The sequence below is a fragment of the Spongiivirga citrea genome (genome assembly GCF_010671565.1).
Classification (GTDB): Bacteria; Bacteroidota; Bacteroidia; order Flavobacteriales; family Flavobacteriaceae; genus Spongiivirga; species Spongiivirga citrea.
Genome location: NZ_JAABOQ010000004.1, coordinates 1 through 57,671 on the forward strand (window position 1 = coordinate 1; position 57,671 = coordinate 57,671).

The window sequence follows — 57,671 nt, forward strand, 5'->3', positions numbered from 1 at the left end:
ATATAAAACCAATTTTTAATTCACACAACAAAAAAATTAAACTTTTTTTCGACCCTAACTCCCAATAAAAAATGAACTCCCAAATCACCCCTAAACGTTCCCCGTCTAAGCGGCTGCAAATATAAAATGAGATTTCAAACTGCCAAACCTTTTTTGAATAAAAAACACTTGTAGTTATTAACAATAAATAAACAATTGCAATCTATCTATTTCGATAGTGCTACAAACAAAGGAGTTATCGTTTAAAGGGAACCTTAAATATAAAGAAAAATAATGAAAGTATTTATTCTTTTTTGTCTTCAGAAGTAGCTTTCCACTTATTTGAAAGCTCTAGGTAATCAAAATCGAGTGCGCTTTTTTGACGTTTCAAAAGATTAGCTGCGAATGCTCTTTGTAAAATATCTTCAATTAAATAGTCTTCTTGCTCCTCTTTTGGGTTGTATTCTTCCTTTAAAGAGATGTCAAATAAGCTAGCTGTGGTGTTATACCAAAACGCTTTCCAACCACTGCGCAATTCTTTTACCAAAGCAAAAGCCGTTATCCCAGTTTGACGATGCACTAGTTTAATTAAAATTTGTCCTTCTGTTCTAGTCAATTTTTTAAGCTCGGCACTAAACTCTTTTTCAATATACTTTTGAATCTTTTTGGTATACCGTTTGCGCTTTCTCCTTTTCTTGATTTTCTTTAAACTATCATTTAGTGTAGTAAGCTGTTCAGCGGCTAACTTTGCATAAGGAAACACTTTGATCGTTTTCCTCCTTAATATAAGGTAGCGAACCTTTTCATCATAGGATTTAAAGTTGAGTTTATTAAAGACATAAATTTCATCTAGATCGATCGACGGTCTAAAAATAGAATCACCTTCTACTTTTATATAATCTTTCGGAATAGAATCTTGCTTGACTGGTTCTTGGGCATACCCCAAAAAACTAAAAAGCATCATTAATATATATATGTGTTTCTTCACAATAATTAAGCACCTAAAATCATACCAAAAATACTAATTACTACAACTCTATTATCTACCTTATTATTACTATTATTCTTATTTTCGTGTTAAATACAATATAGCATGGCGAAGAAATCAATTTTGAATAAGAAATCACTTAACTTTTTAGAAAAGTACCTTAATAATGCCGCCCCCACAGGTTATGAGTGGGAAGGTCAAAAAATATGGATGGATTACCTGAAGCCATACGTAGATGAGTTTTTTACCGATACCTATGGTACAGCTGTAGCAGTAATAAATCCGAAAGCAAAATACAAAGTAGTAATAGAGGGCCATGCCGACGAGATTAGCTGGTATGTAAACTACATATCTGACAACGGACTTTTATATGTTGTTCGAAATGGTGGTAGCGATCATCAAATCGCTCCTAGCAAAATAGTAAACATTCACACTAAAAAAGGAATTGTAAAAGGTGTATTCGGTTGGCCTGCAATTCATACAAGAAATCGTGCAAAGGAAGAAGCTCCTAAACCGGATAATATTTTTATTGATGTAGGAGCGAAAGACAAGGAAGAAGTTGAAAAAATGGGAATTCATGTAGGTTGTGTTATTACCTATCCAGATGAATTTCATATTCTGAATAAAGATAAATTTGTTTGCAGAGCATTAGATAACCGCGCAGGCGGGTTTATGATTGCCGAAGTAGCGAGGTTATTACATGAGAATAAAGTTGAATTACCTTTTGGTTTATATGTGGTGAATGCCGTACAAGAGGAAATAGGGCTTCGTGGTGCTCAGATGATTGCTGAGCGTATTCAACCCAATGCGGCAATCGTTACCGATGTAACTCATGATACCACTACGCCGATGATCAATAAAAAAGTACAGGGAGATTGTGCTATTGGTAAAGGACCTGTTATTGCCTATGCACCTGCCGTACAACAAAAACTTCGAGACCTAATTACAGACACAGCTGAAGAAAAGAAAATACCAATTCAACGAAATGCTTTATCGCGAAGCACAGGAACAGATACTGATGCTTTTGCCTATAGTAACGATGGTGTTGCTTCAGCATTAATTTCATTACCACTTCGATATATGCACACCACTGTGGAAACGGTTCATAAGGATGATGTTGAAAATGTAATTAAACTTATTTACGAGACACTTTTAAAAATGAAAGGCAACGAGACCTTTAGTTATTTTAAATAGTTGAAATACCAAATCCCCTGCGAAAAGACAGGGGATTTTTTATTCTATGTTACATGGCAGATGAACTAATCGATATCGTTGATAAAAATGGGAATCCTACTGGAGTTCAACATATGAAGTCCTATGCTCATAAAAAAGGGTTACGACATGCCAGCGTTCATATTTGGCTCATTAATCACAACAATGAAATACTTTTTCAACGGCGCGCTCTTGATAAAGACACTTTTCCTGGTCTTTGGGATGTATCAGCGGCCGGGCATATCGGGGCCGATGAGAATCCGAAAATAGCAGCGTTGCGCGAAGTGAATGAGGAAATTGGAGTTCAATTAAGTCCAAAAGATTTAATTAGTATTGGTAAGTGGCATGAAAGGCATGCCCATCCAAATAATATTATCGATGATGAGATACATATTATATATATCGTAAAAATTGCGATGGATCTCGAAGATGTTCAATTGCAGGATGAAGAAGTTATGGCAGCTAGATTAATGCCTCTCGAAACTTTCAAGAGTAAATTAATCAGTAATGAAATAGAAGAATTTGTACCCCATGATTTAGATTATTACCACTTTATTATTGATGCCCTAACCAAAACATTTTGAAAAACACTATTGCAGAACGTATTGCGGATTTTCTAAAAAAATTCCCTCCTTTTAATCTACTTGAAAAAGATGACTTAAAGGCCATTTCTGAAAACGTCAAAGTTCACTACTTAGATAAAGGACGGCATTGCTTCACAGAGAATGATGAGCGACATGATCAATTTTACTTTGTTAAAGATGGTGCTGTCGGCTTGTACAAAAATGATGGTGATGAAGAATCGCTAGTTGACATTTGTGATGAAGGTGATATATTCGGTTTGCGTCCGCTAATCACTCAGGAAAACTATCAAATGAGTGCTCTAGCGAACGAGGAGTCGGTTCTATATGGAATCCCGATACAGAACTTTACGGCAATTGCAGAAAATGAAAAGAAGATAAGCAACTACCTAATCGCAAGTTTTGCGAGCAATACCAGAAATCCTGTCGAGCTTGAAAAAGGAGGTAAACTTTTTACTGAATATAAAGTAGAACGCAATCCTGATCTTTTCGAACTTCAGACTGCAACATATATCAGTAACCCAATTTGCTGTTCGCCAGAAACACCAGTAAAAGATGCTGCTTTAAAAATGCGAAACCAGAAAATTGGGAGTATTATAGTTGTAAATGATCAACAAGTCCCTTTAGGTGTTATTACAAACTCAGATATTCGAAACAAGATAGCCACAGGTGATTTTAGTATCAATACGCAAGCATCCTTTATTATGTCGAGTCCTGTAATTACACAACCATCCGGAATTACAATTGCTCAAGCACAAATGATTATGGTGCGCCATAATATTCGTCATATATGCATAACTGAAGACGGTACCGCCAATACCAAACTTATTGGAATGCTATCGGAACATGACATTATGCTTTCAAAAGCCAATAATCCATCAGTACTTATAAAAGGAATAAAACGGGCTAAGTCGATTAAGACACTTCGAGAGATCAGACTTAAAATAGGCGTGCTTTTAAAGGCCTATATCGATCAAAATATTCCATTATCACATGTTCTAAAGATTGTTAGCGAACTAAATAGTCTTATTCTCGATCGCGCCATTGAGCTATCGGTTGCCGAAATGCCAACTTCACCTCCTGTAAAATTTGCTTGGATAGCATTAGGTAGCCAAGGAAGAAAAGAACAATTACTTCCTACCGATCAAGACAATGCTTTAGTATTTCAGAATGTTGCCGATTCAAATTATGAAGAAACAAAGTCTTATTTTTTAGAACTAGCAGGAATCATTACCAAACATTTACACACCATTGGTTTTGAGTACTGCAAAGCCGATATGATGGGCAGTAATCCCAAATGGTGCAACTCATTGTCGATCTGGAAAGAGCAGTTTTCTAACTGGATCGCAAAGCCAAGTCAAGAAACCATTTTATTATCTTCTATATTCTTTGATTTTGATTTGGTTTATGGCGATGCACAATTGGTAGATGAACTGTCTAAATCAATTTTCAAATCGCTGGAAAAGGGTGATCTATTTTATTCTTTAATGGGCAGAGATGCACTTAAAAGCCCTTCTCCTCTAGGGTTTTTTAGGCAGTTTTTGGTAGAGCATGACGGAAAGAATAAAGATACATTCGACATCAAATCACGGGCAATGATGCCGCTTATAGATGCAGCTCGCCTACTAACATTATCACAACATGTTAAAAACATAAATAATACTGCCTTGCGCTTTGAAAATTTGGCCGTTTTGGAACCACAAAACGCGGAGCTCTATAAGTCATGTGCGTATGCATTTAAAGCACTTTTAAAGTTTAGAACCAAACAGGGCATTCTCAATAATGACTCAGGAAGGTATATACAGTTGGGTAAGCTTAGCAAAGAAGATCGTTTAAAACTCAAACGCTGTTTTAAACCTATAAAGGATATACAAGAACTGCTTAAAGTTCGCTTTCAGCTAACTCACTTCTTATAGGTATGGAATGGCCTTGGAATAAATCGAATAAAAACGAATTGCCCCAATTTTGGAAGGAGTATCTAGCTACTTTTAAAGAGAGCAAAGATCCGCTTTTAAGCCGGACGAGAATTGTGGTTTATGATACAGAAACAACAGGATTTGACATAAAAAATGATCGCATATTAAGTATTGGCGCTATCGCAATTACGAGTGGTGTTATTGATCTTTCTGATAGTTTTGAAATCTATATTGAACAAGAAATTTTTAACGAAGAGACGGTTAAAATTCATGGCATTTTAAAAGAAGGTAATTATCAAAAGGTTGCTGAGGAAGAAGCCATTGAACGCTTTATTCGCTATCTGGGAAATGCCCCTTTAATTGCCCACCATGCCGTTTTCGATCAACGTATGATAAATCAGGCACTAAATAGAATGGGCTTGGAAAAATTAAAAAATGTCATTTACGATACCGGCCTTCTGTATAAAAAAACGAAACACTTTATTAGCGAAAGTATTCCCGAACAATCATATACACTGGACGCCATTGCGAAAGAGCTCAATATTTCTATGGAGGACAGACACACTGCCGCGGGTGACGCATTTATTACAGCTTTGGTGTTTCTAAAAACGGTCACGAAACTTGACCCTGACAAAAAACTCACTGTAAAGCGCTTAAATAGGTCCTCTTTATTTTAATTTTTCGTGTTAAGTGATTGGTATTATTATCCGATTTAAGTTGGACTTTTTCTTCCTATTTTTGACAAACACAATTTTTACAGCGACCACATTATGGCTTCAGATTTGTTTCAACTTCACATCAACAATAAACAATCAATCGACCTCAATACATCTGACATTAAAGAGCTTAACCTAATTAAAACAGCAGAAAACACCTATCATCTAATTGATGGAGATGCTTCCTATACAATCGAAGTAGTCGCTAGTGATTATAATTCAAGATCATATACTTTAAAGATTAACGGTCAATTACAAGAAGTTTCTATTAAAAACAGCCTTGATTTATTGATCGATAAAATGGGATTGACCGCAAGTACTACCAAAGACGTTAATGTTGTAAATGCTCCTATGCCAGGTCAAATTATTTCTGTTGAAATAAAAGAAGGACAAGAAGTGGATGAGAATGACCCCATACTGATTTTAGAAGCTATGAAAATGGAAAATGTAATGCTTGCACCCAAGAGTGGCGTTATAAAAAACATTCATGTCGATACTGCTCAAGTAGTAGAAAAAGGACAGTTATTAGTAGAATTTGAATAAATGATCATCATTTAATCCTTTTACAAAAGAATAATCTAAATGAGAAAAATATTAGTAGCCAATCGCGGAGAAATTGCCATACGAGTAATGAAAACGGCTAAGAAAATGGGAATTAAAACCGTCGCAGTATTCTCTGAAGTTGATAGGCATGCGCCACACGTTCGCTATGCTGACGAAGCTGTTTGCATTGGCGAAGCGGCATCAGCCAAATCATATCTACGAGGTGATGTCATCATTGATGTTGCTAAAAAATTGCAGGTAGACGGTATTCATCCTGGTTACGGCTTTTTAAGTGAAAATGCCGATTTCGCCGAGGCCGTTACCAAAGCTGGGATCAAGTTTATCGGACCAAAGCCTGAGGCTATTCGGGTTATGGGTGATAAGTTATCAGCAAAAGATGCTGTTAAAAAATACGACATCCCAATGGTGCCTGGTGTTGATACTGCGATTACTGATATTGAAGAAGCCAAGAAAATAGCGCAAGAAGTGGGCTTTCCTATTTTAATAAAAGCATCTGCCGGTGGTGGTGGAAAAGGAATGCGTATTGTAGAAGACGTGAATGAGTTTGAATCACAAATGGATCGAGCCGTTAGTGAGGCTGTTTCCGCATTTGGTGATGGTGCTGTATTTATTGAAAAGTTCGTTACCAAACCTCGACATATAGAAATACAGGTACTCGCTGATGAACATGGTAATGTAGTACATCTTTTTGAAAGGGAATGCAGCATACAACGTCGTCATCAAAAAGTAGTTGAAGAAGCGCCTAGTGCTGTACTAACTCCCCAATTAAGAAATGCAATGGGAGAAGCCGCAGTACGAGTGGCACAAGCCTGTGATTATGTCGGTGCTGGTACTGTTGAATTTTTACTAGACAGTGATCTAAATTTCTATTTCTTAGAAATGAATACTCGACTTCAGGTGGAGCACCCTGTTACTGAAATTATTGCTGGACTGGACTTAGTAGAGCAGCAAATTAAAGTAGCAAGAGGAGAAAAACTAGCTTTTGCACAATCCGATCTTTCCATTCAAGGGCATGCCTTAGAACTTCGTGTATATGCTGAAGACCCCTATGATAATTTCGCACCGAGTATCGGAACATTGTCTACTTATAAAACACCTAAAGGAGAAGGAATTCGCCTTGATGATGGATTTGAAGAGGGGCAAGAAATCCCGATTTATTACGACCCTATGATCTCCAAACTCATCACCTATGGTGAAACTCGGGATGAAGCCATTCAACTTATGATTCATGCCATTGATAACTATCATATAAAAGGCATTGAGACCACCCTACCTTTTGGGCGTTTTGTGTGCAAGCATGAGGCTTTTGTATCTGGAGATTTTGATACCAATTTCGTCAAGAAGTACTATTCTAAAGACGATATAGAACAAGATGAAAAAGCGGCTGCTACGATCGCGGCAAAAGCTGCATTAAAGATATTTTTAGAAGACAAAAAACAACTTCGTTTACCCATTCAATCATAACTATGAAGGATAAATTATCAATATTAAACGATAAAATAGCCAAGGCAAAAGTAGGCGGTGGCGAAGCACGTATTGAAAAACAACACGCAAAAAACAAGCTAACAGCAAGAGAACGAATAGACTATTTATTAGATGAAGATTCGTTTGAAGAGATTGGCATGTTTGTAACTCACCGTACCACTGATTTTGGTATGGCAAACCAACAGTTTTATGGCGATGGTGTAGTAACAGGATACGGAACTATCAATAAACGATTAGTCTACATTTTTGCTCAGGATTTCACTGTCTTTGGCGGTGCTTTATCCGAAACACATGCGGAGAAAATCTGCAAGATCATGGATATGGCAATGCAAGTAGGTGCTCCCTTTATCGGGCTTAATGATTCGGGTGGTGCACGTATTCAAGAAGGTGTAAGATCGTTAGGCGGCTATGCCGATATTTTTTACCGCAATGTAAAAGCCTCTGGAGTTATCCCGCAAATATCAGCGATAATGGGACCTTGTGCAGGTGGTGCAGTATATTCCCCGGCGATGACGGACTTTACAATGATGGTAGAAAACACCAGTTATATGTTTGTAACAGGACCCAATGTTGTGAAAACCGTAACTAATGAGGAAGTAACTAGTGAAGAACTTGGTGGTGCCCATACCCACGCAACCAAAAGTGGTGTTACCCATCTAACCAGTGCAAATGATGTAGCTTGTTTAGAGGATTTGAAAAAACTAATTAGCTATGTCCCACAAAGCAATCAGGAAAAGCCAATAGATCTCCCCTATCAATTAGGTGATGAAATACGTAATGAACTAACGAGTATTGTACCCGATAATCCTAATAAACCTTATGATATGCATGCGGTTATTAATGGGATTACCGATGAAGATTCATTCTTCGAAATTCATAAAGAGTACGCCGACAATATTATCGTAGGCTTTGCGCGCTTAGCAGGAAAAAGTGTTGGTGTGGTTGCCAATCAACCGATGAGTTTGGCAGGAGTTTTAGATGTCGACAGTAGTAAAAAAGCCGCTCGATTTACTCGTTTTTGTGACTGTTTCAACATTCCATTACTAGTATTAGTAGATGTACCAGGGTTCTTACCGGGAACGGATCAAGAGTGGAACGGTATTATCACAAACGGGGCAAAGCTACTTTATGCTTTAAGCGAAGCTACAGTACCTAAAGTAACGGTCATTACAAGAAAAGCCTATGGTGGTGCTTATGATGTGATGAATAGTAAGCATATTGGTGCCGACTTTAATTTTGCTTGGCCAGGTGCAGAAATTGCGGTAATGGGCGCAAAAGGTGCCAGTGAGATTATCTTTAAAAGAGAAATTCAAGCAGCTGACGATCCTGTTGCCAAGTTAGCTGAAAAGGAAAAGGAATATGCAGATAAATTCGCCAATCCTTATCGCGCTGCTGCGAGAGGGTTTATTGATGAAGTCATTCTACCTGAAAATACGCGAAGAAAACTGATCAAGGCTTTTGCAACACTTGAAAATAAGGAGTTAGAAATGCCTTATAAGAAGCATGGGAATATTCCACTTTAAATTCAGTATTCAGTTGGCAGTCGCAGTATGCAGTTTTTTCATTTAGTGAGCTGCAGTTTGGAATTTGATGCTTGGGATTTGGAATTTGTTAATCAATATCTGGTTTCCGGCGATTCGCTTTCTTAGCAGATTGCTTCTTCTTGGTGTCTAACCGCTTTTGCTTAACTGCTCTAGAAGGGCGAGTTGCTTTTCGTTCTTTCTCTGGGATTAAGGCTTCTTCAATAAGTGCGAAAAATCGAGACGTTGCTAGTTGTTTATTGTTTACCTGACTCCTACTTTCTGAGCAGTTTAATTGTAAAACTCCTCTTGAATTTAATCGACTGGCAAGTCTTGTGCGAAGCAATTCTTTTTGTTCATCATCAAACACTACGGAATTCTTAAGATTCCAACTCAATAATATCTTCGTACTCGTTTTATTCACATGCTGTCCACCCGGACCGCTGGCCTTAACTGCTTTATACTCGAGTTCAGTTAGTAGTTTGTATTGATTAAAAATGAGATCTAACGGCATAGTTGTTTATAGAATCACTAAAGTACTATAATACTGTGCTTTATATAAAGTCGGTTTAGAGATTTTATCATTTTTTATTTAACAGTCTGAAAATCAATGTCAAAACTGACATACAACCATATAATTGTAACAATTCGAGAATTTAAACTACTAATTATCATATATTTAAAGGTGCTTTTCCCTCCTAGCATACTAACTAATCAAACCAATATTTAAACTCTTCCGCCATATTCGTAGCTTCAAGACCACCATCCAAAACCCTTTAAAAATGAAAAACACTGTATTCGTCCTTATTTTGGCAATTGCCATCTCTCTTGGTTCATGCACCTCTAAAAAAGAATCTCCCAAAAATCCTCCAATAGTTGAGGAAAGCACTCCCTTAAAAATTGACCATACATTAACAACAGAAAATACCCATAACAAATTCAGCAGCACCATTAAACCAGTAATTACGGTAGCGTCGGGAGCAGTTATTGAAGCATATACCAAAGAAGCCAGCGACGGACAGGTTTCTCCAAATTCTACCATCAGCGCATTAGATTCCTTAGATTTCGAACCCATACATCCATTAACCGGACCCGTCTATGTCGAAAATGCACAACCAGGTGATGTTCTTAAAGTGACTCTTCATAAAATAACATTAGGCGATTGGGGATGGAATGCTATTTTACCAGGCTTTGGTTTTCTATCGGAGACCTTGAACGTAAAATATTTGAAGCTTTATGAATTAGGTGAAAATCGTCGTACTGTGACCTTTAAAGATGGAATGGAACTTGAGCTAAACCCCTTTCCAGGTGTTATGGGCGTGGCACCTGATACTACGGAGCTACTGAATACCATACCGCCGCGGGCCAATGGTGGCAATATGGACGACCCTAATATGAGCGAAGGCACCGTACTCTATTTTCCTGTTTTTGTAGAAGGTGGATTATTCTCTATTGGTGATGGACATGCGGTACAAGGTTTAGGCGAAGTATGTGGTACCGCTATAGAATGCCCGTTGCGCATCGTATATGAGATAGAACTCATTAAAGGCAAAACGCTTTCCGAGCCGCAATATGAAACAGCCGAATACTATGCCACAACCGGTTTTGCTCCCACAATAGACGAAGCGGCAAAAAAAGCCACCCTTTTTATGATAAATTACCTAAAAAATGAGCATGGTCTCACCACCGAGGAAGCTTATGCATTATGTTCCCTTGCAGGAGATCTTCAGATTGCAGAAGTAGTCGATTTGCCCAATATGTTAGTTACCATGCATATGCCAAAATCAGTATTGAAAGCGAATTAGAAGTAATATGATAAATTTTTTCTACTATATTCATAACACTAAACTATTAGCAATGAAAAATTTAATCTTTTTGACTTTAACGTTACTAATGACTTTTAGTATCAATGCGCAAGGTTTTATAGGCGCATGGGAAGGCACTCATACTACAGATTCGGGGCAAGAAATCAAAACAGTTGTTATTTTTTCAAGTAAATATCAGGTAACGACTCAGTACGATGCTAAAACCGGTGAATTTGTAATGACCAATGGTGGTACTTGGGAGCTAGCCGGAGACACGATGACCGAAACTATCGAATTTGACACTAAAAACCCTGAACGTGTCGGAACAGAAGTCAGTTTTAAAGTATTCATCAAAGATTCTATAATGGGGATCGTGGGTAGTGAACAAAAATTGAAAAGAATTGATGACGGTAGTCCTGGAAAATTACAAGGTGCTTGGTTAATGTCTGGTCGAATTCGAAATGGTAAAACGCAACAGCGAGATACGAACAGGCCAAGGAAAACCATGAAGATATTATCTGGTAGTCGTTTTCAATGGATAGCGTACAATACAGAAACCAAACAGTTTATGGCCACTTGTGGCGGTTCCTACACTACAGTAGATGGTAAATACACCGAAAACCTAGAATTCTTTTCTAGGGATAATGCTAAAGTCGGTTTGCAACTTCAGTTCGATTATAAGTTGGTCGATGGTAAATGGCATCATTCAGGCTTGTCAAGTAAAGGTGATCCTATTTACGAAATATGGAGTCAACGAGAGTAACAAAACTAAATATAAGGTTCACTTAAGAAAGTAAATTGAAGGCTATGGTCAAAATTTTTAGGCGGATTAGACAACAACTACTTTCTGAAGGAAAAGCAAGTAGATATTTCCTTTATGCCATTGGCGAAATTGTACTAGTAGTTATTGGTATTCTTATTGCGTTACAGATCAATAATTACAGTCAGCTTCAAAAGGAGCGAAATCTTGAACGTTCGTTACTTAACAGTTTGTCAAGCGATGTCAATTTAGATGTTTTACAAATTGAGGGCAACACGCGACAATCAAATGAAAGGTTATCTAGACTAGATAGTTTGATTCAAACTCTTGGAGCTGCACAGGAAATTAATATTACCGATTTTATTAGAAGTAGCTATGACTTCGTTATTGATAACTATTTTAAATGTAACAGTGGTGTTTTTGACGAAGCGGTCTCCTCTGGCAAAATGAGTTATATACAAAACGAAAAGCTACGTCAAAACATCTTCGATTATTATCGTACTGCAAAAGACAGCTACACAGACGGTACCACAAGACAAATTACTGATGAAGTCATTACACCACTCATGGTGGAATCCCTATTCCTAAATCGAGAAGGGTTTTCTATTCTTGCAATGGATGTTCAACATATTTCCTCCTTAAATGAGCTAAATCTAGAAAGCTTAAAAGAAAATAAAGATTTCTGGAAAATGGTGATGCTCAAGTTTGGAGGTAATCAAGAACAAATGATTCGTTGGGGAGTAATGAAAAAACAAGATCGATCAAGAGTTAGAAAAGCTAAATAGAGATTAATTTTTTTGGTCGCATTCGCCAAAACCTAATTATAAAAACCAGTATAACAAACAGGTAGAGAAGCCATCAGTTCCCTTGACAAAGTGATTTCTCCTCCAATTAACGCTTTAATTTGTTTATATAAAATAGCTTATATTTAAAATAGTACATACCAACAAAACATGACGAAGTTCAATTCTATTCTAGATGCATTCACGCACTGGGAAACAACAACGGCTGACGCTATTTTTTTAAATCAACCAGTAAACGGAAAGAACGTACCCTATTCGTTTTACAAAGCTGGACAGGAAGCAAGAAAAATAGCAGCCAGACTTCAATCTTACAATCTACCCGAAAAAAGCCATATTGCTCTTTTATCCAAAAACTGTGCGCATTGGATGATTAGTGACATCGCCATTATGATGGCAGGCTACGTTTCTGTACCTATTTATCCAACACTAAATGCCGAGTCCGTAAATCAGATTTTAGTACACAGTGATGCACGTGCCATTATCATTGGTAAGTTAGATAATTATGAAGCCCAGCGCTCTGGTATTCCTGATATACACAAAATAAGTATAGAGCTCTATAACAATAACGAGGGTGAAAGTTGGGAGCAAATAGTTGATACTACAGCGCCTCTTATTAAAACAAACGAGGCAAAAAAAGACGATTTACTAACCATAATATACACCTCTGGTACCACTGGAACTCCAAAAGGCGTAATGCATAGCGTAGGAAATTTTATTGAAAGTGTCACAACGCTAGCTGACTTTTTTAATATTCCTAAACAAGCAAAACAATTTTCATACTTACCATCCGCACATATTGCCGAACGTATTGGTGGCCTGGTAGGAGTCATAAATGGTGCTAATATATTTTTCCCTGAAAGCCTAGAAACTTTTGCTTCGGATTTAGCAAAAACACAACCAGATACTTTTGGCTCCGTTCCGAGGATACTTGATAAATTTCAAGAGAAAATACTGGAAAAAATTCCACAAAAAAAGTTGAGCAGGCTTCTAAAAATTCCGGTGATAAATACTATTGTAAAAAACAAGCTGAAGGAAAAACTTGGTCTCAAAAATGCAAAAACAATTATTTGTGGAGCCGCTCCCGTTGCAGCTAGCACAATTAAATGGTATAAAAAAATTGGTCTAGATATTTTGCAGATGTACGGCATGACCGAAGATTGTATTGTATCGCACGCCAACCTACATCACGCTAATAAAATTGGTAGTGCAGGAAAAGCGCTTCCCGGAGTAACAAGAAAATTATCTGCAGAAGGCGAGATACTTATAAAAAATAACTGTTTAATGAAGGGCTATTATAAATCTCCTGAACTCACTGCGGAAGTCTTTACAGAGGATGGATTTATCAGAACAGGGGATATTGGAGAGTTTGATCATGACGGGTTTTTAAACATCACCGGAAGGGCAAAAGACAAATTTAAAACAGATAAAGGTAAATACATTTCACCTGCGACTATTGAAAAATTGCTTACTGGAAACCCTAATGTCGAAATGCGTTGTGTTGTAGGTACAGGTATCCCACAGCCTATTTTACTAGTTACATTATCTGAGACTGGTAGGAAACAAGATAGAGTTGGGTTGTCAAAGAGCCTTTTGGATGACATTAGTAGTGTGAATCCAATACTGGAAAAGCATGAAAGAATACAAAAAATCATTGTTATGAAAGAGGATTGGACGGTAGACAACGGATTGGTCACTCCCTCGCTTAAAATTAAACGTAATGCAATAGAAAAAATACACGAACCTTATTATAAACAGTGGTTTGAAAAAGAAGAAGCGGTACTATTTGAGTAAACAGCATATACAAAACCAAACCAACCAAATACCACCAAATGAAATTTCTAAAACTAGTAGTTATTGCTCTGATCTTATTCAGCAGTAATACAAATGCTCAAAAGAAACGTAAAAAACAAAAAGCCATATCAGGAATTGTTTTAACTGATAGCTTATTCCACGGATTAAAATGGAGAAATATAGGTCCGTTTCGTGGTGGTCGAAGTGTAGCCTCATCGGGAGTAATCGGTCAACCCCTCACCTATTATATGGGATCAACTGGAGGTGGTGTATGGAAAACTACTGATGCGGGAATTAGCTGGAAAAATATTTCGGACGACTTCTTTAAAACAGGAACAGTCGGGGCCATCGCTGTTGCCGAAAGTGATCCTAATATTGTGGTAGTAGGAATGGGAGAACATGCAGCTAGAGGTGTTATGACTTCTATGGGCGATGGTGTATATAAATCGATGGATGCTGGTAAAACTTGGAAACATATTGGGTTAGAAAAGTCTAGACATATATCCGATGTGGTGATTCATCCTTCGAATCCAGATATCATCTATATAACAGCGCAAGGCGCCCAATACGGTCCGTCAAACGAACGAGGGGTTTACCGTACTACCGATGGTGGAAAAAATTGGTCTAAAGTCTTATCAGTAGATCAAAATACCGGTGCTTCTTCCCTATCGATGGATATGAATAACCCTAGAATATTATATGCCGCTATGTGGCAGCACCGCCGCTATCCTTGGATCATGGAAAGTGGTGGTAAAAATTCTGGTTTGTATAAATCTACCGATGGTGGTGTTACCTGGGAGAAATTAAAAAAAGGATTACCTAAGGAATTCGGAAAAGCTGGGATTTCGGTCTCAAGAGCAAATTCCGAACGGGTTTTTGCAGTTATCGAAGCTGAAGGAGAAAAAGGCGGTGTATATCGATCTGATGATGCTGGAGAAAGTTGGAAACAGATCAATAAAAATCGAGTAAATATTGCCCGTTCTTGGTACTATATGGAAATATTTGCCGATCCTCAAAATGAGAATGTCGTGTATGTATTAAATGCACCTGTAATGAAAAGTATTGACGGTGGAAAGAGCTTTTCTAACATTCCAGTGCCACATGGCGATAACCATCATTTATGGATCAATCCGACCGATAACACCAACCTCATCAACTCTAACGACGGCGGAGCCAATATCTCATTTAACAGCGGAAAAAGCTGGAGTACGCAACAAAATCAACCTACGGCTCAGTTCTATCGCGTGATTACTGATAATCAAGTCCCATATTACGTATATGGAGGACAGCAGGATAACTCTACCATGGCAATTGCTAGTCGCACAAAAGATGGCGGTATCGATTGGAAAGATTGGTATGCAGTAGCTGGTGGTGAAAGTGCATTTATCGTATTCGATCCAGATAATCCGACGACGGTTTATGGTGGCACCTATCAAGGGAACATCAGTAAATGGACGAAGGGTTCACAAGAACAGAAACCGATCAAACAATATCCAGAACTAGGATTGAGTATCGCTCCTAAAGATTCAAAATATCGCTACAACTGGAATGCGCCTATCATAAGCTCCCCTCATGATAGAAATACAATTTACCACGCCGGGAATATGGTGTTTAAAACTACTGATGGTGGATTAAGTTGGGAGACTGTAAGTCCGGATCTTACTAAAAACGAAAAAGAAAAACATGGTCCAGGTGGAGGCCCATACACCAATGAAGCCGCAGGAGGTGAAAATTACAATACCATAACCGCACTAGTAGAATCTAATCATGAAAAAGGTGTTTTGTACGCTGGTACGGATGATGGCTTGCTGCACGTTACAAAAAATGGAGGCCAAAACTGGAGTAACATCACCCCAAAAGGCATTCCTGATGGTATAATTAATAGTATTGATATTTCTGAACAAGATCCTGCAACGGCTTATGTTGTAATTATGCGATATAAATCAATGGATCTTAGTTCGCATATTTTTAAAACCAACGATTATGGAAAGTCTTGGAAGAAAATAGTTAGTGGATTGAACGATCCTAACGGATTTACTCGAGTCGTTCGAGCTGACAAGAAAAAGAAAGGTCTACTCTACGCGGGTACAGAAGTTGGCTTGTATGTATCTACTAATGATGGCGACGATTGGCAAAAACTAGCATTAAACCTTCCTACAGTCCCCATAAACGATCTTATTATTCAAGATAACGACTTAGTTGCTGCAACATCCGGAAGAGGGTTTTGGATTTTAGATGATCTTGGAACGTTGCAACAAATGACTACAAGTCAAGCCGAATTTAAAATCTTCAAACCGAAGAATTCATATCGCATTTTTGGTGGAAATTCGAAGGGCATTGGGCAAGGTCAAAACCCTAAAAGCGGTGTCACCTTCGATTACTATCTTCCTAAAAAACTAGATTCTTTGGAATTAAAGCTGGAAGTACTCCAAGGTAATGAGCTAATAAGGACCTATAGCAGTAAAAAACCTAAAGATTTTAAGTCATGGCCAGGTGGACCTTCGAAGCCAGAAGTACTTCCCGCAAAACAAGGCTATAATCGCTTTACATGGAATTTTTCGAGGGAGGCACTACCAGCCGTAAATAAAGTATTTGTATTCGGCGGCTTAGGCGGGTCATCAGTAGGACCAGGTGCGTATACCTTAAGGTTAACATTGGATGACGAGGTTCAAGAGACTACAGCCACCATTTTGGCGGATCCATCTATCAACGCATCACAAGCCGACTATGACGAGCAACAAAAAATGCTATCGACCATAGCTTCTATCATCAAGGAAATGCATGAGTCTGTCAACACAATGCTATCTGCCAAATCACAATTAAAACAGTATGCAAAATTGCTAAAGGAGAATGAGGAAGCAAAAGAGTTGTTAGATCAAGGGAAATCACTTATGAAACGAATCTCAACTTGGGAGGAAAATCTAATTCAACCCAAACAAAAGACTTTTCAGGATGTTATTAATTTTAATAATAAGCTGAATGCCCAGTTAATCAATTTATCAGGGTATATCGACTCAGCACACCCGAAAGTAACAGCCGGCGCTAAAGAACGTTTACAAGATCTATTAAAAGATTGGAAGGGTTATAAGACCGAAAGAGATGCAATCATCAATAATGAAATGAATACGTATAATACCAAGTTTAAGGCTTTAGACATACCCGCACTAATCTTAGAAGACTAAATATACCGTAATATACCATCCGCAAAGTCTTCAGCGCTTTGCGGATTATTACGAACCCATAATTCAGGCTCAACAATTTCGAGCTCGCCAAGCAGAATGTTACCATCAGAATCCCAAAGAATATCAGCTCTTCCATAAGCTGGCATTTCTGAACATGCCTTAAAACAGGCCTCGGCAAATGCTATTTCTTCATTGGTTGGATTGTAGTTATGTACCGTCCCTCCAAAATCGTCTTGCACTCGATAATCACCAGTCTTGACCTTTTTTAAAATAGCATGGGTATATTTTCCATTAAAAACCATTAAGGAAGCTTCACCTTTTGTTGCAATTGTCTCAATAAAAGGCTGTACCAACATATCACGCTCACCAACCAATTTTTCAAAAACAGCTTCATAAGTGTCTCTTTCTCCTTCAATAACCTTATACGTATGAAAAGCTGTACCAGATATAGCCGGTTTGATAATTACATTTTTCCAATTCATTTCTTGGCAAACATTCTGTAAAGTTCGATGTGATCCATTATCAACAAATACAGTTGGGACGATTGCAATTCCTTTTTGACTTAGATCCTGTAAGTAGTGTTTATCAACATTCCAAGATATCAGCGATTTCGGATTGCAAAGCTTAGTTTGCTTACTTACTTCTTCAAGCCAAGGTTTAAATTCTTCAAAACGTTCAAAATAATCCCATATGGTTCTAAAAACAATGGCTTTTGTTTGACTGAAATCGTAATCTGGATTATCCCAATTGGTAATTTCAACACTTAGCCCTCTTCTTTCCAATGCCTCTCTTAATAATCGGCGCTCTTCGAGTATATTCTTAATTAAAACATTATTTACTTCAGGTTGTACATACTTTTTTTCGGTCAGAATAGTAATATCTGTCATTAGCGCGGTTATATTTAGCGATTAAAATTAGAAAGTCTTAAATAAAGGAACAAGGAAAAATTAAAATGATAGGTGAATACGGTATGCGTACTGTTCTGGCTGTTAAAACTTCCTTAAATGAAATAACGCCCTTGCTATTCTCTTTATATTTGGAAGCACGCTAACCAAATTTAAATGATGCGAAAAATTGTTTTGGCCCTTGCTTTAGTGGCATTTTTAAAGGTCAATGCCCAGCAACCAAAAAGATACAATCCAAGCGAAATATATGAGGCCGTAAAAAAATTGAACTTTTTAGGTTCTGCTCTATACATCGCTGCTCATCCAGATGATGAGAATACCCGACTTATTTCATACTTATCAAATAATGTAAAGGCTCGTACAGCCTATCTATCACTTACTAGAGGTGATGGAGGTCAAAACCTAATCGGCACAGAAATACGGGAGCTCTTGGGAGTAATGCGTACTCAGGAGTTACTAGGAGCACGATCGGTAGATGGAGGTGAACAACTATTCACCCGAGCCAATGATTTTGGCTATTCTAAACATCCAGATGAAACCTTATCTATTTGGAATAAGGAAGAAGTACTAGGAGATGTTGTTCGTGCTATTAGAAAGTTTAAACCCGATGTAATTGTAAACCGGTTTAATCACAGGACCCCCGGGACTACTCATGGTCATCACACCTCATCCGCCATGTTAAGCGTTGAAGCTTTTGATTTAGTTGGTGACAAAACAAAATTCAAAGAGCAGCTCAATACCTTAGAAACATGGCAACCAAGAAGGCTGTTTTTTAATACCTCATGGTGGTTTTATGGGAGTCAAGAAAAATTTGCTAAGGCTGACAAGTCGAATATGCTGAATGTCGACGTAGGAGCATACTACCCTTCTTTTGGATTATCGAATAATGAGATCGCTTCTATAGCAAGTAGTCAGCACTTATGCCAAGGCTTCGGTAGATTGACTACAAGAGGCAGTCAAAATGAATATATAGAATTATTAAAAGGTGATTTACCTAAGGATAAAGACAACATATTTGATGGAATTGATACTAGCTGGAATCGTGTAAAGGGTGGTAAAAAAGTTGGAGCAATTCTAGAAAAAATAGAAGCAAATTTCAATTTTAGAAATCCCACTATTCATCTTGATGAATTAGCAAAAGCCTTTCAACTTATAAATACGTTAGAAGATGATCACTGGAAGGAAATCAAATTAAAAGAGATCACAACCATTATTAGTGCGTGTGCTGGTCTTTATCTTGAGGCATCTACAAGTGAATCTGCTGTTACCCCAGGAAGTTTAGTCGATCTTAATATCGAAGCTATTAACAGAAGCAGTGTAGATATTACAATTGAGAACATTGATTTTCCACCATTAAAATCGACAATTGATAACCCGACGAAATTAATTTATAACGAACGGCAAAACATCAAAAAGAAGATTGCAATTCCGCTTGAAACAAAATATACCAGTCCATATTGGTTAATGAAAGAAGGCACTAATGGAATGTATCAAGTAGACAATAAAGAATTAATTGGAAAACCTGAAACCCCACGTTTTCTTCATGTCAATTTTGATCTGTCTATAAATGGAACTAAAGTGACAATTACGCGCCCGGTAGTCTATCGTTACTCGAAACCAGATAAAGGTGAGTTATACAAGCCTTTTGAAATATTGCCAGAAGTAACGGCCTCTTTCAAATATCCTGTTATCATATTTGACGGCAAGAGTACTCAAGATGTTCAACTTACTATCCGGGCAGGAAAAGACGGTTTACAAGGAAAAGCTTCATTGACCTATCCTAAAGGTTGGACAATTTCTCCTCGTGAAATCCCATTTGAGATAAAACAAAAAGGCGATGTTGCCAATGTGATGTTTAAGGTGACACCACCAAAAACCGAAAGTGTTGGTACTATTTCTCCAAAAATAGAAGTCAAAGGAATAATGTATAACCGTCAGCTTGTTGAAATTGACTACGACCATATTCCATTTCAATCTGTCTTACTTCCTGCCAAAACAAAAGTGGTGAATGTAGCTATACAGAAAAATGGGACTAATATTGCTTATATCGCGGGTGCTGGTGATGTAATTCCTGAAAGCCTTAGACAAATAGGTTATAATGTTACGGTAATTCCGACCGAGAAAATATCTGAAAATACCTTAGTCGATTTTGACGCAGTGGTATTAGGAATTCGTGCTTACAATGTGGTTGAAGATTTAAAATTTAAACAACGTTTTCTACTAGATTTTGTAAAAAATGGTGGAAATATGATCGTACAATATAACACGGCAGGACGTCGTGGTGTTGATGTCATGGCTCCTTATGAGTTGAAAATGTCAAGAGATCGCGTGACTGATGAAACTGCGGATGTACGCATTTTAAACGCGGATCATGCTGTAATGAACTTTCCAAATAGCATTACTAAAAATGATTTTGATGGTTGGGTGCAAGAGCGCGGATTATACTTTCCAAGAGCATGGGATGATAGCTACACTCCTATACTATCAATGAACGATAAAGGAGAAACTGCCAAAGACGGTAGTCTATTAATTGCCAAATACGGCGAAGGACATTATATCTATACAGGCCTTAGTTTCTTTAGAGAATTACCTGCTGGAGTGCCTGGAGCTTATAAACTCTTTGCTAATATGCTATCACTAGGTAAAGGGCCACAATCATCAAAAATAAAAGGATAATGGAAGATGCTAACAAACCACCTTTTTTAGGAAGCTGGAAAAATATTTACATAGCCGTTTTGGTTTTCCAGCTCATTTTAGTTGTCTTTTTTATCTATCTAACTAACATTTACGCTTAATGCATATTATTGATTGGTCAGTATTGATCGTTATCCTGTTGGGTATTGTTTTGTATGGTGTTTGGAAAAGCCGCAATGCAAAAACTACTGAAAGTTATTTAAAGGGAGATCATAACCTAAAATGGTGGACCATCGGTTTATCGGTTATGGCGACCCAAGCAAGTGCCATTACCTTTTTATCAACCCCAGGTCAGGCCTATGACGACGGAATGCGATTTGCACAATTCTATTTCGGATTGCCTTTAGCAATGATCATTCTCTGCATCTTTTTTCTTCCACTGTACTATAAGCTCAATGTATACACCGCTTATGAGTTTCTGGAGAATCGATTCAATTTAAAAACACGCTCGCTTACTGCTATTTTATTTTTAATACAACGTGGATTAGCAGCGGGGATCACTATCTACGCCCCTGCAATTATACTATCAACCATATTAGAATGGAACTTAAACATTACTATTCTTATTATTGGAGTAATAGTAATATTTTATACGGTTTCAGGTGGAACAAATGCAGTAAGTCAAACCCAGAAACAGCAAATGATTGTTATCCTATCAGGAATGGTAGTTGCTTTTGTGGTGTTACTCAATAAGCTACCAGAACACATTGGTTTTGGTGATGCTGTAGATGTTGCAGGAAATCTTGGAAAACTAAATATTGTAAGTTTTAATTTCGATCTCTCTGATCGATACAATATATGGACTGCCATGCTAGGTGGAACATTCTTATTTTTAAGTTATTTCGGAACCGACCAAAGTCAGGTACAACGGTATCTTTCTGGAAAGTCGTTAACCGAAAGTAGATTGGGACTGCTATTTAATGGTGTTTTTAAAGTACCAATGCAGTTTTTAATCCTCTTTGTTGGGGTAATGGTATTCATGTTTTATCAATTTAATGATGCGCCACTGCACTTTAACGCCGCCAATGTAGCCGATGTTAAGCAAACCGAGATGGCGGATGAATATGCGGTTTTAGAACAGCGTTTGGTTGACAACAATGAAGTGAAACGACAAGCAATTGATCAATTCATTACAGAAAATAAATCAGGACAAGCATCAGAAGCGGTAGTTGCCAGCATGAATGCTGCTGTAGATGCTGAAAAGGCGCTTAGAAATGAAGCAAAGACTCTAATCGAAAAAGCAGCTATTGCCAATGATATGGAAATGGATGCTGAAGATACCGATTATGTCTTTATAACCTTTATAACTGAACATCTTCCTATTGGTTTAATCGGATTGCTCTTAGCAGTAATATTCTCCGCAGCGATGTCTAGTACCGCATCAGAATTAAGTGCACTTGCAACGACATCGGTTATCGATATTTACAAACGTAGTTTTGTACAGGATAAAAAGGATAGTTTTTACCTAGGAGCTTCTAAAGTGTTTACACTTATTTGGGGTTGTATTGCGCTCGCATTTGCCATGTTCGCTTCCTTGTTCGATAACCTAATTGAAGCTGTAAATATTATTGGGTCTATATTTTACGGTTCTATCTTGGGAATATTTGCAGTGGCATTCTTCTTAAAATGGATTAAGGGAAATAGCGTATTTATTGCTGCTATTCTTGCAGAGACTATTGTAATCGCCTTATTTGTTCTTGATAAATACGGTTACATAGAACTTGCCTATTTGTGGTTAAACCTTATTGGTTGTGCATTAGTGATGCTGTTTGCTGCAATATTTGATGGTTTGGAAACTAAAAAAGCCCCACTTTAAAGTGAGGCTTTCTATACTATAAATTGAATGTTAGCTTAGATAGCTCCCCATTCTTTTAACGAATCCGTATTTAATTTTACGTAGTCGGCATTTTTTGCTTTCTCGGCAAGCTTCAATGATTGCTTTGCCGCAGCGATAGCAGTTTTCTTCTTTCCAGCTTTTGCATGAATTAAAGACTGCTGACGTAAGTACCAAAAACGTGGTTCCTTTTCCGTCATAGCAACGGCTTTATCAATCCATTTCATTGCTTTATTGATGTCTTTTCCAGTCTCTAAGTAGTATACTGCAGAAGAAAAGAAATCTCCAGGACCAGGCCCTGCCATTACTTTCTCAATTGACGCACTAACGGCTTTGTCAGTAGGCACTTCTAACTTCATACCAACGTATGTGTTTTCCCACATAATGCCAAGTTCTGCACTATCTGTCTTCAAATTATCAAACATTATTGTGAAATTCTCGATCATTGCAGGAATTTCTTGAACTTGAGCCGTAACTGTAGCGGCAACTTTACTGTCATCCCATTTCCTTGGCGTGCCCCAATTATTAGCATCTGAATAAAAAATAACCTCCCAAGCTGTTGTATTAGGCTTTGTGAAGATTGCATAGGTTCCTTTTTTCAAGTCTTTACCTCCTACTTTTACGTCTTCACTAAATGTAATCTTAGTGTTAGCATTTGCTCCTGTTCTCCAAAGTTTTCCCATTGGAACGAGGTCTCCAAAAATAGTTCTTCCTCTTGCCCCTGGTCTTGAGTATTCTACGTGAACATCAGTCAATCCAACCTTTTGTTCCATTTTTGAAAACGGACTAGGTTGCGGTGTTTCGACTTGTGCATTTAAAGTTAATCCTGCTAAAAGGATAAAACTAAATGCGAAAATGATTTTTTTCATGGTTGAAAGTTTAAATAAAAATTAAGTGTTTTTAGAATAAATTGATATATCACCCTGTCTAAGCCATTAGATGATTTGTTTAACATAACGAAAGTAGTAATTCACCTATACGAACAATGTTAATAAAACCTTAAATGAACTGGGACTAATCCACACCATTTACTTGGTATAATTTGCCAGGAACAATAATATTAAAGCCTTTAATGGTTTTTTCAATACGCTCACTAATAAGATACAATTTGGAATTGTGATACGTCACTCCTTCTATTTGACTGGTGAAACCAGTTCCTTTAAGATCGTGCTTCGTTATCTTTCCGTCAAAAATAGCATCGGCGGTTACATCATTTATCTCGTACAAAAAAGGCTGAAGCGTTCTAGTATATCCTGTTAGAAACAAGTTTTTCTTTTTTGAATCATAGGCTCCTCCGCTAATTAATCCGTCAACCTCAAAAGATTCACCTTTAGTTAAAAGATGAATAGAATCTGAGGGCTCTTTTGGAATCTCATAAGCCGTTGTTTTTCCTGATTTCCATTCCTTAGAAAAAAGGAAAAGCTTCCCATCAATATGACATAAGGCTTCGGCATCATAATCAATACCCCCTTCTATATATACCTTATCTTGAAAATCTTTGTATTTAAATTTAATAGCCTCGGGAGCTACCACATCTTTATTATCAAAATCAGATTTTTTAATGCGATACACATTCATAAAATCCCGATATCCATAAAAATTACCAATATCTCCTAGATAGATATAGTTCTCATCTTCCGTTATATCTTCCCAATCGCTCCATTCAATATTTTTTGCTCCAAAAAGCGAAACCGTCCTTTTGATCTCTCCAGTCTTAAGATCAATTGCAAATAACTCACTACTATTACCGGAATCATTGAACGTTATGACATCGCCCTTATAATAGAGCAAACCAGAGGCTTCCGCCAATTTCTTGTCCATTTCATGAAGGGTAACTACTTTAAAGTCCACAAAACTTAGACTTATAAACGTAATTAACGCAATACCTATCCCTATAAAAAGAAGTCGTTTCATATACAATTGCACCGAGAACAAATATATCTAAAGCCATTTCCTTAATTGATAAGAAAACCTTAAAAAGCTATTATCTTTGGCAAAAAATAGTAGCTTGAAACGATATATAGGAGAACTTATAGGAACTTTCGCCATGGTGTTTTGTGGTACGGGTGCAATGACAATCAACGAAGTCACAGGCGGAGATGTTTCTCATGTAGGTATTGCCATAACCTGGGGATTGATTGTCATGGCTATGATCTATGCCTTTGGAGATATTTCTGGAGCTCATTTTAATCCTGCTGTAACAATTGCCTTTGCTTATGCTAAGAAATTTGATTGGAAAGAGGTTCCTAAATACATACTTTTTCAATGTTTAGGAGCTATTCTAGCAAGTGGTGTTTTGTTCATGTTATTTCCTGCAAGTAACGAATTGGGTGCGACATTTCCAGCAGATGGCTTTGAACCATGGCGGGCTTTTGTGCTTGAATTACTCCTTACCTTCTTTCTTATGCTGGTTATAATCAACGTCTCCACCGGATCCAAAGAAGTGGGTACCATGGCAGCTATCGCCATTGGCGGTGTTGTTTTATTAGAAGCAATGTTCGCTGGACCGATGACCAAAGCGTCAATGAACCCGGCAAGGACATTAGGACCAGCTATTTTTTCTGGAAAATGGGAACATACCTGGCTCTATTTTACTGCCCCCCCCCTTGGTGCTATTCTTGCAGTCATCAGCTGTAAACTGGTAAAGGATGATCAGTGTTGCGATAACGATTGTTGATACACTGGTATTTTATTTTGTTTAACTTATTTAATTTTTAATTAAACATTTTCAGTCGTATATTCGCTAAAAAGAACGATGCAATGAAAATATACAGACTTCACACAAAGCAAAATCTACCCATTAGTCTAGATGCGGCATGGGATTTTTTATCTGACCCAGTTAATCTGCGAACTATTACCCCTCCGCATATGGGCTTTGAAATACTCTCAGGTGCCGATAGAAAAGTCTATGCTGGACAAATCATTCAATACAACGTAACTCCTATTTTAGGAATTAAACTTAAATGGGTTACCGAAATAACACATGTCTACGACAAAAAGTACTTTGTTGATGAACAACGTTTTGGTCCATATGCCCTATGGCATCACAAGCATTTTTTAAAGGAGATCGATGGCGGTGTTGAAATGGAAGATATTGTCGACTATAAATTGCCACTGGGTTTTCTTGGTAGAATCATGCACACACTTTTTGTAGGCCGCCAGCTTAAGGACATCTTTAAATATCGAGAAGAAAAACTGATTAAGCTCTTCGGAAAACATAAAGGAGATAATGACAAGGTCATAAAAATGTACGGATAACTAAATGGGAAACATTCTTTTAATTGGTGGATCATATGGCATAGGCAATGCTCTTGCCAAAAAACTAGCTCAAAACAACAACTTATACATAGCCTCTAGAACTAATGATGGCTTAAAAGACATCAACTGCAATCATATTCAATTCGATGCTAGTACTGACACATTAGACATCAGTCAACTACCAAATAGTTTGGATGGATTTGTGTACTGCCCTGGTAGTATTGATTTAAAACCATTTAAAATGCTCAAATATAAGTCGTTTTTAAATGATATTAACATTAACTATTTAGCCTTAGTAAAAGTGGTTCAAACCATTATGCCGCTCATGGCCGAATCAGAACAAGCGAGTATGGTATTTTTTAGTACCGTTGCAGTAAAGGTGGGAATGCCTTTTCATACAAGCGTAGCTGGCGCAAAAGGCGCTGTAGAAGGTTTTGCCAAAGCATTGGCCGCTGAGTATGCTCCCTCTATTCGTGTAAATGTAATAGCTCCATCCCTTACAGATACACCTCTTGCCAAACGATTATTGAATCACGAAAAGAAAGTAGAACGAATGAACGAGCGCCATCCTTTAAAAAGAGTAGGAACAGCTGAAGATATTGCCAACATTGCGAGCTTTTTAATTCAGGATCAAAGTAGTTGGATAACGGGACAAGTTTTTGGTGTTGATGGTGGAATGTCGACCTTGAACGTAAGCTAATGGCTGATAAAATTGTCATTTTTTGGTTTCGACGAGACCTGCGTTTCCATGATAATGTCGGTCTTTTAAAAGCTCTAGAATCCGGTTTTAAAGTACTTCCCATTTTCATTTTCGATAAATCAATCTTAGACGAATTACCTGTAAATGATAGTCGAGTAAGTTTTATTCATGAAACTATTACTAACCTAAACGACCTACTTCAATCAGAATATCAAAGTGGTATAGCACAATATTATGGGACTCCAGACAAGGTGTATTCCCTATTAGCAAAAGAATATAATATTGTAGCAGTATACACCAATCACGATTATGAGCCGTATGCTCGTAAAAGAGATCAAGAAATTAAAGCACAGTTAAACGATTTCAATATTCAATTTCACACCTTTAAAGATCAGGTAATCTATGAGAAAAGTGAAGTGGTGAAAGATGATGGAAGTCCGTACGCCGTATATACCCCTTATATGCGCAAATGGAAGAACCTTTTTAGGAGTACTCCCCTAATCCAATTCAATTCTGAACAAAAATTAAACAATGCTGTTCAAGGAGCTGATTTCCCATCTATATCGCTACAAGAAATGGGGTTTGAAACGGCCACTATTCGAGTGGCACCCTATAAATTGAATCCTAATCTAATCGAAACTTACAAGGACACTAGAAATTACCCTGCTAAAGATTCCACCTCAAAACTGGGGCCTCATTTACGGTTTGGTACGGTGAGTGTACGTGAGGTTGTGAAGAAAGCCATTGCTCAAAAAAATGAAATTTTCTGGAATGAATTAATCTGGCGAGAATTTTTCATGCAAATATTATGGCATCACCCACATACCGTTAACAGTGCATATAAATCAAAATACGACCGTATCGAATGGCGCAATAATAAGACTGAGTTCGAGCAATGGAAAAAAGGAGAAACGGGTTACCCCCTAGTCGATGCTGCTATGCGTCAATTAAATGAAACGGGATTTATGCACAATCGTGTACGTATGCTTGTTGGTAGCTTTTTATGTAAACATCTGCTTATCGATTGGCGCTGGGGTGAAGCATATTTTGCTTTAAAACTTCATGACTATGATCAATCTAGTAATGTTGGAAATTGGCAATGGGTTGCAGGTTGTGGTGTAGACGCGGCCCCCTATTTCAGAATATTCAATCCCAGTTCTCAAATCGATAAGTTCGATAAACAACATGAGTTCATCAACCGATGGGTAAAAGACTTAAATGAGCTGACCTACCCTTCACCAATAGTTGATCATAAATTTGCTAGAGAGCGTTGCTTGCGAGTATATAAGGAAGCACTCACTTAAAGTTGAGTTTCACTCCTCTAATTGTTAATCAATTTATGTCTTACCTCGCCTAAAAGAGCACTTTAGACACTTAAAAACCAGGTGTAAAGTTTTAATCTAACCAAATAAATATAACTACCTATATATCAGTATTTAATGAGCTTTTTTAATATTAATTATGATCTGATGCCTACTTATATCACGTATGTTTTAAATGTTATGTTAACAGCACATCAGATATTTTAACACTTAAATCGTTTTTTTAAGAGTAACTCTACTGATTTTCATATCATTGTCCAGTTGCATGGAAGACTCGTTTTTATGCATGCCCCCAAACGCGATTGTAACGATCGACTATAACCGATAATACGTGAGAAACGAACAGGTCGAACATACTATTACCCTTACACTTCCCGAAGACATACAGTCAATTACGGAAGCTGCTCGTGAGAGCTACTACTATCTCAAAAATGCAGGTTCGTTTTATGACAATGAGGTGACCTTACCTGAAGGAGTAGATGCCTATATGTATCAAGAAGGAAGCAAGAAAATAAAGATGCTACAAGAGCAATTTATCCTTCTTGAAAATAGATTATATGAAAACTACAGTGCTGCCATTGGCACCAAGCTAAAATACAATAAAGACCTTATTGCAACTGTCATCGATTATTTAATGCTGAAAGAGCGTATGGATAATCTGCAATTGGCAACATTACAGTTTATGTATGCCAATAAAAATGAATTGATCAGCGAGATCGTTGATAAGAACTCAGACCTCGACGCAATAAACAAACTACATACTCATACGATCCAACTTAATGAAGCATTCGATCATAGCATGGATGCCGACAAGTTCATAGATTATAAAATTTCGTTCTCCAATGAAAAATGGGAACGGAAGTATTCTAAAAAGAATGTATATCCTATTATCATTCGTATTATTGAGCATGACTATTTACTAAAAAGACAGCGATCCCAAATTGAGGAGCAACAGCGCATTCAAACCGAATTGGTGAAACACTTAGCCAACGAACGCAATCACGACAAAATTAGTGAGATAGCATCTACCAGTAGCTCAATGAAGAGTGTTATGGACAAGATTAACAAGAATATGTTAATCATTGGTATCATCGGAATTATCCTGATAAGCACCGGTATTTTCTTAGCGCTCATGGGATTTTTGAAATAAGCCTTCTTAAACCCGAACAATCTTAGCGCCAATAGCTCTTAACCGCTCATCAATACGCTCATAACCCCGATCGATTTGTTCGATGTTATGGATTGTACTGGTTCCTTTAGCAGATAAAGCCGCAATAAGTAATGAAATTCCAGCTCTAATATCGGGAGAAGTCATTGTAGTCGCTTTTAAGGTAGATTTAAAGTCATGGCCGATTACATTTGCTCTATGCGGATCGCAAAGAATGATCTTTGCCCCCATGTCAATTAGCTTATCAACAAAGAACAGTCGACTTTCAAACATTTTTTGGTGTATTAAGACACTACCTCTTGCTTGTGTAGACACTACTAATGCTATACTCAATAAATCTGGCGTAAAACCAGGCCATGGAGCATCGGCAATTGTCAATACTGAGCCATCAATATAACTTTGTATTTCATATCCGTCTTCATGAGCCGGAATATAGATATCATCACCTTTCTTCTCAAGCGTAATCCCCATTTTTCGAAACACATCAGGGATTTGTCCTAAGTTTTCCCAGCTTACATTTTTTATCGTAAGCTCACTTCGTGTCATCGCAGCAAGTCCAACCCAACTTCCGATTTCAATCATATCGGGTAAAACACGGTGTGTACATCCACCCAACTCATCAACACCTTCAATTTTAAGCAAGTTGCTACCTACTCCTTCAATTTTTGCTCCCATGCTAATTAGCATGTTGCTTAATTGCTGTATATATGGTTCGCAAGCAGCATTGTATATTGTAGTTACTCCTTCGGCCAATACAGCTGCCATAATAATGTTAGCTGTACCTGTTACTGAGGCCTCATCGAGTAGCATATAAGTGCCTTTTAACTTCTTCGCTTCAACACCGTAAAAGTATTCTTCTCTATTATATCTAAAATCGGCTCCGAGCCTCATAAAACCTTCGAAGTGCGTATCTAAACGACGACGTCCTATCTTATCGCCTCCAGGTTTAGGGATGTATCCTTTACCAAATCTAGCTAACAAAGGACCTACAATCATAATAGATCCTCGAAGACTACTACCTTCTTGCTTAAACGCTTCTGATTCTAGATATTTTAAATTGATGTCATCTGCCTGAAATGTATACGATCCAGGTGCATTTTTTTGAATTTTAACGCCTAGGTTACTCAAAAGTAAAATGAGCTTGTTAACATCACGTATATCAGGAATGTTGTCGATAGTTACCTTTTCTGCTGTTAATAATACAGCACATAACACTTGTAATGCTTCGTTTTTGGCACCTTGTGGAGTAATACTTCCTTTTAGGCGATGCCCGCCTTCGATTTTAAACGTACCCATTAAGACTAATAACGTTTGCGGTTGCGATTATTGGAATTGCTTCGACCTCCACCTTTTTTAGTGTACTTTTTCTTAGAAGGAGTACGCATTAAATCACCAGATGCACTAAGGTCTTCACTCGAATCTTCATTCAATCTTATTTTTCCTTCAGAAAGCTCGAAAAGATGATCAAAAATCACTTGATCTTCTACTGTATCTTTATTCCAGTTAAGGAAACATTTTTTCATGTGGTTTGCAATAGTATACACCAAGGCTGTTTTCATATCGCCTTCTTCCCATGTATTTGCTACATCGATCATCGTTTTAATGTTATTACCATAAAAACGATATTTCGGATGATTTTGCGGATAACCAAGTGGTGCTGGTTTTGCAAAAAGCACTTCCTTTTCCGGCTTTGGGTATGGGCTATCAACATCAAGCTTAAAGTCAGCTATAATTTGAATCTGATCCCATAATTTATGCTGGAAATCTGGCACATCACGCAAATGCGGTTGTAAATTTCCCATAACGCCAATGATGGCTTTGGTCACCTTATTGCGCTCTTCTCTATCTTCTATACTAATAGCATGATCTACCATTTTTTGAATATGACGACCATATTCGGGTATGATAAGCTTCTCACGCTCAGTATTATATTCTAATTGATCTATCAAAATTTTATGTTTTATTGGGGATTTCTAAATTCGTGGAGAAATCGATGTTTGCAAAGTAGCAAAATTAAATCGAATTAAGAAAAACTAGCTTCGTTTATACGAAGTGATTTTTGAGGTTTATTCGGCTCTATAATGAAATAACACCTTTCACCTTTGAAACTAACTGATATTTCTCGATTACCGCATCTGGGTTTTTCATTCGTACATTGATGGAAATACTGGTATACTTACCTTTAGAAGATGTCTTAGTATTAATTACAGCTCCCATATTGTTAAATGCACCTTGTACCTGGGCAATCTTATCCTTATCTGACGGTACGATAAATTTGTACAAATACTCGGCTGGCCATAGTGTACTTGTAGTTAACTCTTCTTTTAGGCGCAGATAAAAATCCTCTTCTTTCTGACTCATTATAATTACTTGATTGCATTTTTTTACAACGCACAAAGATAGTGCTTTGTAACTATTTTTATGTTCGATTATAAATTCATTATTTTGCTGAAAATTGACGTATTTGACAACACAAAAAATTGTTATTGCAGGAGGACCAGGAACGGGAAAAACTTCAGTGGTTAACCTACTTGAGAAACAAGGGCATCTTGTTTTACATGAAGTGATTAGAACGATGACTCTAGAAGCCAAAGAAAAAGGTGATCTGGAAGCCTCTGCCTCTAACCCTATCGATGCTGTCGACGATCCTTTAGCTTTCAATATAAAGATATTAGAACAGCGTATTGCCCAATACAATGAGGCGCTTAATAGCGATGAAAAATTGGTGTTTTTAGATCGCGGTGTACCCGATGTAATCGCTTATATGGATTTCTTTGGTCAAGACTATGACGAGCTATTTATTAATGCCTGTAAGCAATGCAAATATGATACTGTTTTTATTTGCCCGCCTTGGGAAGGTATTTACGTATCGGACAATGAACGCTTTGAAACCTTTGAAGAAGCCAATGCAATTCACCATTGTTTAGTTAACGCATATGAACGCTTCGATTTTAATTTGATAGAAGTACCTTTACTGTCTATACCAAAACGAGTAGATTTTATTCTGAATTATTTGAATGCAGAAACCACTTGATATATTAAAACAGTACTGGGGATATGATGAGTTCAGATTATCTCAGTCGGATATTATTCAAGCGGTTTTAGATAAAAATGATGTCCTTGCCATGCTGCCCACAGGCGGCGGTAAGTCAATTTGTTTTCAAATTCCGGCATTAGCAGTTCCTGGAATTTGCATTGTAATCTCGCCACTTATTGCCCTGATGAAAGATCAGGTGCAGCGCTTGCAAGAAAAAGGAATAAAGGCCATTGCATTAACTGGTTGGATTCCGTATAAGGAAGTAGACACCTTATTAGATAATTGTATTTATGGGAATTATAAGTTTCTGTATATCTCTCCAGAAAGACTACAGCAGGAACTAGTTCAAGAACGTATTAGACAGATGCCAGTTAACTTAATTGCGGTTGACGAAGCACACTGTATTTCGCAATGGGGCAATGACTTTAGGCCCGCTTATAAAAAGATAACCCTACTCAAACAATTACATCCTAGCTGTAAGATGATTGCGTTAACAGCATCTGCAACTAAAAAGGTGGTAGTTGATATTACACATGATCTTGAATTTGAGGATCCTAAGATATTTCAAACCTCATTATCAAGAAACAACATTGCTTTTAAGGTTGTAAACACTGAAGATAAACACCATCAACTTGTTCAATTCATAAAAAGTAATCCAGGACCTTCCATTGTTTATACACGAAATAGAAAAGCAACAATTGAATTAAGTAGACTTCTACAAGAAAATGATATAAGTAGTACTTTTTTCCATGGGGGTGTTGATACTATTGAGAAAGAAAAGCGCATGAAGCTATGGCTCGACGAGCGAATTCAAGTCATTGTAGCTACAAATGCTTTCGGAATGGGTATTGACAAACCAAACGTTCGCACTGTCGTGCATATGCAACTGCCTGACAGTATAGAAAGTTATTTTCAAGAAGCAGGACGAGCAGGACGTGATGGCCAACCAGCAGTTGCGATGATGCTGGTTCATAAGGGGGACAGTATTCAGGTAAAAGATCAATTTTTAAAACACTTACCTTCAATAAATGATGTGAAGGATGTGTATCGACATCTTTGTAATTACTTTCAAATAAGTTACGGCGAAGGGCAACAAACAAGCTACGGTTTTGAGTTTTCTGATTTTTGTAACACCTACAAATTGGCTTCTTTAAAAACGTATCACTGCCTACAATTATTAGATCGAGAAAGTATTATTTCGATGAGCGCTCAATTTGAAAAGAGTACCAAAATTCAGTTTATAGCCAGTAATAATGCAACTTTAAATTATCTTGATTCGCATCAGAAAATAGATATTGTTGCTAAGGCAATTTTACGAACCTATGGTGGGATTTTTGATCAAGAGTTAAACATTAATAAACAACTAGTTGCTAATAAAACACTTTGTTCAATTGCAGAAATAGATAAAGTATTGGCTCAACTACATGATGACGGCATCATAAGTTTAAATGAACAAACAACTGATAGTACCATTACATTCTTGGTTCCTCGCGAAGATGAGCGCACCATAAACCCTATTGCGAAAAACACTTCTCTTCATTATAAAATAAAAGAAGAACAAGTCGCAGCAGTGATTGATTATGTATCGAACGATTCTGTTTGCAAAACAAGACAATTGCTGCATTATTTTGGAGAATTACAGGTTGAAGATTGCGGTAAATGCTCTGTTTGTATCACCCGCTCTAAACCACTGACCAAACAGTTGAAACTTGAAATTAAGGACGCCATTCTAGCCAAATTGAATACGCCTTTAGATTCAAAGCAATTAGTAGCTTTGTTACCGTTTCAAGAAACACATATTATTAAGGTATTAGGTTTAATGCTAAACCAACAATTACTTTATATTAATAAGGACAACAAATACTTACTTAATGACAACTGATAAAAAAAAGCTACGAATTGTATTTATGGGTACACCAGAATTTGCTGTAACCATTTTAGACGGTTTAGTAAAAGCTGATTATAATATTGTTGGTGTTATAACTGCGCCAGACCGACCTGCTGGGCGAGGAAGAAAACTAAGAACATCTGCAGTAAAGGAATATGCCCTAAAGCACGATCTAACAATATTACAACCCACTAACTTAAAAAGTGAGGCTTTTATTGAAACACTCGAGGCCTTAAAAGCCAATTTACAAGTTGTCGTTGCATTTAGAATGCTGCCTAAAGTTGTTTGGCAAATGCCTGAGCACGGAACTTTCAATTTGCATGCATCTTTACTACCTAATTATAGAGGAGCTGCTCCTATTAATTGGGCGGTTATTAATGGAGAGTCTAAAACCGGTGTCACCACCTTCTTTATTGACGAGAAAATAGATACAGGTCATATTATAGAATCGGCTGAAATTGACATATTACCAGATGAGACCGCAGGCGAACTTCATGACAAACTAATGCACCTGGGAAAAGACTTGGTTCTTATAACTGTAGATAAAATAGAAAAAGGAGATGCCAGCACTTACCCCCAACCTGAAATAGAGAACATTCGTACAGCTTATAAAATTCATAAAGAAACCTGCAAGATCGACTGGAATACTGATATCGATACCATTTATAATTTAATAAGAGGATTGAGCCCCTATCCCGGGGCGTGGTGCGAATTAAACAATCCAGAGCAAGTAGGCACACTTAAAATATATAAGGTAGAAAAACGATTGCAAGACCATAACAAAAAAGTCGGGAGCATTCTTATTGAGAATAAAGAGATTGTGATTGCTGTTGAAAACGGACTGATCGTTTTGCAAAATTTACAGCTTCCTGGAAAGAAAAGAATGAATGCAATAGATCTGTTAAATGGATTCGAGTTTCATAAAAATGCATTCGTCTCCTAAATACCTTGTAAACACTGTGTTTGCAGTTTATCGATATTTTAGTTTGCCTTTATTAACAATCACTTCAAGTTATCAACAAAAATCCCTATTTCGCCCGTTATTGCTTGCGTGAAACGAATATCCGTATAAATTTGTGGTGGTATTAAATAATGTGTTTAACCAACATTAACAATTAAATTTTAAATTATGAACAAAACAGAATTAATCGATGCTATGGCGGCTGACGCTGGCATTTCTAAAGCGGCAGCTAAAAAATCATTAGAATCTTTTTTAGGTAATGTAGAAGGGTCTTTGAAAAAAGGCGGAAGAGTTTCATTGGTAGGATTTGGTTCTTGGTCTGTATCTAAAAGAGCAGCAAGAGATGGAAGAAATCCTCAAACAGGAAAAACAATTAAAATCGCTGCTAAAAACGTAGTTAAGTTTAAAGCTGGTGCAGATTTAGCTAAGTCTGTAAACTAAGACGATAATTTGTTATAATTTAAAAAGCGCTCTTTAATAGGAGCGCTTTTTTTGTTACCCCCATTTCTACCGAAACGATTTAACCTTCTTTCAAATTTGTTAAAGCTGTTTTTTTTTAATAGTTTTAAGATAAATTGCTCGCTATGATTGCCTTAAAACCTGAGAAAGGTCACCTGCTTATTGCCGAACCTTCCATTATTGGAGATGTTTCATTTAATCGATCCGTAGTTCTACTAGCTAATCATAGCGATACAGGCTCAGTCGGATTTATAATGAATAAACCTCTAGAGTTTAAATTAAATGAACTAATTCCAGAAATCACTAAAGACTTTGATGTCTTTAATGGAGGTCCTGTCGAACAGGATAATCTATATTTTATTCACCGTGTTCCTGATAAAATAACTGATAGTATTGAAATATCGCATGGTATTTACTGGGGAGGTAATTTTGATTCGGCAGTTTTAGGCATTCAAAATGGAGAAATTGATTCGGCTGATATTCGTTTTTTCCTGGGATATTCAGGTTGGGATGCCGATCAGTTAGAATCGGAACTAAGCTCTAACTCCTGGGTTATTATTGAAAATAGTTACAAGAACGCAATCATAGAAAAATGCTGCGAAAATTTTTGGAAGCAGAAAATGATTGAATTTGGTGGAGACTACCAAATTTGGTCCAACGCACCAGAAAATCCTAGCTATAACTAAATACCCAAACGCACTCTAGCATTTAATTTCACTAAAAGGTCGGAAGCCACCTTTCGGTCAAAAGTTTTCTTTCGGTATTTGGTAATGGATTGAATTCCTTGTATCACATTGGTTACAAATAACTCATCGGCCTTTTGCAACTCAAATGGTGAGATAGATGATTCTTCTAAACTGTACTCCTCGCTTTTTTCCAATATTAAAAGTAGTTGTTTACGAATAATTCCTTTCAAACAACCATCAGGAGTAGGTGGTGTTTTAACCACATTACCCTTTACCAAAAACAAATTTCCGTTTAAAGTTTCTACCACTTTTTTCTCATTATTGATAAGAATGCAATTGGCATACCCATTCTCTTTTGCGTAAATACTACCGAGAATATTCACCATTTTATTTGTGGTCTTTAAAGAAGACAGCATTCCTTGATTAACATAATGATCTTTAAAAAGCTCAACCTCATAATCGCCTTCTTTATTATGGTACAATTCACTATCCAAGGTATTCGAGGTAATAACATATCCGATATTGTTGCTACTAGGTGTGTATAAGCCAGCAGCATCGCGAAACACCGTAAAACGAATACGCTGTGCAGTACCTTCAAGTTTTTCAGCATCAATCAACCTCGCCATCTCATCTTGTAAAAACTCCATTGTAAAATTCATAGGAATCTCCATACGAAGAATGCGCATAGAAGCCATGAGTCGAAAGTAATGGTCTTCCCAAAAAATCGGATTGCCATTTATCACTTTTACAGTCTCAAATAAGGCGTCGCCATATAAAAATCCACGATTAAAAATTGAAAGTTGCGTATGTGATGCGACGATATCGCCGTTAAAATTGATCATAAAAAAACCCGATAAAATATCGGGTCAAATATAGTAGTTAGTAATGTATTTTTAAACGGATCCTATCACATGTTTTAACGAACCGATTTGATTCTCCCAAAGCATTTTCGCTTCTTCTGTTTCATCTTCCTCAGCAAAATCGCCGACCATTAATGAAACATCCTTTGTGATTTCATCAACAACGATGCGTAGTTCGAAAAAATAAGGGTCGTCCTCGTCATCTAACCAACGAAACTTAACACGTTCTCCTGATTTTTTACTTAGTAATTTGGCCTGCTCCTCTGAGTCATCCCAAATAAAAGTAAATAATTCACCCCGGCTGTTTACATTATCGGCAAACCACTCTGACAAACCGGATGGTGTGGAAATATATTGATACAATAATGAGGGGGATGAATGTATCGGGAATTCAAGTTCAAAGAATGACTTTTTTGGCATATTCAATTTATTATGCAACCAATATAGATAATTATTAGTTAGTTTAAAAGAAAAGAAGAGAAATGAGTGGCACATGTATGCTATTATGTTGTTTTACAGCTTTATATATGACTGTTGTCATAAATTGAAACTACTATAGATTATAAATTTGAGTGTAAACGGGACTTTTAATTTATAACATAGCAATCATGAATAATTTTAAAATAGACGAAAAATATCATAAAGAGTTTGGCAAAAAGGTGTTGCATGCGATACCAAGTTTAAACCCATATGTTAAGCATAGATTATATCTAGCAGAAACTGTAGGGATTGTTCCACGAAAAATGTATCAGACTAATGGAATAATAGATGATGCTATTAGTAACTTATATGAGAACTATGAGGGTTGGCTCAATGATGATGATAAGATAAAGCTAAAGCTCTTTTCTTTGGTAAATGACAAACTGGATGAGCTATACAAAAAAGAGGGTTTTCATAAAAACACATTGAGCATTAATGAGATTCTAGAAAAAGAAATGGAGCAGCTTGAAGAAAATTTTGAGAGTGATCTTGATCAAGACCTTTTAATGAAAGATGAACTAGACGATATCTCATATCACCAACATGATGACAATTTTGTTTATTTATATGAAGATGCTGAAAAGAACATCATACGATCAATGGAAATTAATGACGATCGAAAAAACCTTACCGAAGAAAGAAGGCATGCTTTAAATAAAGTTTATAATTGGTTACCCTTTGAAATATCTAACATTGCAGATCTATACATTTTCGGCAATTTATCTTATAATGAGATCGCACAAATTAAAAATATAGATCCCCTAGAAGCCCAAAACATTATACAAAACGTGCGAAAAAGCTTTAGAAAGAATTTAAACTAATACCAATACCCTTAAGGCGCGGTATTAACTAAGAAGCATTTCGTTTTAGTGTTTTAAATACGTGTAAAACAGCAGGGAAAAGAGCGTCCATTGATTCCGAAGCACCATTAGTAGATCCTGGAAGTGCCATCACAAGCGTATTTTTTATGGTTCCTACTAAACTTCTAGAAAGCATGGCGTAAGGAGTTCTATCTTGTCCGTATTTACGAATTGCCTCTTCCATACCAGGAACTGTGCGATCTAATATTTGGGCAAGCGACTCTGGAGTATTATCCTGTTCAGATAACCCTGTCCCTCCTGTAAAAATGATAAGATCTGCTCCTTCTTTTTGATAGTGTTTAGCTTTTTCCTGAACCATCTCTTCTGAATTAGGAATGGTCACATAATCTATAATATTCACATTACAAGCTTCCAATTTCTCTTTTACAGCTTCACCCGCACTATCCGGTTTCCTACCTTCAAAAACTGCATCAGAAGAGACAATAACAGCGGCTTTAACCGAACTTCCAAACTTATTTTTGTAAGTGGACTTCCCTCCTTCTTTATTATCAAGTTTAATATGATGTATTTCTATTTCTTTATCAATAGGTTTCAGCATATCGTACATATTAACTGCTACGACGCTAGCTCCATGCATTGCTTCTACTTCAACACCCGTTTTATATATCGTTTTGACGGAAACTATTATCGAAATTTCCAAATCCTTAATTTCAAAATCTATCGAGGTATGCTCTATGGGCATCGGATGGCAATCAGGTAGAAGATCTGAAGTTTTCTTTACCCCCAATAAACCAGCAGCTTTAGACATGGCAAATACATCCCCTTTTGGGACTGTCTTATTCTGGATAGCGGTAATTGTCTCCGCCTTACTTACTTTAACTATTGCTTTTGCTGTTGCAGTGCGAAGTGTTGTGTTCTTATGAGTAATATCGACCATAATGAGTACTTGAATTGTAATTTTAGTGGAATACTGGTTCTATAATTCTTCAATAAGCTTTAATTCCTCATCTAAAAACATCCAGCAATTTTGATTAATCACATCAAAAGCATTTATTAGCTTTTTGCCATAAGGAGTTAGTTTAGTACCTCCTCCGCTTCTGCCACCAGCTATCTTCTGTACAACTTCTTTTTTGGCTGACCTATTTACAGAGTCAACTAATGTCCAAGCTTTTTATAAGACATGTTAATTGATTTTGCCGCTTGAGAAAGAGAGCCTTGTTCGTCGATTGCTTTCAATAAGACGACCCGACCTTCGCCAAGTAATACATTGTCACCAGCCTCAATCCAGATTCTACTTTTTATACTGTACCTCTTCATTTTGTTTAACCTTGTAAGCTGTTTAACAAAGAATAAAAAACAATTAATTTCTATTTTTTAATTAGTATATTATTTCTCCTTCTCAAACAATACATTAAATAAATCGAGAAGCATTAAAAAACCTCAAAGTATTTATTTTCAAGTAAATATAATGCAGTTTTATTTATTCAAATTATGATAAAAGTCATGATTTCATTTCTTATAAATCATCAATTTTACTATCTTAAAGAAATGTTAGCTCGTTTATTTAAACAAAGCGCTAAACGTTAAACAAAACTATCCATCCTATGCCAATAAAAAGTTACCTAGCACACCCACATGATGGCAAGAAAGAGCAATTACTACAAGATTTGTCCATAATTCAAGAATGCGAGGTACTACCCGCAGAAAATCGCGATATACTTATTCTAGTCACTGACACTAAGGATGATCATTCCGAGGTCGAACTTGAAAAAAAATTAAAAACTATAAAAAGTCTGAAATTATTAGCAATGGTATCGGGCTTCAATTCTAAGCAAAACTAGCGCGCTTATGTACACTTCATTAACCAATAGAAGAGAGTTTATTAAGAAAATGGCAAAACTATCTGCCATGGCAGCCGCCGCTTCTATGTTTCCGGGAATCATATTTGCTGAAGAGCAAGAAGCAGGGATTCCAGCTGATGCCAAGTTAGATTGGAAGAAAGGTCCTTGTCGTTTTTGCGGCGTTGGATGTGGTATTTTGGTGGGCACAGAAAATGGCAAAGCTGTAGCTGTAAAAGGAGACCCTAAATGCGAAGTCAACAAAGGACTACTTTGTGTAAAAGGATACCATCAAACAATGTGCGTTCAAGCTAGGGATCGTTTAACACATGCCTTGGTAAAGAAAAATGGACGATACGTTAAAACCCCGATAGATGAAGCACTCGATCTAGTTGCCTCAAAAATGAAAGAGACAATTGAGAAGCATGGTAAAGATTCAGTTGCCATGTACACTTCTGGTCAATCCACAATTCCGGAAGGATATGTTGCATCCAAATTAATGAAAGGTGCTATTGGTACTAACAATCTTGAATGTAATGCCCGTTTATGTATGGCAAGTGCAGTGGCGGGATTCTTAACCACTTTTGGTACAGATGAGCCCATGGGGTGTTATGAAGATATTGACCACGCAGATTACTTTGTTACCTGGGGAAATAATATGGCAGAAATGCATCCGGTATTATTCTCAAGAATGCTAGAACAAAAAAGTACACGTGGTGCTAAAATAATTGACTTTGCTACGCGTACATCACGATCAAGTGGTGCATCAGACAGGTCAATTTTATTTGAACCACAAACCGATCTTGCCGTCGCAAATGCCATTTGCTATGAGATCATAAATAATAATTGGATGAATAAATCCTTTGTTGAGAAACACTGCAATTTCAGCAAAGGCCTTACCAATATGGGTTATGGTACTGAAGATAAATACAAATTCAGTGACAAACCAGAAAAAGTAGACTTTGAAGCTTATAAAGAATTTCTAAAAGATTATACCCCCGAAAAAGTAGCAAAATACTCAAAGGTATCTGTAAAAGACATTAAGTACTTAGCGGCTATTTACGGCGACCCTAATAAGAAGGTGGTTTCCTATTGGTGCATGGGAGTTAATCAACATACCCGGGGTACATGGATGAATAATCTTATCTATAATATGCACTTGCTGACCGGCAAGATCTCGCAACCTGGAAATGGTCCTTTTTCATTAACTGGACAGCCTTCCGCCTGCGGTACTGCTCGAGAGGTGGGTACATTCACTCATAAACTACCTAAAGGGGTTGTGATGAATGAGAAGCATCGTCGTTTAGCGGCTAAAATATGGAAAGTTCCTTACGAGAATATCCCTTCAAAACCGACCTATCACACTACCGAAATGTTTCGCGCGGTAGATCGCGGCGATATCAAGTTTATTTGGACACAAGTTACTAATCCATTGGTTTCATTACCAAAAACAAGTCGATATCGCCCAGGGATGCAAAAAGATTCTTGCTTTGTGGTGGTTTCTGATGTGTTTCCTACTCCAACATCTGATGTTGCCGATGTTATTTTGCCTGCATCTTGGCATATAGAAAAAGGAGGCATATACGGAAACTCCGAGCGAAGAACCCAATATTGGGATCAAATGGTCGAAGCACCTGGAGAAGCCACTCCCGATGCCTGGATGACCATTGAGATCGCCAAACGAATGGGATTTGGAGAGTTATTCCCATATACAAGAGAAAATCATGTTGATGAAATTTACAATGAATATCGTCAGTTTCATGAAGGTGTTAAGCACGGCATGGCGCCATTAGACGTTCTTAAAAAAGAATCTGGTGTTATTTGGCCATATGTAGACGGTAAATCTACACAATGGCGTTTTAATGCAACATACGATCCAGCCTGTGACAATGGTGAAGATTTTCATTTTTACGGCAAACCGGATGGGAGAGCAATTATTTGGCTACGTCCATTTGAACCAGCCGCCGAATCACCTGATGATGAATATCCATTCTGGCTAAATACAGGGCGCGTTGTTGAGCACTGGCATACTGGCTCAATGACAAGACGAATCCCAGTATTACATCAAGCAATGCCAGCCGCTTATGTTGAATTTCATCCAGATGACGCAAAAAAGCTTGGGGTAAGAAATGGAGAAAAAATAAAGGTATCATCAAGAAGAGGTTCTTGTATTTTGCCCGCTTCTATCAACGAACGTGGTCTTCCAACAAGGGGGCAGGTTTTCGTTCCCTTCTTTGATGAGAACATGCTGATTAATGATGTTACCCTAGACGCTTTCTGTCCAATATCAAAAGAACCGGACTTTAAAAAGTGTGCCGTTAAAGTCGAAAAAGCATAGATTATGAAAAAACGACTCGGCATTATATCATTCTTTGTGCTCATTTTAGCAGGTTTTATCATTAATTGGAATTACAGCTATCAAAAAGGTCTGGAAGAAGCCTATATTCCATTAATTGAAAACCCTTCAGGAAATTATCTTTCCTCAGAAAGAGGTGTTTTTAGACAGGCGACATTTGAGTTTAATTACTCCGATATGCCAGTTGATCCTGCTCATGAGCGTACTATAAAAGATTATTACAAGAACAGGGCTTATCTCGGTGCACCACCAAGCATTCCGCATCCATTATTAAAAGGAGAACGAGGTGTTGGTGGCACTAGTTGTTTGCAATGTCATCAAAATGGTGGCTTTGTAGAAAAATTTAAAGCCTATGCTCCTGTCACTCCGCATCCCGAAATGGTTAACTGTCGGCAATGTCATGTAGCACAAAATAGTACAAGCCTTTTTAAGCAAGTATCTGTTGAAAGAATAAATCCCCCCGGCGTTGGTAAAGGTGCTAATAATGCATTACTCGGCAGTCCTCCGATGATTCCTCACGGATTACAAATGCGCGAAAATTGCATAGCCTGTCATGCAGGACCAGGTGCTGTTAAAGAATTGAGAGTTTCACACCCAGAACGTATTAACTGTAGACAATGTCATTTACCAAAAGAAATGACTGGGATACCATTAGATACAACGAAGATTCTGAGACAATTCGATAAGCTAAATGAATAATTCAACAAAAATATATCTGCTACTATTTCTGGTTTCACTAACCATTATTAGCTGCAAGAAAAAGGACGAATACCACAGTTTGGATGAGCGCATACATGCTGAGACCAGAACGGGAGCAAATGGTGGTGTCAATTCAGAGATACTTCTCTCCGACAAAAACCTAATGGAAATTACTGAGGGGCATCATACTTTTTTAATTCCGGAACGCAAAGGAGAATTAACATCCTATTCATGTACTGAATGTCATAACAAACCGCTCAAGCAAATAGCGAGTAGTGATATTAAAAAAGCACATTGGAATATTAAAATAAACCATGCAGGCAGTGAGGTTATGAATTGTGCTACTTGCCATAATGGTAATGACATGAATAATCTTGTTAGCCTTACAGGAAAGAAAATAGATTTTAATAAGAGTTATAAGCAATGCGCTCAATGCCATACCGTTCAATTTGAAGATTGGAAAGGAGGAGCACATGGTAAAAAGCTCGCTGGTTGGGCTCCACCGAGAGCTTCAATGACCTGTGTTAATTGCCATAATCCTCACGAGCCGAGTTTTGATCAACGGTGGCCAGTGCGTTTCAATAGTGAAAAAGTTCAAGAACGAAAAGACGGTTTCGAATTCAAATAATATACCTATGAGCGAAGAAAAAAAATGGTACAACTTCGATTTGGGGTTTACAAAACAAACTGCAAAAACAGGCACATGTGGTTGTGGAAAAAGCGAAGGCAGCTGTGGTAGCAAACAACAACCAAAAACAACTATTCAGAAAGAAGAAATAAGCGAAGAAGCATTCTTTGAAGCTGCAGTTGATGCTTCAATAGGTGAAGAACGACATAAAGACGGCTTCGATCAGGTATTTGAGGTCAAGATGGATCGACGCTCAGCGTTCAGAAAACTAACAGCTAGCTTACTTATCGGAGCTGGTGCTGTGAATACAAGTTGTAGCATTACCGCTGGTGATGCTTCCAAAGAAAAAGCACAAATAGACTGGGAAGAGCAGTTTAAAGGTAATTACAAATTAATGACCGATGATGAAAAGGAAGCAACCGTTAACCGCTTAATGAGATCATATGAGCTGCGTACGGGCAAAAACCTAAGTATGACCGCAGAAAATGCGAAAGAAAATGTGCTTTTTGGCTATGCTTTTAATATTTCTAAATGCCAGGGATATATGAACTGTGTCTCTGCCTGTGTAGAGGAGAATAATCAGGATAGAAATTCCCAGATGCAGTACATCCGTATTCATGAAATGAAAGATGGTAACGGTTTCAAATTTAATGATGCCGACGACAATTATTACCACGAAGTTCCCGCCGAAGGTCATTTTTATATGGGTACGCAGTGTTTTCATTGCGACAACCCTCCTTGTGTAGATGTATGTCCAGTTCAAGCCACTTGGCGCGAAGATGATGGACTGGTCGTAATCGATTATGATTGGTGCGTTGGTTGTCGTTATTGTATGGCGGCGTGTCCTTACGATGGTAGGCGTTTTAATTGGAGTAAACCAGAAGTTCCGGAAAAAGAGGTCAATAAAAATCAGCATTATCTAGGAAACCGCGTGCGTAAAAAAGGTGTAATGGAAAAATGCACCTTCTGTGTTCAACGCTCTAGAAAAGGAGAAAATCCTGCATGTGTTGACGCATGTCCAACAGGTGCACGAATTTTTGGGAACCTACTGGATCCAGATAGCACGATACGTTGGGTTTTAGAAAACAAAAAAGTATTTCGATTAAAAGAAGACCTGGGTACTGAACCCAAGTTCTGGTACTTTATGGACTGATCAAAAGCATAAAAGCATGAGACGATTTAAAGTTTTTAAGAGTTTAGTTACCGACAGTCTGGATACAATTACCACAGGCTCTAAACGATATCATTTATGGATGGGCCTCCTGACAATCATTATGCTCGCTGGAATGTATTGCTACTCGATACAACTTGATGAGGGCTTAAGCGTTACGGGAATGACAGACCGAGTTAGCTGGGGGCTGTATATATCAAATTTTACCTTTCTGGTTGGAGTTGCCGCGGCGGCTGTAATGCTCGTAATGCCGACCTATATATTGAAAGATATTGACTTTAAACAAGCAGTTCTTATTGGCGAAGGCCTTGCGGTGGCAGCATTAATAATGTGTTTGGCCTTTGTAATTGCCGATATGGGCGGACCCGCCGTATTATGGCATATGATTCCAGGTATTGGTGTTTTCAACTTTCCAGATTCCATGCTGACGTGGGATGTGATCGTGCTTAACGGCTATCTGTTCTTAAACATCAGTATCCCATTTTATATCCTGTTTAGACATTATCAAGGCAAAGATTCAAATCCGAAGGTTTATATCCCAGGAGCCATATTATCGGTATTTTGGGCAGTAGCAATACACTTAGTAACGGCTTTTTTATATCAAGGTTTACAGGCACGACCATTTTGGAACAATGCTTTATTAGGGCCACGCTTTTTAGCATCGGCTTTCGCCGCCGGACCGGCACTAATCATTCTTGTACTAGGAATAATTAAATCCTTTTCATCTTTTAAAGTTAAAGATGAAACTATCAAGAAAATTGCGATGATTGTGACGGTGGCCGCTCAAATCAACCTGATCATGCTAATCTCTGAATTGTTCAAAGAATTCTACGCACCTACCCACCATAGTGAAAGTGCATTCTATCTATTCTTTGGTCTACATGGTAAAACAGCCTTACTGCCTTGGATATGGACTTCTATAAGTCTTAATGTACTCGCAGTGGTGATGTTAACTTTTGGAAGATTTAGAAACAATTTTAAGACCTTGTATTTCTGTTGTTTTATTCTGTTTGTGGCTATTTGGATTGAAAAGGGATTTGGCTTAATCGTTCCAGGTTTTATTCCTGGGCCTTATGGTAAAATTGCTGAATATACACCAACTGGAATTGAGATTGGTGTTACACTGGGAATATGGGCACTTGGGGCTTTTGTATTTACAATACTTGCTAAAACTGCCATTGGCATTGAAACTGGTGAGATGCGATATGGCAAGAAAACTTCCTAATCTAGAATTACCGTTTTTAAATTATAAATGTATCGGGAATTCAAGCTCTAAGAATGACTTTTCTGGTATAGTCAATTTACTATTCCACTAATACATACAATTATTAGTTAGTTTAAAAGAAAACTAAAGAAATGAACTATATATAACTAGTTTTCATCACTAAAAGAAAATTAGCAAGCCAGACAAAAAGATTAAATACAATGATTACTACTAGACTAAAATTATGTTTTAATATTTATTCAATTAATCTATTCTAGTAATAATAAACTCCGATCTCCTATTTAAATCATGCTGATTATCAGTACAGTAGACATTATTAGAACAACTATTCAATAGTTTTGTTTCACCATAACCAATAGCACTTTCTATTCTAGATTCCTCTATTCCTTGAGAAATGATATAATCACGTGTAGATTTAGCACGTTCATCCGACAATTTTAGGTTATATGAATCGACTCCACGCGCATCAGTATGTGATTCTATTTTAATGATCATTTTGGGATATTTAGTCATTATATACACCACCTTATTTAGTTCAGAGGCTGCGTCAGAGCGTATATTTGATTTATCAAAATCAAAAAAGATAATACCCACGTCAATTTTAAATTGATTATCATCTTTGACTATAAGGTCGTCAAGTTTTTTAATTCCTAAAGGAACGCGATTTACTTCGCCATTTCTTGTTTTAGTAACAAAAGACTTACTTGATTTCTCAAAACCATCTTTAGTAGCAACTACTTTATAGTTGGTTTCACAATTTGCTTCAAAATCAAAATGGTATTCTCCATTTGCGTTTGTAGTGCTTGAATCTACTTCATTTCCTTTTTCGTCAAAAAGTGACACCTTAATGCCACTTTCAGGAATCCCATTTTGTGCATTGGCCACTGTTCCTTCAACTTCTTGTAAGCAGACTACCTTAATTCTTTGAAAAGAATATATATCATCGTCCCCTATGCCACCATCTCTATTGGAAGAGAAATATCCCCTTTGAGTATCCTCATCAACAATATAAGCGAAATCATCTTTTTTTCCATTTAGAGGTTTTCCCAGGTTTTCAGGTTCAGAAAATGAGTTTTGAATCTTGCTTTCAAATACATCTAATCCGCCAAGACCCAAATGCCCATCAGAAGCAAAATAAAGCTTGTTATTTGTAATAAATGGGAACATTTCCCGCCCTGCGGTATTAATAGTTGGACCAAGATTTTTCGGAGTTCCATAAACATCATCTCCTTGAATATCTACTACAAAAATATCAGTCCCCCCAATTGTTCCTGGCATATCTGACACAAAATATAGCTTTTTGCCGTCTTTGCTTAACGATGGGTGTCCCACCGAATAGTAATCGCTATTAAAAGGTAATTCTTGAACATCCGTCCAAATACTATCTTTTAGTACCGCCTTGTATAATTTAAGATGATTCACACCTTGATCATCTCTTTGTAACTTACTTTTATTGTTAGCAATATTATTTCTTGTAAAATATATTGTTTTTTGATCGGGAGTAAAGGCGACAGCTGCTTCATGATATTTGGTACTTACTTCTTCCGAAAAATCGGTTTTGTTAGTCAAATCAACACTGGTTGAGTCCACATCAGCTATAAATAAATTTAAATATGGCTGTTCATTCCATTTATAATTTCTCTTATGAAAAACAGACTGATTTTTAACCGCTGCAAAAACAACTTTGTCTTCATAAAACATTGGAGCAAAATCTGAGAATTTGGTGTTGGTTGCAACATTTGCTATGTAAAACTGCGGTTGTGCGTTCACAATTCGGTCAATATTAGTATCATTATTTTGAAACTGATCGACATTAAAACCACTTGTATCTAACTTATCACCATAGATTTTCATTAAGCCTTTTGCCAAATCGTAATCACCAATACCCTGCAATGAGTGAATGTAACGAAACGCATAAGTCGGACTTAATCTATTTTCATATTTAGAAAAGAGAATGCCATACCAGCGTGAGGCATTTTGCATATCAGTATTAAAGTAATAAGCATCACCTACTTTTTGCAGTAACTCTTGTGAGTTATCTCCGCCTTTTACAGCGGATTCATAATGTTCAGCGGCTTCGATATACCACATTTTTTCGAAAAGCTGATCGGCTTTTTTATACTTGCTTTGTGCACCTAGTCCTAGACTAAGTAATACAATTAAGTTTAGAATACGTTGTTTCATTACTAGCGCCATTAAAAGAATCTTGGGGATTTAACTTTACTTTCAGCGGATTTCAACTCAAAACGCAGCATGATCTCATGTGTACCATTATTATAATTTCTCAAGTTGCTTGTGGTAAAATCATAAGCATAGCCAAGATGAAGTTGATCTGTTAGCTGCAAGCCTATCAATCCGCTAAATGAATCATTCCAGCGATACGCAAGTCCCAAAACGAACTTTTCATTAAACATAAAGTTTGCAGACAAATCTACAGACAATGGAGTCCCTTCAACGTATTTCATATAAGCAGCTGGCTTGAACTTAGTTTTTTGAGAAAGATCAAATACGTGCCCAGCTATAAAGAAAAAATGTAACCGTTCTGCCGCTACCGACTCTTGAATTTCATCATAATGATCTTGTGCAAAAATATTGGGTACAGAAAGCCCGACATAGGTTCGTTCCCCATAAAGATAAGCACCAGCCCCAATTGTCGGGAAAAACTCGCTAACATTCTGTTGAAATATTATATCTGGGTTATCTGTAATACCACGTGACCAATCAATATTAAAAAAACGCCCACCAGCTTTTAAGCCTAGTCCTAAATTCCAGAAGTCATCAACTTTTAAGGTATAAGAAAAGTTTACATCTAAGTAAGTTTCACTTGACGGTCCCAACTCATCATGAAGCACTTGCAAACCCAAACCAACATTTTTACCTATCGGAGAATCTGCACTAAATATTGATGTCTGTGGTGCCCCATCTAAGCCAACCCATTGTGTTCTATGCAAACCATAGACTACTAGATTTTCTCGAGAACCTGTATAACCCGGGTTAACACTCATTACATTATACATGTACTGTGTAAACTGTGGGTCTTGCTGGGCATTCATCTGTAAGGTACTCGATACAAAGCCAAGGAGTACAAGCATTTTTATATATGGTACTTTCATTTGCTCTTTTTTAACTATCAATTTCATCATCTCCATCTTCATTATCGGTTTATGTATAACCATCCTGCTCTTGGCTCAGAGCCATCGCCTAGATTCAAAATATAATAATATGTACCCACGGGTAATTTCTTTTCTGGATTAATGGTCACACGACCATTTGACGTTCCGTCCCAATCATTATTATATCCATTGGCTTCAAAAACAATGTTACCCCAACGGTTGTAAACCTCAAGTTTATTATTTGGAAACCTCGAAATACAATCGATTGTGAAGAAATCATTCGTACCATCTCCATTTGGAGAGAATTCATTAAATATTGTCAAGCATTGCGGTGAAACCATGGCATCTGCCTGATCATTATCCGGATTAACATCCGATTGATCAACTGAAATCAAGCTTGCGACATTTACATAGTTGTCCGCATCCAACACAGTAACCGTCATTGATAACGTTTCGGTGATACTTGCATCTACAGCCGCAATAGTCCAGAAGCCTGTTGCCTCGTCATAAATTCCGCTTGAAGTTGTTGCCGACACAAACTCATATCCTGAGGGCAATGCATCTTGTATCACTACATTGGTTGCATTTAGAACGGTACTATTGTTAGTAGCAGTTATAACAAAAACTACCGTGTCACCAATATCAGCATCCGAATTATCCACAGTTTTTGAGACAGCAATATCTACTGTTTGTGGAGTTACTATTACGGTAGCTTCATCGTCGTCTACTATACCATCCGCATAATCATCTATATCAAACCCATCAGCAACTACACTATCAGGATCTGCCTGATCCGCAGCTGTTATCTCAACGTTATTAATATACTCATCAGCTATTCCTGATGGTGAATTAACTTCAGCTAAAATGATAAGTGATTCTGTATTACCATTTACAACAGTACTATTTAATGTCCATTGTCCATCTACTTCATTATAAAGACCCGCAGTCGATATATAAGAACTGAACGTATACCCTGCAGGAAGTAGATCAGTCACCACTACTCCAGTAGCATCACTATCTCCGCTATTGGTTAAATTGATCGTAAACTCAACCATATCACCAACCAATGGCGTAGCATTATCTACTGATTTTGTAATCGAAAGATCTGCCAAACCTGTTGGTCTTGGATTGATCGTTTCCTGATCATCTTCAGAATCAATATTATTATCTGGATTTGAATCAGGATCGAAAGTATCCAACGCGATTAATTCTGCTGTATTATTATAATTTCCTGTTGGTAATACGGTTACAGTAATGTTAATTGTTTCTGTAATTCCGTTTGCAAGATTACCAACGTTCCATGATCCAATAGCCTCATCATAAATTCCTGCAGAGGCTGTCGCAGACACAAATTGATATCCAGACGCTAACTGGTCTTCAACTACTATTCCCGTTGCATCACTTGGTCCATTATTGGTTACAGTTACTGTAAAGGTAATTTGTGAACCTACAGTTGGATTTAGATTGTCAACCGTTTTTGTCACCTCAATATCCGTAATTACTCTTGGGAATACCTGAACTTCATCTTGATCATCCTCACTTAATACATTATTGTTTGGTGTTGAATCAGGATCAATCTCATTAACAGCTGTTACTTCAGCTACGTTTAAGTAACTTCCAGTTGTATTTATGGAAACTGTGATATCTATTGTCGTCGATGCACCACTAGCCAGACTTGCAATTGACCACAACCCAGTGGTTGAATCATATGCTCCGCCACTAGTATCAGAAACCCAATTAAATCCACTTGGTAATGCATCAGTAACTACGATTCCAGTTGCTTCACTAGGTCCATCATTGGTTAGCGTTAAGGTAAATGTGACTAGATCTGTAACATCAGGGTTCAAATTATCAACGACCTTTGTTAAGGAAAGATCTGAAATTGGAACCGGTATTGTGATCGCATTATCATCATTATTAGTGATATCAGAATCATTATTATCAGATGCTGTAATCGCTGCCGTATTATTATAATCACCTGTTGGATTTACAATTGCGGTAATAGTTAAGCGCTCAATATCACCTTGGACAAGTGTTCTGGTAATTCTCCAAAGTCCAGTTACTTCATCATAAATTCCAGCTGTTGCCTCGAAAGAGACAAAGGTGTATCCTGAAGGAAGTAAATCAGTAACTTCAATACCTCTTGCATCACTTAAGCCTAAATTTTCAACAAGAATTTCAAATTGAACGGTTTCTCCGACGTTTGGTGTTGGATTGTTAACTGTCTTAGTTAATGCTAAATCCGATACGCTAACCGGAACCGGCTCAATTGTTTGTTGATCATCCTCCGTATCGTCATTATTTGCTGGTACTGAATCGATATCGGGTTCAGTAGCATCAGTAACTTCAACTTTGTTACTATAATCACCACTTTCAAGTACTCGAGCGGTTATAGTAATTGTTTCTGTCGTACCGTTTGGTAAATTACCAATAGTCCATGATCCGTTTAATGGTTCATAACTTCCTATTGTAACCGTATTACTTAAATATTCATAGCCACTAGCCAATAAATCAGTAACTACCACATTTGTTGCATCACTCGGCCCGTCGTTAGTAACAGTCATTGTAAATACAATCTGACCTCCTACATCTGGTGTCATCGTATTTGCTGTTTTTGTTACCGATAGGTCAATGCGCGGTGTCAATTGTGGTATCACATTTACTTCATCTTGGTCATCCTCAGCTAATACTCCGTTATTTGGTGTAGAATCGAGATCAAGGACATCTGTTGCTGTTATTTCAGCATCATTTAGGTAATTTCCGGTTTCATTTACTAAAACATCGATTAAGAGGGTCTCAGTTGATCCTGAAGCTAGATTACCAACTGTCCAAACTCCAGTGTTTTCATCATAGAACCCTGTTGTTGAACTATATAAGATAAAATCATATCCATCTGGAAGTAAATCTTCAACAATTACACCAGTAGCATTTGCAGGACCATCATTGGTTACTCTAATTTCAAATGTGATTTCAGTTCCTGTGAATGGAGTTACATCATTATCAACTACCACTTTCGTCAGTGAAAGATCGGCTACATCAACATAATCGACTACAACAGTTACCTCATTTGAAATATTTCCATCATTATCGGCTACAGTGTAGCTTATTGGAGTAGGATCTGTAATAAATCCTGGTTCTGGAGCAAAAGTTAAATCACCTATTGCAGGATCGTATGTCCATAACCCTTCTCCTGGAACTTCAAATGAAGTTACATCTCCATCACCATCTGTAACAACATTAATTGCTCCTGTCGGTACAATAAGATTCACGCCATTTGGATCTAATGTACCATCTGGATCGTTGTCATTACTCAGAATAGCAATAACTACGTCATTATTTGGATTATTATTTAGACTTTCGTCGTTTACTGCAACCGGATCAATTAGATAATCCAAGGTTACGGTCGCAGTATCACTTAATCCTGTATCAAGATCAGTTAACTCATAAACAATCGGAGTGGGATCATTATCAAAACCAGACTCTGGTGCAAAGCTCAACTCACCCGTTGAAGGATTGTAGGTCCAAGTGCCCTCACCTGGTATACTGATCGTGTTCTGTACCCCGGCTGTGCCTGGGTCTAAGTCTACCGTTACATCCGATGGTGTTGGGGTACTACCATCTCCCAAAGTGTCATTGGCCAAGATATCCAATACCGTATCGGCTCCTTGTGGGGTTGATACCGCATTAGCATCATTGGTCGCTACTGGATTCGTGGCCGTGTACTCTATGTTTACTGTCGCTGCATTACTCGTATTACCATCATTGTCATCGACCGTATAAGTGATGTCCGTTGGATTGCCCGTAAAGCCTGCAGCTGGTGCAAAGCTTATATTACCTGCACCATCATAACTCCATACCCCTTCGCCTGGTACTTCAAAGCCCGTCACATCGCCATCACCATCAGTCGTGATATTAATCGCTCCCGTTGGAGTGCTTAAGTTCACACTTGCATCATCAATCGTTCCATCAGCATCCGTATCATTTACTGTAATGTCAACTACTACGGTAGCTCCTGCAGTGTTGGCTGTACTACTGTCGTCTACCGCTACTGGTAGTTCTTGGTACGTCACTGTTACTGTCGCAGTATCACTTAAGCCCGTATCTACATCCGTTAGCTCATAGGTAATGGCTGTTGGACTACCCGTAAAGCTCGGTTCTGGTGCAAAGCTCAACTCGCCTGTGGATGGATTGTAGGTCCAAGTACCCTCACCTGGTATACTGATCGTATTCTGTACCCCGGCTGTGCCTGGGTCTAAGTCTACCGTTACATCAGCTGGTGTTGGGGTACTACCATCTCCCAAAGTGTCATTGGCCAAGATATCCAATACCGTATCGGCTCCTTGTGGGGTTGATACCGCATTAGCATCATTAGTCGCTATAGGTGCGGTGGCAGGTATATAGGTAATATTAATATTCGCTTGATTACTTATATTACCGTCATTATCATCTACTGTATATTGAATATCAGTCGGGTCTCCTAAAAAGCCAAATTCTGGATTGAAACTTAAAATCCCAGTAATATTAACATATACATAATTACCTTCTCCCGGTACATCAAAGCTTATAACATTTCCATTGGCATCCGTAACAATATTAATAGCCGTACCTGGAGGAATTAAGTCAACAGACGTTGGGTCAATCGTATTATTTCCATCCGCATCTGTATCATTTGCCGTTAAATCAAGGTTTGCTGTTGAAACAGGCGCATTATTTAAACTATCATCATCCACAGCAACTGGAGGTGATTGATAGTTGATAGTTATAGTTGTCGGAGCACTTACAGCTGTATTGTTATCCGCGTCTGTTATTGTATAATTAATTATAGATGGATTTCCAACCAAATTAGCATCCGGCACGAAAGTCACTAAACCGGTTAATGGATCATAGGTCCAGGTACCTTCATTTGGTATGATAACAGATGTATCAACAACACCTGGGGTACTCGGATCGAGATCAACAATGACATCAGTTGGGAGCGGCGTTGAGCCATCACCTAAGGTGTCATTAGTCAAAATGTCTAATACTGTATTATCTCCAGGGGAGGTTGGTATCACATTCTCATCAGCTACCGCAATAGGATCAACCGGAGTATATGTAATTGTTACAGTGGCTTGATTACTTGTATTTCCATCATTATCATCGACCGTATATTGAATTGGTACAGGATCACCTGTAAAACCATCAGCTGGATCAAAGCTCAATAATCCGGTTGTGTCATTATAAAACCATACGCCCTCACTAGTCTCAAAGCCTACTATATCACCTTGTACATCAGTAATTACATTTGTTTCGCCTCCTGGCAATATTAGGTTAACTGTATTAATTTCTACTGTACCATCCACATCAGTATCTCCGTCAATTATGTTTACAAGTACAGTCGCTCCAACAGTATTTCCTAGGCTGGAATCATTATCTGCTACAGGCGGATCGTTCGGTAAAATAGTTATAGCCACGGAGCTCTGATCATCCTCTGCTCCTAGGTTATTATTTGGAGTAGAATCGGGATCGAATTGATCCGACGCTGTAACCTGAGCAGTATTGTTATAGTTTCCGGTGGCATTTACAGTAGCCTGAAAAGTAAGACTAACTGTATTTCCGTTGTTAATAGTTAAATTAGACCAGGTAATGGAAAAATTCCCGGCATTATATACACCTCCGTTACTGACTGTACCAAAGACAAGGGTATATCCTGAAGGAATAAAATCTTGAACAATTACGCCTGTTGCGTTACTATTTCCATTGGCGTTGTTATTAAATAAGTCAATAGTAAATAATATCGTTTCTCCCACTTTAGCTGAAGTTGGGTTAACTGATTTTGTAAGTTCTAAATCAGAAATTCCAATAACATCAATTTGCACTGTATCCGAAACTACAGAACATATTCCGTTAGTAACTGTCCATTGAAATATGTATGTCCCCACGGTAGTACCTGTAACCTGAGAATTAAAGCTATTTGGGTTTAAAATAGAAGCCGTATTGGGTCCAGATACTTGAGTCCAGGTACCAGTAAACGGAGAAGGGTCGTCCGCATCAAGTGTTAAGGTAGCAAACTCTACAATTGTCTGATTAGGGCCAGCCTCGGCGGTTACGGGTTGAGACAATACCGTTACTTCCATTGTATCGGTATAGGAACACCCTCCACCATTTGTAGTCCAAGCAAACTCATAGGTTCCTTGAATAAGTCCAAATATTAAACTGTTAGGGTTATTAGGAGATGCTATATTAGCAGTGTTTGGTCCTGAAATTTGTGTCCAAATACCAATTCCAGAACTCACGGCCGCAGCATCTAAGTTTGTTTGACTTGCATCACATAATTCCTGATCCGTTCCAGCATCGGCGATAGAAGGTGGAGCACCTGTAAAGGTTAATGTTACCGTATCTGACTGAGGAGCACATGCTCCAGATGTTAGTGGACCGTTGGAAACAGTCCAAGTAAATACATACACATCGTCTAAACCATCATTTCCTGCATCATCTGGAATATTAGAAATAGTACTTAGGGGGTTATTAGGACTATCTATTTGAACTTGTCCCGCGGACGGGTCCGTGGTAAGTACCCAAGTACCAATTCCAATAGTGGGTGCAGTTGCTGCGAGTTGTGCATCTAGCTGACATGCATTGGGTTGATCTGGCCCCGCTTCAATTGGTGTTGGCGCTTCAAATACTTCTACCCTCACAATATCGGCCTTATCCAAACAAAAATTGCTTTCAAAGTTAAGTTCGAATATATAAAGTCCTGGAACAGTTAAATTGTTAATATCAGTTGTAATTGAATTATTTGGTGTCGCTATTGTTGCAGCACCTCCTGAAGGTTGCGATACTAAACGCCATTCTGACGTCACATCACCAGGTATTGATGTATTACCCGCCAGTAATGTAGCAGTAGCATCAACTATACATACGTCTTGATCATCACCTGCATCTGGGTCTTCGCTTGGCCCGTTGCTGATTACAAATGTGACTTGGTCGCTATTATTACAGGTAATTCCTGTACCGGTATAGTCTGTAGTATATTCAAAAACATATTCAAACCCAGGATCTACCGGCGCATTAGCTGTATTACTATTAGAAGGAGATTGAATAGGTGCAAAACCAGCTGTACCAGCTGGGTTAGTAGTTGAAACTATTGTCCATGTCCCTGTGGTCCCGGTAGTTGCTTCTAGAAAAACACTGGTTGCTAGACATAAATTTTGATCCGCACCCGCTGTAGCCGCTGCATAAACATCAACTATAACATCAGCTGATGATGATGTACAAAGTGGAGAACTTCCGGTGGTAGTCCACCTAAAAGTATAACTACCAGTTGTTAAGCCAGTGACATTTATAGTATTACTACTGGGGTCATCAATACTTGGTGTATTGGGAGCTCCACTAAGCACTGTCCAAACACCAGATTCCGTTAAAGGGTTTAGTAAAGGATCGGCTGTTATTATTGTTGAGTTTGAACCGCATAGGACTTGGTTACCTCCAGGAATATTGGCTGTTGTAGGTGGTACTCCTACGTTTATGGTCACCTCATCAGCGGAAAAGGCACAATCACCATAGTCTATTCTCCATTCAAAAACATAGGTACCGTCAAGTAAATCGCTAAAAGTTGCTGTAGGACTATTTGCATTATCAACAGTATAACCTGCATTTCCGGAAACCAATATCCATGTTCCAACTCCGGGAGACGGAGGAATATCAGCAGCCATAGTAAACGAAAGCGGAACTGGAGTCGTAGTTGGATCCAAACATATTGTTTGGTCTAAACCTGCACTTACAAAGACTCCTGTATCAGCAATAGTGACCTCAACATCATCGGAAGTTGTTCCGCAACCATTGGAGGTAACAAAGTCAATAGTCCATGTAAAGGTATAAGCTCCGTCTGTGGGAACAGTTGCCGTCGTATCAAATTGTGTTGCATCAGCAAAAGTAACACCAGCAGAAGGTGCTACTGTCCAGATACCTTGTTGTCCCGCCGGAGGATCATTACCGGCTAGGGTAATAATAGTCGTTCCTGATGACTCACACTGATCCGGGCCGGCTTCAGCTGCCACTGGTGAAACATCTGTTGTAGTTGTTATATCTAAAGTACTGGTTACAGGAAGCCCACAATTTATGCTACTGTTTTCTACGGACCATTGTAAGGTATAGATAGCAGTAGAAGAAAATCCTGTTGCAGTAGCATTAGGATCATTTATATCCGAAAACACCACTCCAGCTGGTCCGCCAGTCTGACTCCATGTGCCCGTTTGATCATCTGTTGGTGTATTGGCAGCTAATT

The 57,671-nt window shown here is 37.7% G+C and carries 46 protein-coding genes (1 of these 46 running past the window's edge); 31 read left to right on the forward strand and 15 right to left on the reverse strand.

The genetic code is table 11. The annotated features are described in order from the left end of the window. Positions 1-283: 283 nt before the first annotated feature. A complete protein-coding gene (locus GWK10_RS09430; RefSeq protein ID WP_164031936.1) occupies positions 284-943 on the reverse strand; it encodes a DUF4294 domain-containing protein in 660 nt (219 codons plus the stop codon). A 129-nt stretch (positions 944-1,072) separates the two neighbouring features. On the opposite strand from GWK10_RS09430, the gene GWK10_RS09435 reads away from it, so the two are divergent. The 7 genes from GWK10_RS09435 (at position 1,073) to GWK10_RS09465 (ending at position 8,964) form a co-directional block, all read left to right on the forward strand. After that, entirely contained in the window at positions 1,073-2,161 is a 1,089-nt protein-coding gene (locus tag GWK10_RS09435; protein WP_164031938.1) for a M42 family metallopeptidase, read from the forward strand. A 53-nt stretch (positions 2,162-2,214) separates the two neighbouring features. Continuing rightward, a complete protein-coding gene (locus GWK10_RS09440; protein WP_164031941.1) occupies positions 2,215-2,763 on the forward strand; it encodes an NUDIX hydrolase in 549 nt (182 codons plus the stop codon). Beyond that, positions 2,760-4,676 carry a DUF294 nucleotidyltransferase-like domain-containing protein gene (locus tag GWK10_RS09445; protein ID WP_164031943.1) on the forward strand — a complete coding sequence of 639 codons (1,917 nt, stop codon included), beginning with the start codon at positions 2,760-2,762 and terminating at the stop codon, positions 4,674-4,676. Before GWK10_RS09440 ends, GWK10_RS09445 begins: the two co-directional genes overlap by 4 nt. A 2-nt stretch (positions 4,677-4,678) precedes the next feature. Continuing rightward, positions 4,679-5,353, forward strand: coding sequence for a 3'-5' exonuclease (locus GWK10_RS09450; protein ID WP_164031945.1), 675 nt, complete (start codon positions 4,679-4,681; stop codon positions 5,351-5,353). 93 nt (positions 5,354-5,446) lie between these two features. Continuing rightward, positions 5,447-5,935 carry a biotin/lipoyl-containing protein gene (locus GWK10_RS09455; RefSeq protein ID WP_164031948.1) on the forward strand — a complete coding sequence of 163 codons (489 nt, stop codon included), beginning with the start codon at positions 5,447-5,449 and terminating at the stop codon, positions 5,933-5,935. Positions 5,936-5,974: 39 nt separating this feature from the next. Then, positions 5,975-7,420, forward strand: a complete 1,446-nt coding sequence (gene accC / locus GWK10_RS09460) for an acetyl-CoA carboxylase biotin carboxylase subunit (protein WP_164031950.1) — start codon at positions 5,975-5,977, stop codon at positions 7,418-7,420. A 2-nt stretch (positions 7,421-7,422) separates the two neighbouring features. Further along, positions 7,423-8,964, forward strand: coding sequence for an acyl-CoA carboxylase subunit beta (locus tag GWK10_RS09465; RefSeq protein ID WP_164031951.1), 1,542 nt, complete (start codon positions 7,423-7,425; stop codon positions 8,962-8,964). A gap of 88 nt (positions 8,965-9,052) precedes the next feature. Here the strand turns inward: GWK10_RS09465 and arfB are convergent, their stop codons facing one another. After that, positions 9,053-9,475: an alternative ribosome rescue aminoacyl-tRNA hydrolase ArfB gene (arfB, locus tag GWK10_RS09470; RefSeq protein WP_164031953.1), complete on the reverse strand. Its 423-nt coding sequence runs from the start codon at positions 9,473-9,475 to the stop codon at positions 9,053-9,055. A 268-nt stretch (positions 9,476-9,743) separates the two neighbouring features. Here arfB and GWK10_RS09475 point away from each other — a divergent pair, with 268 nt between their 5' ends. The 5 genes from GWK10_RS09475 to GWK10_RS09495 all read left to right on the forward strand — a co-directional run bounded on the left by GWK10_RS09475 (position 9,744) and on the right by GWK10_RS09495 (position 17,302). Beyond that, a complete protein-coding gene (locus GWK10_RS09475; protein WP_164031955.1) occupies positions 9,744-10,766 on the forward strand; it encodes an acetamidase/formamidase family protein in 1,023 nt (340 codons plus the stop codon). Between the two features lie 52 nt (positions 10,767-10,818). Beyond that, a complete protein-coding gene (locus GWK10_RS09480; protein WP_164031957.1) occupies positions 10,819-11,529 on the forward strand; it encodes a membrane or secreted protein in 711 nt (236 codons plus the stop codon). Between the two features lie 44 nt (positions 11,530-11,573). Then, positions 11,574-12,311, forward strand: a complete 738-nt coding sequence (locus GWK10_RS09485) for a DUF6090 family protein (RefSeq protein ID WP_164031959.1) — start codon at positions 11,574-11,576, stop codon at positions 12,309-12,311. Positions 12,312-12,479: 168 nt separating this feature from the next. Further along, entirely contained in the window at positions 12,480-14,120 is a 1,641-nt protein-coding gene (locus GWK10_RS09490; protein ID WP_164031960.1) for an AMP-binding protein, read from the forward strand. Between the two features lie 38 nt (positions 14,121-14,158). Then, positions 14,159-17,302 (forward strand): VPS10 domain-containing protein, encoded by a 3,144-nt coding sequence (locus tag GWK10_RS09495; RefSeq protein ID WP_164031974.1) that lies wholly within the window; start codon positions 14,159-14,161, stop codon positions 17,300-17,302. Here GWK10_RS09495 and GWK10_RS09500 read toward each other — a convergent pair. Further along, entirely contained in the window at positions 17,299-18,189 is an 891-nt protein-coding gene (locus GWK10_RS09500; RefSeq protein ID WP_164031977.1) for an ATP-grasp domain-containing protein, read from the reverse strand. The two genes, GWK10_RS09495 and GWK10_RS09500, sit on opposite strands and share 4 nt — an antisense overlap. A gap of 177 nt (positions 18,190-18,366) precedes the next feature. Between GWK10_RS09500 and GWK10_RS09505 the strand changes: the two genes are divergently transcribed. Next, complete coding sequence (locus tag GWK10_RS09505; protein WP_164032614.1) at positions 18,367-20,883, forward strand: PIG-L family deacetylase; 2,517 nt, start codon at positions 18,367-18,369, stop codon at positions 20,881-20,883. Between the two features lie 118 nt (positions 20,884-21,001). Then, on the forward strand, positions 21,002-22,717 hold the full coding sequence (locus GWK10_RS09510) for a sodium:solute symporter (protein WP_164031979.1): 1,716 nt from the start codon (positions 21,002-21,004) through the stop codon (positions 22,715-22,717). 35 nt (positions 22,718-22,752) lie between these two features. Here the strand turns inward: GWK10_RS09510 and GWK10_RS09515 are convergent, their stop codons facing one another. Further along, complete coding sequence (locus GWK10_RS09515) at positions 22,753-23,604, reverse strand: DUF2911 domain-containing protein (RefSeq protein ID WP_164031981.1); 852 nt, start codon at positions 23,602-23,604, stop codon at positions 22,753-22,755. 145 nt (positions 23,605-23,749) lie between these two features. Further along, a complete protein-coding gene (locus tag GWK10_RS09520) occupies positions 23,750-24,649 on the reverse strand; it encodes a hypothetical protein (RefSeq protein ID WP_164031983.1) in 900 nt (299 codons plus the stop codon). A gap of 76 nt (positions 24,650-24,725) precedes the next feature. Between GWK10_RS09520 and GWK10_RS09525 the strand changes: the two genes are divergently transcribed. The 5 genes from GWK10_RS09525 (at position 24,726) to GWK10_RS09545 (ending at position 29,165) form a co-directional block, all read left to right on the forward strand. Further along, positions 24,726-25,412, forward strand: a complete 687-nt coding sequence (locus tag GWK10_RS09525) for an MIP/aquaporin family protein (protein WP_262886649.1) — start codon at positions 24,726-24,728, stop codon at positions 25,410-25,412. Between the two features lie 83 nt (positions 25,413-25,495). Further along, positions 25,496-25,993, forward strand: coding sequence for an SRPBCC family protein (locus GWK10_RS09530; protein WP_164031987.1), 498 nt, complete (start codon positions 25,496-25,498; stop codon positions 25,991-25,993). A gap of 4 nt (positions 25,994-25,997) precedes the next feature. After that, entirely contained in the window at positions 25,998-26,693 is a 696-nt protein-coding gene (locus GWK10_RS09535; protein WP_164031989.1) for an SDR family NAD(P)-dependent oxidoreductase, read from the forward strand. Further along, on the forward strand, positions 26,693-27,997 hold the full coding sequence (locus GWK10_RS09540; RefSeq protein ID WP_164031991.1) for a cryptochrome/photolyase family protein: 1,305 nt from the start codon (positions 26,693-26,695) through the stop codon (positions 27,995-27,997). Before GWK10_RS09535 ends, GWK10_RS09540 begins: the two co-directional genes overlap by 1 nt. Before the next feature lie 349 nt (positions 27,998-28,346). Then, on the forward strand, positions 28,347-29,165 hold the full coding sequence (locus GWK10_RS09545; protein WP_164031993.1) for a hypothetical protein: 819 nt from the start codon (positions 28,347-28,349) through the stop codon (positions 29,163-29,165). A gap of 6 nt (positions 29,166-29,171) precedes the next feature. Here the strand turns inward: GWK10_RS09545 and murA are convergent, their stop codons facing one another. The 3 genes from murA to GWK10_RS09560 all read right to left on the reverse strand — a co-directional run bounded on the left by murA (position 29,172) and on the right by GWK10_RS09560 (position 31,544). Further along, positions 29,172-30,479: a UDP-N-acetylglucosamine 1-carboxyvinyltransferase gene (murA, locus tag GWK10_RS09550; RefSeq protein ID WP_164031995.1), complete on the reverse strand. Its 1,308-nt coding sequence runs from the start codon at positions 30,477-30,479 to the stop codon at positions 29,172-29,174. A gap of 5 nt (positions 30,480-30,484) precedes the next feature. Further along, positions 30,485-31,132 (reverse strand): DUF4290 domain-containing protein, encoded by a 648-nt coding sequence (locus tag GWK10_RS09555; RefSeq protein WP_164031997.1) that lies wholly within the window; start codon positions 31,130-31,132, stop codon positions 30,485-30,487. 127 nt (positions 31,133-31,259) lie between these two features. Then, entirely contained in the window at positions 31,260-31,544 is a 285-nt protein-coding gene (locus GWK10_RS09560; RefSeq protein WP_164031999.1) for a DUF493 family protein, read from the reverse strand. 103 nt (positions 31,545-31,647) lie between these two features. Between GWK10_RS09560 and GWK10_RS09565 the strand changes: the two genes are divergently transcribed. The 5 genes from GWK10_RS09565 (at position 31,648) to GWK10_RS09585 (ending at position 36,214) form a co-directional block, all read left to right on the forward strand. Then, positions 31,648-32,217, forward strand: a complete 570-nt coding sequence (locus GWK10_RS09565) for an AAA family ATPase (RefSeq protein WP_164032001.1) — start codon at positions 31,648-31,650, stop codon at positions 32,215-32,217. Beyond that, positions 32,201-34,102: a RecQ family ATP-dependent DNA helicase gene (locus GWK10_RS09570; protein WP_164032004.1), complete on the forward strand. Its 1,902-nt coding sequence runs from the start codon at positions 32,201-32,203 to the stop codon at positions 34,100-34,102. Before GWK10_RS09565 ends, GWK10_RS09570 begins: the two co-directional genes overlap by 17 nt. After that, positions 34,092-35,051 carry a methionyl-tRNA formyltransferase gene (gene fmt, locus GWK10_RS09575; RefSeq protein ID WP_164032006.1) on the forward strand — a complete coding sequence of 320 codons (960 nt, stop codon included), beginning with the start codon at positions 34,092-34,094 and terminating at the stop codon, positions 35,049-35,051. The genes GWK10_RS09570 and fmt overlap by 11 nt, the downstream gene beginning before the upstream one ends. 186 nt (positions 35,052-35,237) lie before the next feature. Then, complete coding sequence (locus tag GWK10_RS09580) at positions 35,238-35,510, forward strand: HU family DNA-binding protein (RefSeq protein ID WP_164032009.1); 273 nt, start codon at positions 35,238-35,240, stop codon at positions 35,508-35,510. A gap of 143 nt (positions 35,511-35,653) precedes the next feature. Further along, positions 35,654-36,214 carry a YqgE/AlgH family protein gene (locus GWK10_RS09585; protein WP_164032011.1) on the forward strand — a complete coding sequence of 187 codons (561 nt, stop codon included), beginning with the start codon at positions 35,654-35,656 and terminating at the stop codon, positions 36,212-36,214. On the opposite strand, the gene GWK10_RS09590 is transcribed toward GWK10_RS09585, so the two are convergent. After that, positions 36,211-37,056, reverse strand: a complete 846-nt coding sequence (locus GWK10_RS09590; protein ID WP_164032013.1) for an aminotransferase class IV — start codon at positions 37,054-37,056, stop codon at positions 36,211-36,213. The genes GWK10_RS09585 and GWK10_RS09590 overlap by 4 nt on opposite strands. 51 nt (positions 37,057-37,107) lie before the next feature. After that, entirely contained in the window at positions 37,108-37,494 is a 387-nt protein-coding gene (locus tag GWK10_RS09595; protein WP_164032015.1) for an START-like domain-containing protein, read from the reverse strand. A 188-nt stretch (positions 37,495-37,682) separates the two neighbouring features. On the opposite strand from GWK10_RS09595, the gene GWK10_RS09600 reads away from it, so the two are divergent. Further along, positions 37,683-38,375: a hypothetical protein gene (locus tag GWK10_RS09600; RefSeq protein ID WP_164032017.1), complete on the forward strand. Its 693-nt coding sequence runs from the start codon at positions 37,683-37,685 to the stop codon at positions 38,373-38,375. Between the two features lie 28 nt (positions 38,376-38,403). On the opposite strand, the gene moaCB is transcribed toward GWK10_RS09600, so the two are convergent. Beyond that, complete coding sequence (moaCB, locus tag GWK10_RS09605; protein ID WP_164032019.1) at positions 38,404-39,312, reverse strand: bifunctional molybdenum cofactor biosynthesis protein MoaC/MoaB; 909 nt, start codon at positions 39,310-39,312, stop codon at positions 38,404-38,406. 218 nt (positions 39,313-39,530) lie between these two features. Then, positions 39,531-39,692, reverse strand: coding sequence for a winged helix-turn-helix domain-containing protein (locus tag GWK10_RS18455; RefSeq protein ID WP_239540737.1), 162 nt, complete (start codon positions 39,690-39,692; stop codon positions 39,531-39,533). A 287-nt stretch (positions 39,693-39,979) separates the two neighbouring features. Between GWK10_RS18455 and GWK10_RS09615 the strand changes: the two genes are divergently transcribed. From GWK10_RS09615 to dsrP, 6 genes are read left to right on the forward strand one after another with little or no spacing between them, the layout of a single operon-like run. Further along, a complete protein-coding gene (locus GWK10_RS09615) occupies positions 39,980-40,216 on the forward strand; it encodes a hypothetical protein (protein WP_164032021.1) in 237 nt (78 codons plus the stop codon). A 7-nt stretch (positions 40,217-40,223) separates the two neighbouring features. Next, complete coding sequence (locus GWK10_RS09620) at positions 40,224-42,551, forward strand: molybdopterin-dependent oxidoreductase (RefSeq protein WP_164032023.1); 2,328 nt, start codon at positions 40,224-40,226, stop codon at positions 42,549-42,551. Between the two features lie 3 nt (positions 42,552-42,554). Then, complete coding sequence (locus GWK10_RS09625) at positions 42,555-43,268, forward strand: cytochrome C (RefSeq protein ID WP_164032025.1); 714 nt, start codon at positions 42,555-42,557, stop codon at positions 43,266-43,268. Beyond that, positions 43,261-43,896, forward strand: a complete 636-nt coding sequence (locus GWK10_RS09630) for a cytochrome c3 family protein (protein ID WP_164032027.1) — start codon at positions 43,261-43,263, stop codon at positions 43,894-43,896. The genes GWK10_RS09625 and GWK10_RS09630 overlap by 8 nt, the downstream gene beginning before the upstream one ends. Before the next feature lie 7 nt (positions 43,897-43,903). Then, positions 43,904-45,049 carry a 4Fe-4S dicluster domain-containing protein gene (locus GWK10_RS09635; protein WP_164032029.1) on the forward strand — a complete coding sequence of 382 codons (1,146 nt, stop codon included), beginning with the start codon at positions 43,904-43,906 and terminating at the stop codon, positions 45,047-45,049. A 16-nt stretch (positions 45,050-45,065) separates the two neighbouring features. Continuing rightward, complete coding sequence (dsrP, locus tag GWK10_RS09640) at positions 45,066-46,292, forward strand: sulfate reduction electron transfer complex DsrMKJOP subunit DsrP (protein WP_164032031.1); 1,227 nt, start codon at positions 45,066-45,068, stop codon at positions 46,290-46,292. A 243-nt stretch (positions 46,293-46,535) separates the two neighbouring features. Here dsrP and GWK10_RS09645 read toward each other — a convergent pair whose 3' ends face one another. The 3 genes in view from GWK10_RS09645 to GWK10_RS09655 are tightly spaced (at most 41 nt apart) and all read right to left on the reverse strand, a layout consistent with a single transcriptional unit that may run on beyond the window. Continuing rightward, positions 46,536-48,488 carry an OmpA family protein gene (locus GWK10_RS09645; protein ID WP_239540738.1) on the reverse strand — a complete coding sequence of 651 codons (1,953 nt, stop codon included), beginning with the start codon at positions 48,486-48,488 and terminating at the stop codon, positions 46,536-46,538. After that, complete coding sequence (locus tag GWK10_RS09650; protein ID WP_164032033.1) at positions 48,488-49,405, reverse strand: PorP/SprF family type IX secretion system membrane protein; 918 nt, start codon at positions 49,403-49,405, stop codon at positions 48,488-48,490. The genes GWK10_RS09645 and GWK10_RS09650 overlap by 1 nt, the downstream gene beginning before the upstream one ends. A gap of 41 nt (positions 49,406-49,446) precedes the next feature. After that, positions 49,447-57,671: the 3' portion of a PKD domain-containing protein gene (locus tag GWK10_RS09655; protein WP_164032036.1), read on the reverse strand. It continues 1,846 nt past the right edge of the window; the window shows 8,225 of its 10,071 coding nt (coding positions 1,847-10,071); its start codon lies off the right edge, out of view; it ends in the stop codon at positions 49,447-49,449.

What these genes read in the sequence shown, in the direction of transcription:
- GWK10_RS09430 (WP_164031936.1), bottom strand. Translation starts at nt 943, where the DNA reads ATGATGCTTTTTAGTTTTTTGGGGTATGCCCAAGAACCAGTCAAGCAA.
- GWK10_RS09435 (WP_164031938.1), top strand. Translation starts at nt 1,073, where the DNA reads ATGGCGAAGAAATCAATTTTGAATAAGAAATCACTTAACTTTTTAGAA.
- GWK10_RS09440 (WP_164031941.1), top strand. Translation starts at nt 2,215, where the DNA reads ATGGCAGATGAACTAATCGATATCGTTGATAAAAATGGGAATCCTACT.
- GWK10_RS09450 (WP_164031945.1), top strand. Translation starts at nt 4,679, where the DNA reads ATGGAATGGCCTTGGAATAAATCGAATAAAAACGAATTGCCCCAATTT.
- GWK10_RS09455 (WP_164031948.1), top strand. Translation starts at nt 5,447, where the DNA reads ATGGCTTCAGATTTGTTTCAACTTCACATCAACAATAAACAATCAATC.
- accC (WP_164031950.1), top strand. Translation starts at nt 5,975, where the DNA reads ATGAGAAAAATATTAGTAGCCAATCGCGGAGAAATTGCCATACGAGTA.
- GWK10_RS09465 (WP_164031951.1), top strand. Translation starts at nt 7,423, where the DNA reads ATGAAGGATAAATTATCAATATTAAACGATAAAATAGCCAAGGCAAAA.
- arfB (WP_164031953.1), bottom strand. Translation starts at nt 9,475, where the DNA reads ATGCCGTTAGATCTCATTTTTAATCAATACAAACTACTAACTGAACTC.
- GWK10_RS09475 (WP_164031955.1), top strand. Translation starts at nt 9,744, where the DNA reads ATGAAAAACACTGTATTCGTCCTTATTTTGGCAATTGCCATCTCTCTT.
- GWK10_RS09480 (WP_164031957.1), top strand. Translation starts at nt 10,819, where the DNA reads ATGAAAAATTTAATCTTTTTGACTTTAACGTTACTAATGACTTTTAGT.
- GWK10_RS09485 (WP_164031959.1), top strand. Translation starts at nt 11,574, where the DNA reads ATGGTCAAAATTTTTAGGCGGATTAGACAACAACTACTTTCTGAAGGA.
- GWK10_RS09490 (WP_164031960.1), top strand. Translation starts at nt 12,480, where the DNA reads ATGACGAAGTTCAATTCTATTCTAGATGCATTCACGCACTGGGAAACA.
- GWK10_RS09495 (WP_164031974.1), top strand. Translation starts at nt 14,159, where the DNA reads ATGAAATTTCTAAAACTAGTAGTTATTGCTCTGATCTTATTCAGCAGT.
- GWK10_RS09500 (WP_164031977.1), bottom strand. Translation starts at nt 18,189, where the DNA reads ATGACAGATATTACTATTCTGACCGAAAAAAAGTATGTACAACCTGAA.
- GWK10_RS09505 (WP_164032614.1), top strand. Translation starts at nt 18,367, where the DNA reads ATGCGAAAAATTGTTTTGGCCCTTGCTTTAGTGGCATTTTTAAAGGTC.
- GWK10_RS09510 (WP_164031979.1), top strand. Translation starts at nt 21,002, where the DNA reads ATGCATATTATTGATTGGTCAGTATTGATCGTTATCCTGTTGGGTATT.
- GWK10_RS09515 (WP_164031981.1), bottom strand. Translation starts at nt 23,604, where the DNA reads ATGAAAAAAATCATTTTCGCATTTAGTTTTATCCTTTTAGCAGGATTA.
- GWK10_RS09520 (WP_164031983.1), bottom strand. Translation starts at nt 24,649, where the DNA reads ATGAAACGACTTCTTTTTATAGGGATAGGTATTGCGTTAATTACGTTT.
- GWK10_RS09530 (WP_164031987.1), top strand. Translation starts at nt 25,496, where the DNA reads ATGAAAATATACAGACTTCACACAAAGCAAAATCTACCCATTAGTCTA.
- GWK10_RS09535 (WP_164031989.1), top strand. Translation starts at nt 25,998, where the DNA reads ATGGGAAACATTCTTTTAATTGGTGGATCATATGGCATAGGCAATGCT.
- GWK10_RS09540 (WP_164031991.1), top strand. Translation starts at nt 26,693, where the DNA reads ATGGCTGATAAAATTGTCATTTTTTGGTTTCGACGAGACCTGCGTTTC.
- murA (WP_164031995.1), bottom strand. Translation starts at nt 30,479, where the DNA reads ATGGGTACGTTTAAAATCGAAGGCGGGCATCGCCTAAAAGGAAGTATT.
- GWK10_RS09560 (WP_164031999.1), bottom strand. Translation starts at nt 31,544, where the DNA reads ATGAGTCAGAAAGAAGAGGATTTTTATCTGCGCCTAAAAGAAGAGTTA.
- GWK10_RS09570 (WP_164032004.1), top strand. Translation starts at nt 32,201, where the DNA reads ATGCAGAAACCACTTGATATATTAAAACAGTACTGGGGATATGATGAG.
- fmt (WP_164032006.1), top strand. Translation starts at nt 34,092, where the DNA reads ATGACAACTGATAAAAAAAAGCTACGAATTGTATTTATGGGTACACCA.
- GWK10_RS09580 (WP_164032009.1), top strand. Translation starts at nt 35,238, where the DNA reads ATGAACAAAACAGAATTAATCGATGCTATGGCGGCTGACGCTGGCATT.
- GWK10_RS09585 (WP_164032011.1), top strand. Translation starts at nt 35,654, where the DNA reads ATGATTGCCTTAAAACCTGAGAAAGGTCACCTGCTTATTGCCGAACCT.
- GWK10_RS09590 (WP_164032013.1), bottom strand. Translation starts at nt 37,056, where the DNA reads ATGATCAATTTTAACGGCGATATCGTCGCATCACATACGCAACTTTCA.
- GWK10_RS09595 (WP_164032015.1), bottom strand. Translation starts at nt 37,494, where the DNA reads ATGCCAAAAAAGTCATTCTTTGAACTTGAATTCCCGATACATTCATCC.
- GWK10_RS09600 (WP_164032017.1), top strand. Translation starts at nt 37,683, where the DNA reads ATGAATAATTTTAAAATAGACGAAAAATATCATAAAGAGTTTGGCAAA.
- moaCB (WP_164032019.1), bottom strand. Translation starts at nt 39,312, where the DNA reads ATGGTCGATATTACTCATAAGAACACAACACTTCGCACTGCAACAGCA.
- GWK10_RS18455 (WP_239540737.1), bottom strand. Translation starts at nt 39,692, where the DNA reads ATGAAGAGGTACAGTATAAAAAGTAGAATCTGGATTGAGGCTGGTGAC.
- GWK10_RS09615 (WP_164032021.1), top strand. Translation starts at nt 39,980, where the DNA reads ATGCCAATAAAAAGTTACCTAGCACACCCACATGATGGCAAGAAAGAG.
- GWK10_RS09620 (WP_164032023.1), top strand. Translation starts at nt 40,224, where the DNA reads ATGTACACTTCATTAACCAATAGAAGAGAGTTTATTAAGAAAATGGCA.
- GWK10_RS09625 (WP_164032025.1), top strand. Translation starts at nt 42,555, where the DNA reads ATGAAAAAACGACTCGGCATTATATCATTCTTTGTGCTCATTTTAGCA.
- GWK10_RS09630 (WP_164032027.1), top strand. Translation starts at nt 43,261, where the DNA reads ATGAATAATTCAACAAAAATATATCTGCTACTATTTCTGGTTTCACTA.
- GWK10_RS09635 (WP_164032029.1), top strand. Translation starts at nt 43,904, where the DNA reads ATGAGCGAAGAAAAAAAATGGTACAACTTCGATTTGGGGTTTACAAAA.
- dsrP (WP_164032031.1), top strand. Translation starts at nt 45,066, where the DNA reads ATGAGACGATTTAAAGTTTTTAAGAGTTTAGTTACCGACAGTCTGGAT.
- GWK10_RS09645 (WP_239540738.1), bottom strand. Translation starts at nt 48,488, where the DNA reads ATGGCGCTAGTAATGAAACAACGTATTCTAAACTTAATTGTATTACTT.
- GWK10_RS09650 (WP_164032033.1), bottom strand. Translation starts at nt 49,405, where the DNA reads ATGAAAGTACCATATATAAAAATGCTTGTACTCCTTGGCTTTGTATCG.